This window comes from Leptospira andrefontaineae (assembly GCF_004770105.1).
GTDB classification, from domain to species: Bacteria; Spirochaetota; Leptospiria; order Leptospirales; family Leptospiraceae; genus Leptospira_B; species Leptospira_B andrefontaineae.
Window position 1 is genome coordinate 343,633 of the sequence record NZ_RQEY01000012.1, and the last position, 57,671, is coordinate 401,303.

The 57,671-nt window shown below is 39.9% G+C and carries 58 protein-coding genes and 1 pseudogene (2 of these 59 only partly in view); 32 read left to right on the forward strand and 27 right to left on the reverse strand.

The window, feature by feature from the left end:
- The 4 genes and pseudogenes from EHO65_RS08540 to pyk all read left to right on the forward strand — a co-directional run.
- Positions 1-619, forward strand: the 3' portion of a protein-coding gene (locus tag EHO65_RS08540; protein ID WP_135773692.1) for a hypothetical protein. The gene continues 926 nt to the left of window position 1, outside the view; the window shows 619 of its 1,545 coding nt (coding positions 927-1,545); its start codon lies off the left edge, out of view; the stop codon is at positions 617-619.
- A gap of 77 nt (positions 620-696) precedes the next feature.
- Positions 697-1,743, forward strand: a complete 1,047-nt coding sequence (gene asd / locus EHO65_RS08545; protein ID WP_135773693.1) for an aspartate-semialdehyde dehydrogenase — start codon at positions 697-699, stop codon at positions 1,741-1,743.
- Between the two features lie 16 nt (positions 1,744-1,759).
- Positions 1,760-3,730, forward strand: coding sequence for a hypothetical protein (locus EHO65_RS08550; RefSeq protein WP_135773694.1), 1,971 nt, complete (start codon positions 1,760-1,762; stop codon positions 3,728-3,730).
- 40 nt (positions 3,731-3,770) lie between these two features.
- Positions 3,771-5,201: pseudogene (pyk, locus tag EHO65_RS08555) on the forward strand (pyruvate kinase).
- A gap of 22 nt (positions 5,202-5,223) precedes the next feature.
- Here pyk and EHO65_RS08560 read toward each other — a convergent pair.
- The 3 genes from EHO65_RS08560 to EHO65_RS08570 are packed head-to-tail and all read right to left on the reverse strand — an operon-like array spanning position 5,224 to position 6,193.
- Positions 5,224-5,496, reverse strand: coding sequence for a hypothetical protein (locus tag EHO65_RS08560; RefSeq protein WP_135773695.1), 273 nt, complete (start codon positions 5,494-5,496; stop codon positions 5,224-5,226).
- A gap of 21 nt (positions 5,497-5,517) precedes the next feature.
- Positions 5,518-5,901: an LBF_4227 family protein gene (locus tag EHO65_RS08565; protein ID WP_135773696.1), complete on the reverse strand. Its 384-nt coding sequence runs from the start codon at positions 5,899-5,901 to the stop codon at positions 5,518-5,520.
- Positions 5,902-5,914: 13 nt separating this feature from the next.
- A complete protein-coding gene (locus tag EHO65_RS08570; RefSeq protein WP_100769225.1) occupies positions 5,915-6,193 on the reverse strand; it encodes a DUF883 family protein in 279 nt (92 codons plus the stop codon).
- Positions 6,194-6,399: 206 nt separating this feature from the next.
- Between EHO65_RS08570 and EHO65_RS08575 the strand changes: the two genes are divergently transcribed.
- Together EHO65_RS08575 and EHO65_RS20160 are read left to right on the forward strand one after the other, a co-directional pair.
- Entirely contained in the window at positions 6,400-6,813 is a 414-nt protein-coding gene (locus EHO65_RS08575; RefSeq protein ID WP_086445698.1) for a TraB/GumN family protein, read from the forward strand.
- Positions 6,814-6,817: 4 nt separating this feature from the next.
- A complete protein-coding gene (locus EHO65_RS20160; protein WP_135773697.1) occupies positions 6,818-7,123 on the forward strand; it encodes a 4a-hydroxytetrahydrobiopterin dehydratase in 306 nt (101 codons plus the stop codon).
- A 23-nt stretch (positions 7,124-7,146) separates the two neighbouring features.
- On the opposite strand, the gene EHO65_RS08585 is transcribed toward EHO65_RS20160, so the two are convergent.
- Positions 7,147-7,695, reverse strand: coding sequence for a DUF1564 family protein (locus EHO65_RS08585; protein ID WP_135773698.1), 549 nt, complete (start codon positions 7,693-7,695; stop codon positions 7,147-7,149).
- A gap of 164 nt (positions 7,696-7,859) precedes the next feature.
- Positions 7,860-8,585 (reverse strand): response regulator transcription factor, encoded by a 726-nt coding sequence (locus EHO65_RS08590; protein ID WP_008588853.1) that lies wholly within the window; start codon positions 8,583-8,585, stop codon positions 7,860-7,862.
- A gap of 226 nt (positions 8,586-8,811) precedes the next feature.
- Between EHO65_RS08590 and EHO65_RS08595 the strand changes: the two genes are divergently transcribed.
- A complete protein-coding gene (locus tag EHO65_RS08595) occupies positions 8,812-9,252 on the forward strand; it encodes a DUF4279 domain-containing protein (protein ID WP_135773699.1) in 441 nt (146 codons plus the stop codon).
- Here the strand turns inward: EHO65_RS08595 and EHO65_RS08600 are convergent.
- The gene (locus EHO65_RS08600; RefSeq protein WP_208744025.1) at positions 9,235-9,561 is read right to left on the reverse strand and encodes an STAS domain protein; all 327 of its coding nucleotides are present in this window, start codon (positions 9,559-9,561) and stop codon (positions 9,235-9,237) included. The genes EHO65_RS08595 and EHO65_RS08600 overlap by 18 nt on opposite strands.
- A gap of 55 nt (positions 9,562-9,616) precedes the next feature.
- Here EHO65_RS08600 and epmA point away from each other — a divergent pair, with 55 nt between their 5' ends.
- The 3 genes from epmA (at position 9,617) to EHO65_RS08615 (ending at position 14,200) form a co-directional block, all read left to right on the forward strand.
- A complete protein-coding gene (epmA, locus tag EHO65_RS08605; protein ID WP_135773701.1) occupies positions 9,617-10,561 on the forward strand; it encodes an EF-P lysine aminoacylase EpmA in 945 nt (314 codons plus the stop codon).
- A 191-nt stretch (positions 10,562-10,752) separates the two neighbouring features.
- Complete coding sequence (locus EHO65_RS08610) at positions 10,753-11,751, forward strand: OmpA family protein (RefSeq protein ID WP_135773702.1); 999 nt, start codon at positions 10,753-10,755, stop codon at positions 11,749-11,751.
- Between the two features lie 187 nt (positions 11,752-11,938).
- Positions 11,939-14,200: an aconitate hydratase gene (locus EHO65_RS08615; protein ID WP_135773703.1), complete on the forward strand. Its 2,262-nt coding sequence runs from the start codon at positions 11,939-11,941 to the stop codon at positions 14,198-14,200.
- Between the two features lie 46 nt (positions 14,201-14,246).
- On the opposite strand, the gene EHO65_RS08620 is transcribed toward EHO65_RS08615, so the two are convergent.
- Positions 14,247-14,930, reverse strand: coding sequence for a TetR/AcrR family transcriptional regulator (locus tag EHO65_RS08620; RefSeq protein ID WP_135773704.1), 684 nt, complete (start codon positions 14,928-14,930; stop codon positions 14,247-14,249).
- Between the two features lie 193 nt (positions 14,931-15,123).
- On the opposite strand from EHO65_RS08620, the gene EHO65_RS08625 reads away from it, so the two are divergent.
- Positions 15,124-16,821 carry an ArnT family glycosyltransferase gene (locus tag EHO65_RS08625; RefSeq protein WP_135773705.1) on the forward strand — a complete coding sequence of 566 codons (1,698 nt, stop codon included), beginning with the start codon at positions 15,124-15,126 and terminating at the stop codon, positions 16,819-16,821.
- Positions 16,818-17,168 (forward strand): Cys-rich protein, encoded by a 351-nt coding sequence (locus EHO65_RS08630; protein WP_135773706.1) that lies wholly within the window; start codon positions 16,818-16,820, stop codon positions 17,166-17,168. Before EHO65_RS08625 ends, EHO65_RS08630 begins: the two co-directional genes overlap by 4 nt.
- Before the next feature lie 7 nt (positions 17,169-17,175).
- Here the strand turns inward: EHO65_RS08630 and EHO65_RS08635 are convergent, their stop codons facing one another.
- Complete coding sequence (locus EHO65_RS08635) at positions 17,176-17,751, reverse strand: lytic transglycosylase domain-containing protein (protein ID WP_135773707.1); 576 nt, start codon at positions 17,749-17,751, stop codon at positions 17,176-17,178.
- Positions 17,752-17,914: 163 nt separating this feature from the next.
- On the opposite strand from EHO65_RS08635, the gene EHO65_RS08640 reads away from it, so the two are divergent.
- On the forward strand, positions 17,915-20,215 hold the full coding sequence (locus EHO65_RS08640) for a sensor histidine kinase (protein WP_135773708.1): 2,301 nt from the start codon (positions 17,915-17,917) through the stop codon (positions 20,213-20,215).
- The gene (locus EHO65_RS08645) at positions 20,212-20,886 is read left to right on the forward strand and encodes an LIC_20245 family lipoprotein (protein WP_135773709.1); all 675 of its coding nucleotides are present in this window, start codon (positions 20,212-20,214) and stop codon (positions 20,884-20,886) included. Before EHO65_RS08640 ends, EHO65_RS08645 begins: the two co-directional genes overlap by 4 nt.
- 2 nt (positions 20,887-20,888) lie before the next feature.
- On the opposite strand, the gene EHO65_RS08650 is transcribed toward EHO65_RS08645, so the two are convergent.
- From EHO65_RS08650 to alr, 4 genes are read right to left on the reverse strand one after another with little or no spacing between them, the layout of a single operon-like run.
- On the reverse strand, positions 20,889-21,653 hold the full coding sequence (locus EHO65_RS08650; RefSeq protein ID WP_135773710.1) for a hypothetical protein: 765 nt from the start codon (positions 21,651-21,653) through the stop codon (positions 20,889-20,891).
- Complete coding sequence (locus tag EHO65_RS08655; RefSeq protein ID WP_135773711.1) at positions 21,650-22,549, reverse strand: hypothetical protein; 900 nt, start codon at positions 22,547-22,549, stop codon at positions 21,650-21,652. The genes EHO65_RS08650 and EHO65_RS08655 overlap by 4 nt, the downstream gene beginning before the upstream one ends.
- Positions 22,550-22,559: 10 nt before the next feature.
- On the reverse strand, positions 22,560-23,699 hold the full coding sequence (locus EHO65_RS08660; protein WP_135773712.1) for a 1-acyl-sn-glycerol-3-phosphate acyltransferase: 1,140 nt from the start codon (positions 23,697-23,699) through the stop codon (positions 22,560-22,562).
- Between the two features lie 18 nt (positions 23,700-23,717).
- Positions 23,718-24,851: an alanine racemase gene (alr, locus tag EHO65_RS08665; protein WP_135773713.1), complete on the reverse strand. Its 1,134-nt coding sequence runs from the start codon at positions 24,849-24,851 to the stop codon at positions 23,718-23,720.
- A 160-nt stretch (positions 24,852-25,011) separates the two neighbouring features.
- On the opposite strand from alr, the gene EHO65_RS08670 reads away from it, so the two are divergent.
- A complete protein-coding gene (locus tag EHO65_RS08670; RefSeq protein WP_100710655.1) occupies positions 25,012-25,500 on the forward strand; it encodes a DUF2505 family protein in 489 nt (162 codons plus the stop codon).
- A 134-nt stretch (positions 25,501-25,634) separates the two neighbouring features.
- Here the strand turns inward: EHO65_RS08670 and EHO65_RS08675 are convergent, their stop codons facing one another.
- Positions 25,635-26,084 carry a hypothetical protein gene (locus EHO65_RS08675; RefSeq protein ID WP_244243482.1) on the reverse strand — a complete coding sequence of 150 codons (450 nt, stop codon included), beginning with the start codon at positions 26,082-26,084 and terminating at the stop codon, positions 25,635-25,637.
- A gap of 190 nt (positions 26,085-26,274) precedes the next feature.
- Between EHO65_RS08675 and speD the strand changes: the two genes are divergently transcribed.
- The 4 genes from speD (at position 26,275) to pyrF (ending at position 29,303) form a co-directional block, all read left to right on the forward strand.
- Entirely contained in the window at positions 26,275-26,661 is a 387-nt protein-coding gene (speD, locus tag EHO65_RS08680; RefSeq protein WP_008596834.1) for an adenosylmethionine decarboxylase, read from the forward strand.
- A 114-nt stretch (positions 26,662-26,775) separates the two neighbouring features.
- Positions 26,776-27,642 (forward strand): S-adenosylmethionine decarboxylase, encoded by an 867-nt coding sequence (locus tag EHO65_RS08685; RefSeq protein ID WP_008588737.1) that lies wholly within the window; start codon positions 26,776-26,778, stop codon positions 27,640-27,642.
- A 9-nt stretch (positions 27,643-27,651) separates the two neighbouring features.
- Entirely contained in the window at positions 27,652-28,494 is an 843-nt protein-coding gene (speE, locus tag EHO65_RS08690) for a polyamine aminopropyltransferase (RefSeq protein WP_100725017.1), read from the forward strand.
- On the forward strand, positions 28,494-29,303 hold the full coding sequence (gene pyrF / locus EHO65_RS08695; protein WP_135773714.1) for an orotidine-5'-phosphate decarboxylase: 810 nt from the start codon (positions 28,494-28,496) through the stop codon (positions 29,301-29,303). Before speE ends, pyrF begins: the two co-directional genes overlap by 1 nt.
- A gap of 5 nt (positions 29,304-29,308) precedes the next feature.
- Here the strand turns inward: pyrF and EHO65_RS08700 are convergent, their stop codons facing one another.
- The 3 genes from EHO65_RS08700 to EHO65_RS08710 all read right to left on the reverse strand — a co-directional run bounded on the left by EHO65_RS08700 (position 29,309) and on the right by EHO65_RS08710 (position 32,350).
- Positions 29,309-30,001, reverse strand: coding sequence for a hypothetical protein (locus EHO65_RS08700; RefSeq protein ID WP_135773715.1), 693 nt, complete (start codon positions 29,999-30,001; stop codon positions 29,309-29,311).
- A 204-nt stretch (positions 30,002-30,205) separates the two neighbouring features.
- Positions 30,206-31,462 (reverse strand): HAMP domain-containing protein, encoded by a 1,257-nt coding sequence (locus tag EHO65_RS08705; RefSeq protein ID WP_135773716.1) that lies wholly within the window; start codon positions 31,460-31,462, stop codon positions 30,206-30,208.
- A 108-nt stretch (positions 31,463-31,570) separates the two neighbouring features.
- The gene (locus EHO65_RS08710; RefSeq protein ID WP_135773717.1) at positions 31,571-32,350 is read right to left on the reverse strand and encodes a hypothetical protein; all 780 of its coding nucleotides are present in this window, start codon (positions 32,348-32,350) and stop codon (positions 31,571-31,573) included.
- A 115-nt stretch (positions 32,351-32,465) separates the two neighbouring features.
- On the opposite strand from EHO65_RS08710, the gene EHO65_RS08715 reads away from it, so the two are divergent.
- The 7 genes from EHO65_RS08715 to EHO65_RS08745 all read left to right on the forward strand — a co-directional run bounded on the left by EHO65_RS08715 (position 32,466) and on the right by EHO65_RS08745 (position 38,868).
- Positions 32,466-32,912, forward strand: a complete 447-nt coding sequence (locus EHO65_RS08715) for a YqaA family protein (protein ID WP_135773718.1) — start codon at positions 32,466-32,468, stop codon at positions 32,910-32,912.
- A 222-nt stretch (positions 32,913-33,134) separates the two neighbouring features.
- Positions 33,135-34,454 (forward strand): NAD(P)/FAD-dependent oxidoreductase, encoded by a 1,320-nt coding sequence (locus EHO65_RS08720; protein ID WP_135773719.1) that lies wholly within the window; start codon positions 33,135-33,137, stop codon positions 34,452-34,454.
- On the forward strand, positions 34,445-35,227 hold the full coding sequence (locus EHO65_RS08725) for a DUF1365 domain-containing protein (protein ID WP_135773720.1): 783 nt from the start codon (positions 34,445-34,447) through the stop codon (positions 35,225-35,227). The genes EHO65_RS08720 and EHO65_RS08725 overlap by 10 nt, the downstream gene beginning before the upstream one ends.
- Complete coding sequence (locus tag EHO65_RS08730) at positions 35,214-36,509, forward strand: SAM-dependent methyltransferase (RefSeq protein ID WP_135773721.1); 1,296 nt, start codon at positions 35,214-35,216, stop codon at positions 36,507-36,509. Before EHO65_RS08725 ends, EHO65_RS08730 begins: the two co-directional genes overlap by 14 nt.
- Positions 36,506-36,988, forward strand: coding sequence for a DUF2062 domain-containing protein (locus tag EHO65_RS08735; protein WP_135773722.1), 483 nt, complete (start codon positions 36,506-36,508; stop codon positions 36,986-36,988). The genes EHO65_RS08730 and EHO65_RS08735 overlap by 4 nt, the downstream gene beginning before the upstream one ends.
- A gap of 24 nt (positions 36,989-37,012) precedes the next feature.
- Complete coding sequence (locus EHO65_RS08740) at positions 37,013-37,804, forward strand: DUF1295 domain-containing protein (protein ID WP_135773723.1); 792 nt, start codon at positions 37,013-37,015, stop codon at positions 37,802-37,804.
- A gap of 29 nt (positions 37,805-37,833) precedes the next feature.
- Complete coding sequence (locus EHO65_RS08745; protein WP_135773724.1) at positions 37,834-38,868, forward strand: SAM-dependent methyltransferase; 1,035 nt, start codon at positions 37,834-37,836, stop codon at positions 38,866-38,868.
- A gap of 43 nt (positions 38,869-38,911) precedes the next feature.
- Here the strand turns inward: EHO65_RS08745 and EHO65_RS08750 are convergent, their stop codons facing one another.
- Positions 38,912-39,532 carry a TetR/AcrR family transcriptional regulator gene (locus EHO65_RS08750; protein WP_135773725.1) on the reverse strand — a complete coding sequence of 207 codons (621 nt, stop codon included), beginning with the start codon at positions 39,530-39,532 and terminating at the stop codon, positions 38,912-38,914.
- A gap of 85 nt (positions 39,533-39,617) precedes the next feature.
- On the opposite strand from EHO65_RS08750, the gene EHO65_RS08755 reads away from it, so the two are divergent.
- Together EHO65_RS08755 and EHO65_RS08760 are read left to right on the forward strand one after the other, a co-directional pair.
- Positions 39,618-41,201, forward strand: a complete 1,584-nt coding sequence (locus EHO65_RS08755; protein WP_135773726.1) for a phytoene desaturase family protein — start codon at positions 39,618-39,620, stop codon at positions 41,199-41,201.
- A gap of 9 nt (positions 41,202-41,210) precedes the next feature.
- Positions 41,211-41,966 (forward strand): SGNH/GDSL hydrolase family protein, encoded by a 756-nt coding sequence (locus EHO65_RS08760; protein WP_135773727.1) that lies wholly within the window; start codon positions 41,211-41,213, stop codon positions 41,964-41,966.
- Positions 41,967-42,096: 130 nt separating this feature from the next.
- Here the strand turns inward: EHO65_RS08760 and EHO65_RS08765 are convergent, their stop codons facing one another.
- The 6 genes from EHO65_RS08765 to EHO65_RS08795 all read right to left on the reverse strand — a co-directional run bounded on the left by EHO65_RS08765 (position 42,097) and on the right by EHO65_RS08795 (position 46,395).
- Positions 42,097-42,852 carry a hypothetical protein gene (locus tag EHO65_RS08765; protein WP_135773728.1) on the reverse strand — a complete coding sequence of 252 codons (756 nt, stop codon included), beginning with the start codon at positions 42,850-42,852 and terminating at the stop codon, positions 42,097-42,099.
- Positions 42,853-42,899: 47 nt separating this feature from the next.
- Complete coding sequence (locus EHO65_RS08770) at positions 42,900-43,106, reverse strand: hypothetical protein (RefSeq protein ID WP_008589214.1); 207 nt, start codon at positions 43,104-43,106, stop codon at positions 42,900-42,902.
- Positions 43,107-43,184: 78 nt separating this feature from the next.
- Positions 43,185-43,733 (reverse strand): hypothetical protein, encoded by a 549-nt coding sequence (locus EHO65_RS08775; protein WP_135773729.1) that lies wholly within the window; start codon positions 43,731-43,733, stop codon positions 43,185-43,187.
- Complete coding sequence (locus EHO65_RS08780; protein WP_135773730.1) at positions 43,717-44,826, reverse strand: KamA family radical SAM protein; 1,110 nt, start codon at positions 44,824-44,826, stop codon at positions 43,717-43,719. Before EHO65_RS08780 ends, EHO65_RS08775 begins: the two co-directional genes overlap by 17 nt.
- A 274-nt stretch (positions 44,827-45,100) precedes the next feature.
- Positions 45,101-45,421, reverse strand: a complete 321-nt coding sequence (locus EHO65_RS08790) for a hypothetical protein (protein WP_135773731.1) — start codon at positions 45,419-45,421, stop codon at positions 45,101-45,103.
- 65 nt (positions 45,422-45,486) lie between these two features.
- Positions 45,487-46,395: a phosphate ABC transporter substrate-binding protein gene (locus EHO65_RS08795; RefSeq protein WP_135773732.1), complete on the reverse strand. Its 909-nt coding sequence runs from the start codon at positions 46,393-46,395 to the stop codon at positions 45,487-45,489.
- A 179-nt stretch (positions 46,396-46,574) separates the two neighbouring features.
- Between EHO65_RS08795 and efp the strand changes: the two genes are divergently transcribed.
- The 4 genes from efp (at position 46,575) to EHO65_RS08815 (ending at position 49,098) form a co-directional block, all read left to right on the forward strand.
- Positions 46,575-47,141, forward strand: coding sequence for an elongation factor P (gene efp, locus EHO65_RS08800; protein ID WP_086445659.1), 567 nt, complete (start codon positions 46,575-46,577; stop codon positions 47,139-47,141).
- A 96-nt stretch (positions 47,142-47,237) separates the two neighbouring features.
- Positions 47,238-47,771 (forward strand): 1,2-dihydroxy-3-keto-5-methylthiopentene dioxygenase, encoded by a 534-nt coding sequence (locus EHO65_RS08805; RefSeq protein ID WP_135773733.1) that lies wholly within the window; start codon positions 47,238-47,240, stop codon positions 47,769-47,771.
- A 3-nt stretch (positions 47,772-47,774) separates the two neighbouring features.
- Positions 47,775-48,410, forward strand: coding sequence for a methylthioribulose 1-phosphate dehydratase (gene mtnB / locus EHO65_RS08810; RefSeq protein WP_100710634.1), 636 nt, complete (start codon positions 47,775-47,777; stop codon positions 48,408-48,410).
- A gap of 4 nt (positions 48,411-48,414) precedes the next feature.
- Positions 48,415-49,098, forward strand: coding sequence for an SDR family NAD(P)-dependent oxidoreductase (locus tag EHO65_RS08815; protein WP_135773734.1), 684 nt, complete (start codon positions 48,415-48,417; stop codon positions 49,096-49,098).
- Between the two features lie 5 nt (positions 49,099-49,103).
- On the opposite strand, the gene EHO65_RS08820 is transcribed toward EHO65_RS08815, so the two are convergent.
- From EHO65_RS08820 to EHO65_RS08835, 4 genes are all read right to left on the reverse strand, one after another.
- Positions 49,104-50,105, reverse strand: coding sequence for a response regulator (locus EHO65_RS08820; protein ID WP_135773735.1), 1,002 nt, complete (start codon positions 50,103-50,105; stop codon positions 49,104-49,106).
- 1 nt (position 50,106) lies between these two features.
- Complete coding sequence (locus EHO65_RS08825; protein ID WP_135773736.1) at positions 50,107-53,091, reverse strand: MHYT domain-containing protein; 2,985 nt, start codon at positions 53,089-53,091, stop codon at positions 50,107-50,109.
- Between the two features lie 6 nt (positions 53,092-53,097).
- Positions 53,098-55,611 carry a histidine kinase N-terminal 7TM domain-containing protein gene (locus EHO65_RS08830; protein ID WP_244243483.1) on the reverse strand — a complete coding sequence of 838 codons (2,514 nt, stop codon included), beginning with the start codon at positions 55,609-55,611 and terminating at the stop codon, positions 53,098-53,100.
- A gap of 150 nt (positions 55,612-55,761) precedes the next feature.
- Positions 55,762-57,671, reverse strand: the 3' portion of a protein-coding gene (locus EHO65_RS08835; RefSeq protein WP_135773738.1) for a hybrid sensor histidine kinase/response regulator. It continues 544 nt past the right edge of the window; only the last 1,910 of its 2,454 coding nucleotides appear in the window; the start codon falls outside the window, past its right edge; it ends in the stop codon at positions 55,762-55,764.

Sequence of the window (57,671 nt, forward strand, 5' to 3'; positions counted from 1 at the left end):
GGATAACTGGGTCCGCGCAGAAGTTTCCAATACTTGGATCCCATATTTTGCGGGACCTGAACATAAGGATTGGGCCCAGGATGTTCTAGGAATCAGGCTCCAGCAGATTTTTGGGAAAGAAGATGACCTTTCTCTTTTGGACAGAAGACCAGTGCGAGAAGAAAGGTTGGAAGACCTACGCTTTCTAGGGATGTCCGATAAGGAATATGAAGAATACTTTTACTTTCGACTTCTTACAGACCTAAAAAAAAGACCGGGATTACAGTACATTCAGGTGTTGGCGGACTCTAAGAAGAAGATCGCAAAAGAAAAGTTCCGACCTATTCTTCATTTTCGTTATATGAAGAAGTTACTTTCTTTTTTCAAAGAGAAGGATTTGCCATTTCTCTTAATAAACAATCCTGAAAATCCAGTCAGTCTTTCCTGGTATGGGGATTCGGATTGGTATAAAGAGCATTTGTCTTATTTGAAAGAGATCAGCGGCGGTGGGGACAATTTTGCGGATCTAAGCAGGGTGCTGCCTTCTACAGATTTTTGGGATTTTCATCACCTTACATATGAAGGGACTCATAAGATGAATTCTAAGTATGCTTCGCTCATATCTAAATTTGTCGAATGACAGTCCATGGTCTTAGAAAAAAATAGAGAAAAACAATGAAATGCAGACTTTAAGTCTGAGAGCGGTAAATAAGTTCTATGAGCAAAATTAACGTAGCTGTTTTGGGAGCCACTGGCTCCGTCGGGCAAAGGTTCATCCAACTTTTGGAAAACCATCCTTATTTTCAGGTAACCCATTTATGCGCATCCGAGAATAGCGCAGGCAAAACATATGCGGACGTTATGAAGAAGCGTTGGAAAATCTCCGGCGATATTCCTAAATACGCTCGTGACATAATTATCACATTACCAGACCCTAAGAGCGCCCCGGGTGTGAAACTGGCTTTTTCAGGTTTGGATGCTTCCGTTGCGGGAGAAGTAGAAACTTCTTTTGCAGAAGCCGGTATTCATATTATCTCCAATTCTAAAAATCATAGAATGGTGGAGAATGTTCCTCTTCTTTCTGCAGAAGTGAATTCAAACCATTTGGATGTTCTCTCTAGTCAAAAAACTCCAGGAAAGATCGTGACTAACTCCAATTGTACGATCATGGGCGTGACAATTTCTCTCAAACCTCTATACGAAAAGTTTGGTATAGAGTCCGTTATGTTATTCTCTATGCAGGCAATCTCTGGGGCAGGTTATCCAGGAGTTCCTACCATGGATATTTTGGGGAACGTAGTCCCTTTTATCGGCGGAGAAGAAGATAAAGCGGAGATTGAACCTCTGAAATGTCTTGGAAAGACCGAAGGTGGAAAAATTGTGAATGCGGATTTTAAAATTTCCGCTCATTGCAATCGAGTTCCCGTTTTTGACGGGCATACAGTTTGTGTTTCCGTGAAATTCAAGAAGAAGCCAACCGAATCCGAAATTTTAGAAGCCTGGTCTTCATTTAAAGGCGAGCCTCAAGAATTAAAGTTGCCTCTCGCTCCGGATTTTCCGATTCTTTATCGTCAAGAAGAAGACAGACCACAGCCTCGTCTCGACCTGGAAACAGGGAGAGGTATGACTACCGTAGTGGGAAGACTTAGACCGGATCCGATTTTAGATTGGAAATATGTTGTCCTAAGTCATAATACGGTCCGTGGGGCTGCCGGTGCCGCGATTTTAAACGCGGAATTGATGTATCGGAAAAACCTACTCTAGTCGAAGAGGATGACTCATGCTGGATCCCCAATCTCCGGAACTCAAGGTAGCGGATTATAACTCGGCCTTACAGTTAACCCAAGCTTTAGAGGCCAGAGGGGATTTTCAGTACAAGGGAATTCATAAATTAGTACTGATTATTGGCGACTGGACAGAAAAGTTTGTAGCCAATAAAATTCTTCCGAGTGCGGAACAGCTCTCCAGAGAACTAACTTTGGATAAGGAAAGGGTAAACGCTTATCTTAGAGAGATGAGTGCTCGCCAAAATCCTCCTATCGTAAAAAAGATCTGTATGGTGGATTATAATCCCACCGGAGATTCTTCCGACGGAAGGATTGCTTCGTTTCTAAGATTGATCACAGTATTTGCCAGACCTTCTCAAACGGATGCCGGTTCTAGTCACAGATATGTGGACGGAGTGAATCAAACTTCTTTCAGTTCCATTCAAAGATGGGTAAAGGAGAAGAGACAATTTCCCGGGAAAGAGGCTTTCCAGAAATGGATCTACGATTGTATTGATAATAATAAATTAAGCGAGACCTACGCTTCTTCCGAGATCGGGAATTTGTTTCAGGATAATTTTGATGTTACTCCTGTTTTAAAACAAACGACGATCAATATCCATTTAAAACCGGTTCTTAAAAAATTGGTGGATTCTAGAATTCTGTATTTTTATAGAAATGAGAATGCTTTAAGTCCAGGAAATCGTTCTGTTTTTTATTATAATGTCCAGGATGAGATTATCGCGAGACTGGATGCTTATAAAAAATATTTGAGTGAACGAATTATTCCGGAGTTGCAAAGGATAGGCGTACTTGGCAATTTTTCAGAACAAGATCTTCAGAATACTCGTGGTATTGCAGGACAAGTCCTTCCTTTTTTAAGCCCGGCCTACGGTGACCAAAAAACCGCGGTTGAGGAACTTCTTTCTCTGATCCATTTCGAAGAAGAGGAAAAAGAGAAAAAAGAAAAAGAAGAGAAAAAGGCGAAACTTTCCGAATTACTCGACTATATTAAATCTGCAAATCGATTGGTGGATCTAAATTATCTTCGTTTTCGTGGAGAACCAATTGAAGAAGAAGTCAAAAATCTTATCGTCAATCACGATATGATCATGAGCGCGGATTTCGCGGATAAAAAAGGCCTGTATGTTTTCGTTCTTCATAAAGATTGTATCAATGGTGCAGTCGAAACTGCCAAAAGGGTTTTTGCAGCTACTGGAAATGACAGCGAGATCCGTGTTTTAGCAAAAATGAATATTAGGGACATGATGGAGTCCAGAGAGGCGAGTTCTCAATTTGAGAAATTAGAATATTCTTCTCTTTTTAAATATCTTCCTTTTATCACCAGATTTTTCAGATCTCTCTTCGGGAATAACGTAGTTCATAGATTCGAAGCCGAGGAGATTAGAGCTAGACTTGCTTCCGAGCAAAATAAAAAGATCTTAGAAGCAAGAACCAAGGTCGCTCAGGAAGAAAAAGTAAAACTTGCCGAAAGAAGAGTAAAAGACAGAGAGGCAGTCGAGGCCACTGCAAAGGCGAGAGCGGCAGCTGCAGTCGCAAATTCAGACTCGAGTTCTCCTGCGAGAAGTTCCGGATTGAGTTCGGAGCAAGAAGCTGAGGTCAAACGAAATCTTTCTGCAGTTTTAGATGTTATAGACCATGCATGGGGCCAGGATGAACTTCCCGACAGGGAATATCTCTTACAAGCTTTAGGCGGAGATATGGACGAAAATACTCTAATAAACTTCCTGAAAAAGAATGCAAAAAAGGAAATCCATTCCTTTATGGTTAGAAATCAGGAAGAGCAGTATTCTTTTCCGATCCTCATCTCTAGAAGGTTCTTGAAAAAGAACGGTAAAGCTTTGCTGGATAAGGCGAAGAGGATCGTAGACGAGCAAAAAAACGCAGGCATGCCTGAGCAGGAAAAATTCGATTTTTATATTTCTTTCGAAGATTTTCTGAACAGAACACTTCCTAAAATCTAAGCTCGGATCGTTAGAGCAATTTTAATAAAACCGAATATACATGAAGAATGAATTAGTTAATTTCAGAAAAACTAAAATTATCTGCACTATCGGCCCAGCAACTGCCGACAAAAAAATGATCCAGTCCCTTGCAGAGGCAGGGATGAATATCGCCAGATTGAACATGTCTCATGGAAATCATGACTTCCATAGATCCATAATTCGAGCCATAAAATCCCTGAATAAAGATGTATTAAAGCATCCGATTGCGATCTTATTAGATACCCAAGGTCCGGAAATTCGGACTGGAGATCTGCAAGTGGATCATTTGGATCTGAAAGTAGGAGAATCTTTTACTTTTCATATCATTCCAGGAGAAGAATCCGAGGAACAATCTGTTTTCGTAAATTAACGCGATATCGTCAAAGATCTTAAGATTGGGGATAGAGTCACTGTAGATAATGGCCTCATCAATCTTGTAGTGGAAGAAATCCAAGAGACTGCTTTGAAATGTAAAGTTGTCGATGGTGGGAAATTAGGTTCTCGCAAACATATAAATCTTCCAGGCATCCGCGTTAATTTGCCTTCTATCACTCAGAAAGATCAGAAAGATATTCTTTTTGGTTTAGAAGAAGATGTGGATTTTATTGCTCTTTCATTTGTCCGTTCTGCGGAAGATATTCATCAACTTCGTAAGATCATAGAAGAAAATAACGGTCATACTGATATCATCGCTAAGATAGAAGACCAAGAAGCCGTTAAAAACATGTTAGAAATAGTGGAAGCTGCTGATGGTGTGATGGTCGCAAGAGGGGATCTTGGCGTGGAACTTCCAATTGAGGAACTTCCTCTAATCCAACGCGCTATTATCCGAGAATGTGCGATCAAAGGAAAAAGAGTGATCGTTGCGACTCACCTTTTGGAATCTATGATCAATAATCCTTCTCCTACCCGGGCGGAAGTGACTGACGTTGCCAACGCAGTTTTTGAAGAAGCAGATGCAATCATGTTATCCGGTGAAACTGCCGCAGGAAAATTCCCAGTTCGTTGTGTGGATATGCTCCATAAGATCTCGGAAAGAGTGGAGAAGGCGCCTGGGCTAGGTTATGTTTTGGAAAGAGTTCCTTCCAACAAGAAGGAAGAGATGGCCAGATCTGCGGCCATGCTCTCCGATTCCATCAAATCACCTGCGATTATAGTAATTACTAGGAGAGGAACTACTGCTTTGAATGTGGCTTCTTTCCATCCCAGATTTCCCCTCATCTATGCTTTCACTAATATGACTACGGTCCGTCGTAAACTTTGGCTGACCCGAAGTGTAATTCCGTACCGGATCGATTTTTCCAGCGATCCAGAGAAGACAATTAAGCTAGCGATTGAAACTTTGAAGTTGAGCGGCCGAGTGAAGGAAGGGGATCAGGTTGTGATCTTGTCGGATATTATTGCTGGTGCAGACCGGGTGGAGACGATCCAGATCCGAGAGGTGAAGTGAAGGGGGTGGTAGGAACTCCTGACTATTCTGAAGCTTCTTCGGTCTCTTGGTTTAGTAATTTTAGGATCCAATCCTGAAGCCCGAGGCTTTGGAAGGCTTCAATTACCATTCCTGTATAACTAATGGAAGATTGTAATCTTTCAAAACTCAATCGAACCTGTAGTTTTTTGATCTGTAGATATAGCTGGAGCTCTTCCTTGCTCATTTGAGAAGGGTCCTTCCATGGAGTGTAGTCTTCTCCGGAGAGAGGATTCAGGGAGAAGATACGATTTTCTTTGTTTTTAGTCTTATTCATGGGCGGGAGTTCCTTCCACTTTTACCCTTTAAGTTTTCGAATAAGAGCGAAAACTCCTATTAAAGAAATAAAAAGGCAAAGACCCCCAGTTCCCAAGGCTGCGGGTAACGGATCTCCTGCAAATTGTCTCTGTAAATAGAGGAAGAAAGCAGCCAGAAAGAATAATACACTTAAACTTACGAAGAAAAGAGCAATCCGGAAGAATATATAGGCTTGAATACCTAATACAATCTTCTCTGTTGCGATCTTTTTTGCATATAGAAGAAGAGTTTCGAAATATTCTGCGATCGAGTTGATGAAAGCGAGTAGGTGTTCCTTCAGTTCGAAACTTGAAAATGAAGTTCCATCCTGTTTCTCGCTATTTTCGTAAGGAATTTCTTCTGAATCCGTTCTTTTAGCGGCCAATGGATGTTCCGTTTTATTTTCTACGACCGATAAGCATTCCAATGATAACGCCTATCCCGACTCCCACGCCTAATCCGATCAAAGTTGCTTTTTGTGGATTTTCTTTTATATAAGTTCCAGTTTGATCAATGATTTGTTTAGCTTTTTCACTGGTCTCACCAGTAACTTGCTTTAATTTTTCCTTTAGGTCAGATACGTGTTCCAAGTATTCCTCCCGGGCCTTTCCTGTAATTTGTTTGGCCTTATCTTTCAAAATTTGGAGTTCTTCGCTTAGATTATCACCTTTAGACATAAGAACGCCCTCCAGATACTTTTATGTTAGTATAGCTAATCAATTTCAAGAATTTTACATCTTGAAATCATTCAATCGTAAAAATTAAGGACTTTAAATTTGACCATAGGGATAAATAAGTCGATATATTAGGTCTAACCGGCAGACGGATAGAAAATCGAAGCGAAAACCATTCCGGTCGATGCAAAGTAAAAAGGGGATGGCACATGAATTTATTATCTAAAATAGCTAAGATAAGAAGAACTCAAAGGCAGAGAATATACAACAGGGCATATCGCCAAGCTTTGAAACATTTGAAGCGCGAATTTAAGGCTGAAGCTGATCGTCATGCGCAAGCAGAGAAAGAATTAGAGAAATATTATCGTAAAGATGTGGACAGCGAGGCGAAAAAGACCCGCAAGAAAATTCAGGAATTAGAAAACTATAAACTTCTCCTTGAAAGAAAGGAAATGGAAATCGAATCTAAGCTTGCTTTTCTGAACGATCAGCTTCACAAAATCGAAGAGTTAAAAGCCAGAATGGACGGGGCTGTCAATTTAATGGCGCGTGCAGGCTCTCTTTCAAACGGTGCGATTGATGATGCGGAGAAAATCAAGCAGGCTTTGAAAAAAGTGCTCTAATTTTATGGGTAATTCTCCAGTTCCGCTTTCAGTAGAGCAAGTTAGGAAGGAACTCCCGACTACTTGGGAAATATTGACAACTGATACAGCTCCAAAAATTGTTCGAGTATATAAATTACCTGAATATAATGATGGGATTAAAATCATCACAGCTTTAGCGAACATAGCTAATAATATGGATCACCATCCCGAAATTCTGTTTTCGTATAGTTTGGTTAGAGTGGAATTATATACCCACACAACAAATGGATTGTCCAGCTTTGACTTAGAATTTGCTCTTTCTGCCGAGAATCTCTTTAGCAATCTATAATATATTAGTGATATCTTAAATCTTTAAGCGATTTTTGGTCCATGAGGATTCTTTCTCTTCGCTCCAAAATTTGATTTCGCAGATTGATAATCTAAGATCCGTAGCTCTCGGAAGAAGATCTTAGATTCAAAGTTTGCATGAATAGCTGCCTTTATTTGCCAAATTATTTTTTCTTCATTTGAGAAGCCTTTCGATTTATACGCTTCCAATAGTAGCACGAAAAAATAACACATTGAAACCCCGTGACTAATGGCGAGACTTCTAAGTTGAATCCAATCCTCTGATCTTGGTCTGAAGTTGAATTTTATATACTTATTCTCTTTCAATTTTCCCCGAATTTTCTGGTACTTAGTGTATATTGATTCAGAATTAACATGCCTAATTGAATGAAAGTTTCTTCGTTGGCTTGCGAGCGTTTTCTTTAATAAAGAGTTGATACCGTTTTTGCGAACATATTTTGCGAGGTGCGGGGGAATCAAAAGTGTCGAAACTTTACGTTTCTTTTTGATTATGTTTTCTAAAGATACATTTTGGGAGAAGGAACGGTGAAAAGTGGGTTTAATTTTTTCCATAAAAGGAACGGGTCTTGAAATGGAAAAAGGGAGCGAATTTTTTTACTGAGCTCGTGACTCATATACAAATTATAGAAAGTATTTTTAGGAAGGAACTCCCGCGAGATATCCGTTCTTAAAATCGCTTAAGAACGGATTTTTACAGTATTCTGAAGCCGAAAGATCTAATCTATAATTACGATACCTTCATAATTATCAGTAAATCTATAACCAATTCCCCAAATTGTTTCGATCCACTCAGGCTGAGCCGAATTTTTTTCCAACTTTGAACGAATTCTCTTTATATGGGAGTCGATCATTCTTTCAAATCCATCCCATTCCATTCCCCAGACTGCTTCTAAGATCATTTCTCTTGAGAAAACTTTACCTGGAGAAGTTGCCATAAGTTGTAAAATATCAAATTCTTTTCGAGAAATGTTGATCACTTGATCTTTTAAAGTGACCCTACGGCGAACCGGATCGATTTTTAAAGACCCTCTGATTATTTCTCCGCCGCTTCCGATATTCGGTTTAATTCCTGCTTTTTTGTCCCATCTGCGGAAGAATACATCTACTCTTGTTTTTAATTCTCTTACGGAGAAAGGCTTTGTGATATAATCATCTGCGCCTAACTCAAGTCCCATTATTCGATCGATTTCTTCATTTCGAGCAGTAACTATAAAAATCGGGGTATTCTCATCAGACCTTCGGACAGTCCGACATACATCCATTCCGTCAATATCCGGTAAGGAAAGATCTAAAATTAGGAGGTCAGGATGGTTTGCCTTATAGTATTTAAGGCCCTCTTCGCCAGAAGTTTGAATTGTGGTTCGGTAATGAGCTGAATCCAATGACTTTCGTATTAAATTCCCGATGTCCGGATCATCTTCAATTACCAGAATATTCTTCATAAGCGCCTCAGGTGTATTGGATGTTAAATTTAACCTCATTACAACATATTATTCCCACCAAAATTGTAACATAGCAAAAAATGGGATTTTAAATGTATTGATTGGAAAACAAAAATTCGAAAAATGCGATATGTTTGGCGTTTTTGACGGTTTTGCTATTCATCTTTAATGGCATTTTCGGAGAATTCTTATTTCTTAATGTGAAAAGTCTGGTTTTGGGCAATTTATGAAATATAGTAACCCTTCTTTCCCGCGGAGTTGGGCTCTTATTGCGGTTTCTGAACCTGGATTAGATGTTCAAGAAGTAACCAGAACTCTTGGGATCCGACCGGACTTGTCGGTAAATAAAGGAGTTCCTGCCATCTCTGGGAAATCGGTTGCTTCTTCCTTGTGGCAAATTCACTCGAAAAAGGATGCAAGTTCGCCATTAGAAGATCATATCCAAGAGTTATTGGAAAAAATAGCCCCTCGTCGCAAGGAATTCCAAAGTTTTTGCGAAAAACATAATGTCATACTTTATTGTTCTGTTGAATTCAATAATGGTAATTTAGAAGAAACTGCGCTAAGCGCTCGGACTCTTTTATTACTCGGAAATCTTGGGTTGAAATTGTCCTTTCATGCTTGGAATGTTCCAGAAAGAAGGAGAAGGTCAGAGGATCAGAATTAACTCTTCTAAGGAAAAAGTTTTAATGTATTTTCGAATCGGAGGCCTCGGTTTGGAAAGAATTAGCACTCGATTCTTTTCTCGCAGATCTAAAGCATATTTGATCAACTTTTCTATTACTGAGAATGGCAAAGTTTCGAATTTTGATATTTCTAATTTTACATGCCGATTTGTTTCATAAAAGGCCATCGCTAAAACTGAGTTTAATTCCCCTAAGACCTGTTCATTCACCTCAGAAAGAAGAGGTTCAATCTCTACAGCTTTAGGCTTTTTTCTTATTTCGAAATAACTGTATTTTCGGATATACTCCATAATCATTGCCCTTTCTAAAGGATTAATACTATTTTGAGCGATTTTGTATTCGAAGATGAAGCTGAATAACTTAGAAATATTGTCATTTCGATCCGGATTTTTACATGCTACGAGAACTTTTTTTCATGAGAAGGGATTTCTAGAGGTTGATACTCCGTCTTTAAAAACAATCCCAGGAATGGAACCGTATTTGGATCCATTTTTGGTAGGATCTCCTTCTGGTATAGAGAGGGGATACCTGATTACTTCTCCGGAATATTCTCTCAAGCAAGCTTTATCTTTAGGTGCAGAAAAAGTATACGAAATTGCACATACGTTTCGTTCAGGAGAGAAGGGGAGTTCCTACCATACTGCTGAGTTTCTCATGCTAGAATTTTACCAGACGGGCACTGATTTGCACCAGGCAATGGACCTTCTTGAGGAATTGATCCGATGGCTTGTGAGTAAACTCGGACTTACTCTTCCGGAAAAGCCATTCCAAAGAAAATCAGTGAAGGAACTCCTCTCCAATCTAGCGGATGTAAATTGGGATAGAGATTCCTTAGAACGAAAAATAACAGAATTGTCTCTAACAAATCTTCCTTTCGATTCGATGGAATATGAAGACTGCTTTTTTTTAATATTCTTAAACTTATTAGAGCCAAACTTCACTGCGGAATTTCAATTCATCTACGATTATCCTCCTGAGATGGCGGCTCTTTCTCGAATTGAAGATGGGGTTGCGAAAAGGTTCGAATTATATTTTGGAAATATAGAATTAGCTAACGCATTTTATGAACTTTTGGACCCGATAGAGCAAAGGGTTCGTTTTGAAAAAGAGCAGGCGTTGAGAAAAAAGTTAGGTAAGGAAGTTTTTCCAGTTCACGAAGAGTTTCTTCAGGCTCTAGAAAGAGGTATCCCGGAATGTTCTGGAATTTCGATCGGATTGGATCGTCTTCTAATGGTTCTTTTGGGAAGGAACTCCCTCTCAGAAGTTAGCCCATATTGGCGAGAAATTTGAAAACAGCCGATTTTATTCTCTTCTAACTTCATTTAGAATTAAGAAAGCATCATGGAGGGTTCGATAATGAATATAGGCCTCACAAAACTTTTGTTGCACGGATCTTCTATCAATTTAACTTAAGATTTGATTTACCTCGAAAAGGGTTCTTCAAATAAAAAGATCCATGGCCTTTAGTGCGGACGGAGAATATGACTAAGAAGCAGAATTATTACGTCACTATAAAAGGCAAAAAATATGATCGAGGCCTGATTGAGCTAGCAGAGAAAGCTACCTCAGGTAAAAAAGATGGACGTATTTCGATCGCAGATGCAAAGAAACTTCTCAACGCTGTAAAGGATAACAATACCTATACGGACATCGAAAAGAAAACGATGGAGTATGTCCGTGAGAATTTTCAATTTACTGCAAAAGCAGACGAGTGGTTTCGCACTGAAATTCGCAAATGGGCCGCTGAAAAATCTTCTCATACTCAAACCAAATCTTCCCCACAAGAGGAATACACGTCTCACGATGAAGCGATTAGTCTTATGAGTTCTCAGCATTCTGAACCATATAGAGGTTATATCCCGACACCTTCTGCAGGCCAGGTAAAAAAACAAAATAGCATTCCGGTCCTTGTCCTTTCGCTCATTATTCTTGGTGGTTTTGGAATTGGGATCTACTATGCTTTCCGAAATAAAGAAAAGAATTCCATTAGCCATACTGAAGAAGTTAAAGAAAATAAACCTAATCAAGTAATAGAGGAGAAGAAGGAAAATTCTCCCTCTTCTGAAAAGGGAAGCATTTTCGGCTTCTTCTCGCAGAAACACGAGCCAGCGAATTTTCCCGGAAAAGACGGGGAGCTTGCTTCTAAAATCCAATCTTCTCCTATTCTTTTTGATAAAAATGATATAAAAATTCCTCAATCCCAAAGAAGGGTCCTGGATTCTCTTACATTCCTTCTAAAAAAACATTCGGATGCTAAAGCTGTTCTTATCGGGCATGCTTCTTCCGAAGGAACTGAAGAAGTGAATCTGAAAGTGTCCCAGCTCCGAGCGGAGATGGTCAGGGATTATTTATTGGGAAACGGTTTGGAAACTTCTCGTTTCATTTTGGAAGCGAAAGGTTCCCAAGTGGTTTCTTCTCCCGAAGGAAAGGGACAAAGTCAGGAAAAAAACAGACGAGTGGATATCCAAATCGTCAAGTGAAGGGGAGTTATCTCCCTTTTCTTCTCTCTTCCAATTCCTGGTAGGAACTCCAGACCTTTTTCACCATTCTCCGTCTAATCTAATAGTAAACGGATATTCCGTATTCTTAAAATTGTCCTTTTGGCGGAAAAATCCTATACAAGCACCCCGACCCTAAGAGACGATGAAACCATCATCGGAGATGACAATGGCATTTGATATAGATATGATTCGTGCCCGGTATGAAAAACTCGGGAACCTGGTTAAAAAAGCTAGAGAAGTAGTCGGTAGACCTCTCACTCTGACCGAAAAAATTCTTTATTCTCACCTTTGGGAAGGAACTCCTTCCTCCAATTTTGAAAGAGGAAAATCTTACGTTGATTTTGCCCCGGACCGCGTTGCAATGCAAGACGCAACTGCACAGATGGCCTTATTACAATTCATGTCCGCAGGTAGAAGTAAGGTAGCAGTTCCTTCCACAGTACATTGTGACCACTTGATCACTGCAAAAACTGGTTCCTCTACAGACTTAGCAGCTGCCTCTACCGAGAACAAAGAGGTATATGACTTTCTTTCTTCTGTTTCTAACAAGTACGGGATCGGGTTCTGGAAACCCGGAGCTGGAATTATCCACCAAGTAGTATTAGAAAATTATGCATTCCCTGGTGGAATGATGATCGGGACTGACTCTCACACTGTGAACGCAGGTGGCTTGGGAATGGTTGCGATCGGGGTCGGTGGAGCAGATGCTTGCGACGTGATGGCAGGTCTTCCTTGGGAACTCAAATGGCCTAAGCTGATCGGAGTGAAACTAACCGGAAAACTAAACGGTTGGACTTCTGCAAAAGACGTTATCTTGAAAGTTGCGGGAATTCTGACCGTTAAAGGTGGAACAGGTGCAATCGTAGAATACTTCGGTGAAGGATCTACTTCTCTTTCCTGTACTGGAAAAGGAACGATAGCCAATATGGGTGCTGAAATCGGAGCAACTACTTCCACATTCGCTTATGATGAGTCTATGGAAAGATACCTTCGCTCCACAAATAGAGCGGAGATCGCTGATTTAGCCAACGGGGTGAAGGAACACCTTACCGCTGACCCAGAAGTATATGCAAACCCTGATAAATTTTTCGACCAAGTGATCGAGATCAATCTTTCTGAGTTGGAACCTCATTTGAATGGACCTTTCACTCCTGACTTAGCTACTCCTATTTCTAAAATGAAAGAAGAGGCTAAGAAGAATGGATGGCCTACAAAAGTAGAAGTAGGTCTGATCGGTTCTTGCACGAACTCTTCTTATGAGGATATTGCTCGCGCAGCTTCTCTTGCAAATCAGGCTGCTGAAAAATCTTTAAAGCCTAAGGCCGAGTTTACGATAACTCCTGGTTCAGAGCTAGTTCGTTTTACGATAGAGAGAGACGGATTCATTAAAGTTTTCGAAAAGATAGGAGCAAAAGTTTTTGCGAATGCTTGCGGTCCTTGTATCGGAATGTGGTCCAGGGTAGGCGCGGATAAGAAGGAGAAGAACACTATCGTTCACTCTTTCAACCGTAACTTCCAATCTAGGAACGATGGAAACCCGAACACTTTTGCGTTTGTAGGTTCTCCTGAGCTTGTAACTGCGTTAGCGATTGCGGGAGATCTGACTTTTGATCCGAATAATGATACTCTTACCAATGAAAAAGGGGAGAAGGTAAAATTAGATCCTCCAAATGGTGACGAACTTCCTAAAAAAGGATTCGATGTAGAAGATGCCGGTTACCAAGCTCCAGCTGCTGATGGTTCTGGTGTGCAAGTGGTTGTGGATCCTAAATCTAATCGCCTTCAATTATTAGCTCCTTTCATAAAATGGGAAGGAACAGATCTAAAAGGATTGAACCTTCTAATCAAAGTGAAAGGAAAATGTACAACTGACCATATCTCTATGGCGGGTCCTTGGTTGAAATTCAGAGGACATTTGGACAATATTTCTAATAACCTTTTGATCGGAGCTACAAACATCTTCAACGAGAAGATCAATAGTGTGAAGAACCAATTAGATGGATCTTACGACGAGGTCCCTAAAGTTCAACGTCAGTACAAAGCGCAAGGGATCGGTTCCATAGTAATCGGAGACGAAAACTACGGAGAAGGTTCTTCCAGAGAACATGCTGCTATGGAGCCACGGTTCTTAGGAGTGAGAGCGGTTCTTGTAAAATCATTTGCTCGTATCCATGAAACAAACTTGAAAAAGCAAGGTATGCTTGCTTTAACATTTGCGGATAAAGCTGATTACGATAAAATCAAAGAAGACGATAAGATCGATATTATCGGACTTACTGGTTTTAAAGAAGGAACTCCTCTTACTTTAGCTTTACATCATAAAGATGGAAGTACGGACGAATTTAAAGTAAATCACACTTACAATGCTCAGCAGATTGAATGGTTTAAGGCGGGAAGCGCTTTGAATTTGATCGGTGGCAAAAAGTAAAACTTTGCTGAAAAAAGCCGAGGCCTAAATACCGGTCTCGGCTTTTTTATTTGGAGTCCGGTTTTAGACCCTTCTGTAAAATTCTCACCATTTCTTTGATAGTAGCTTTGATTTCCGATTCTGGAATCTTATAAACTACTTGAGCCATAAATCCTAACGCGAAAGTTAAAGAAGAAATTCCGAATGCAACCGACTTTAGATCTGCCTTAGGGTCGATCTCTCCTCCTTTCTTAAATTTCTCCAACTCATGGATCATTTCAGGAAGAGCTTTTGTGTAAATTTTGGTTTGGATAATTCTACTAACGTCCGGATCTAAGATGATCCTACTGACTGCAACTTTCATGAAGTCTGAATAATGTTTGAAATCGGAACATCTTTCCGTTATGGACTCGACCAATGCCTCATCCAAATGAAGTTGTTTGGTCTCTTCTTCTTTTTTTCCTGTATCAGAATCGCCGAGGTCATCTGTTCGAGTTAGGATCGCTTCTAAGAGTCCCTTCTTCCCACCGAAGTAACGCATAATGAGAGCCTCGTTGGCACCAGCAGTTTTGGCGATATCCTTAGTGGTCGCCGCGTCATATCCTTTTTTGGCAAAAACTTGTATCCCTGCCTTCATTAAGGCGGTCTCGGTTGCCTTTCGGTCTCTTTTTTTAGGGCCTTTATTAGAACCGTGAGCACCTGCTTTGGATGCCTTAGTTTTTTTGACCTTCTTTTTAGGGGTTCGAACCATCTAACTGCCTATATGGGATGTATCCCGACCTTCGACTAATCAGCCAAGCGCATTTTTACTTTTTAGATCCACTTTACTCTTGCTTGTTCCGTTTATTTTTACAATATGGTGATAAGTAAGTGAATGATTACATGCAAGGTTTTTGATCTTTTCGGATCGAGATCTCGCAAAAAAGGGAACCTTCTTCAAATATATGGTTTGGAATTCGTTTTTAAAAAAAAACTTAAATGGAGATAGAATATTCGTTTCTCTGCTCATTTTGTTAAACGTATTCCTTCTTCTTCCCGGATCAGGAGGAAATGCTATCTTAACCCAAGGGGACGAAGCGATGCATATCGCGACGATCCGAGAAAGTTTAGCTTCTTCTTCCTATCTTTTCCCTAAATTCGAAGGCGTTTTAAATCTCTACAAGCCGCCCGCGCTATTTTGGCTTGGAATTTTTTCGGACAACCTTTTTGGTGTCAGCTTTTTTGCGGAAAGATTTCCTTCTTTTCTACTTTTTTTCGGATCCTCTGTTCTAATTTACTTAGGGATTCGAAGGGCAGCTGGGAGTTCTAAGCTAGCGTTCACAATTTCGATAGCTTATACTCTGACCTTGGGAGTTTTCAAATTTTCTCGTTTGGTGATGATGGAGTCTTTATTGACCTTTTTCATTATCTTAGTCTCTGTCACGATCTTAGAATTCAGGCTTTCTAAAAATCGGATCTGGCTATTTGTCGGTGGCTTCTTTTCTGGAATTGCTATTCTAATCAAAGGTCCTGTTTTCCAAGTATATAGCGGGATTATATTAGGATCTTATTCTGTAATCGGAATTTTCCTTCTTCACTCAAATGGGGGATGGGCAGGCAAAAAAAGAATAGGGAAGGAACTCCTCTCTCATCTCATCTTCCATTCTTCTTCATTGATTGTTCCAATAATTTGGATATTGATCCTTCTATCTTATTCAGAACTAGGAAAAGAATTCCTAACGATCTTTCTATTCACAGAAAATCTTGGAAAATTCTCGGCGGCCACTGCCAACCAATCTGAGTGGATCATACCGATTGGATTCTTACTATATAGTTTCCCTTTTAGTTTGGCGGTTTTTTCCGGATTCTATTCTAAATTATTTCAAAAACCAAAATCGCTAAGAGAAATAGTCGGGAGTTCCTACCTTTGGGCAATCATTGCGATCTGTTTAGTCCATTTGGCACCGAACCGTAAGGATTTTTACTACCTTCTTCCCTTAACCCCATTGGCTTTTTTGGGAATCGGATTATTCTTCATTCGAAAAAAGGAAGTTCAATCCGCAAAACTTCTATCTTTGAACTATTTCTTCTGCTTCGGAATCAGCGCGTTAATCCTGGCTGCAATGTGGGGTTTCGAAATTCTTCTGGGCCAAAATATTTGGGCGGAATTGATATTCAGTGCATTCTTACTTTTAATTTTTATATGGGGAAGAAAGATCCGAGTCCAAGGGGCAGGAGTTCCTTCCACCACCGCATTGAACCTTGTACTTGCAGCTGGTTTACTCTCTTATATCCAATTTTCCATTCTTCCCAGAGTGAACCTAAGCGAGGTTCCGGAGAACGGACCATTCATTCATGCAAAACAGATCTGTATAGTTTCTGAAAATCCTTGGACTGCTCTTACTTTTAGGAATGCACTTCCTGGCGCGGAGATCATACACTCCGTTCCGGGTGCAGATCGAAATTGTGTAGATGGAACTAGATATCTGGTATTTTTCCAGGAGCTGATCCCGATTCCAGCAGGATATCAACTTCTTCAGACGCAAACCGTTTGGAAAAGAGATGTTACCCTGAAGGAACTCCTGAGCCCAACTCAGGGAAAAGAATACGTATATTTTTATGAGCCTTCTCGGAATAAGAATTCCGAATTGGAGAGTCAATGAGCCGAATCCTTTTTAGAAAAATTTTTCCTTATCTTCCCATTTTCGTTTTGGGTTTGGCCGTGGGCACGTTTATCGCCTTCAAATATTCCAGAGGAACTGTAGTCCAGTCCGGAATGGAGTGGGAAGGGAAAGAGATTTGCCTGGATTATTGTGATAATCTTGCGAAATGTACTAAGAAAGAATATCCCCAAACTTCTGAGGACCAATTGTATAAGGTGGAAAATTCCTGCCTAAGAGGTTGCAGGAAACATTTCGACAAGATGCAGGTATGTCTCCAACCGGAAAAGATGGCAAGCTGTTCTGAATTAACTTCTTGTTTGTTCGGAGAATTAAAAAAGTATTATTAAAATTTTCTTAATACTCTCCCTTCCAGAAACGATTTACTTTTTTTACATAATCTTTCGTTTCCTTGTAAGGAGGAATTCCGTCGTACTTTTGAACGGCACCCGGCCCTGCATTATAAGCTGCGATTGCCATATCCGGATTTCCGAACTTCTTCATCATATCCGCAAGAAATTTGGTCCCACCTGCGATATTTTCTTCCGGATCAAAGGGATTCTCCACGCCTAAAATATCCGCAGTACCAGGCATAAGCTGCATTAAACCGATCGCTCCTTTAGAAGAAACTGCATTCGGTTTAAAATTTGACTCCGCCTTGATCACCGATTTGACCAGATTCGGATCTAAATGATTTTTGTAAGATTCCCTTTCTATAATACTGCTTAGATCTTTAGGAGTTGGGTCGTTCTCCTGGGAGAAGATTCCCTTCATTTTGGAGTCCAACTCTTGGGAGAATTCTGACTCTATCTTTTTAGGTGTAGGATCTCCTTCCTGGGCTGGAGACTTCGGCTGAAATCTCTCTGTAATTCCCTGGATTTCCTCCATTCTGGAAACAATTCTGCGATACGATTCTAGATCATCTAACTTCATACAGACCTGCTGGAGTTCCTACCTAAGCCGAAATGGCTAATCTTCACTCCCTTATTATGTCTCTCGGCCGAAATCATTTGCACGTTTAGTCTTTTTTGCAGGTTTTAGAAAGGAAATCCAAGGGTTTCTTGAAAAAACCCGGCGCCTAAGAACGATAGACCGCGTGATAGAAATAGAGATAGTCACAACTCCGAGGCTCACAGCCTTTCCTATATTTCTCGCCTTTAGCCGAGGATACTTTGAAGAAGAAGACGTACTTGTTAGAGTACGTGCTCTCAAAAGTTACGAGGCAGTTCTTGCTCATTTGAGAGAAGGTAGGGCAGAAGCAGGAGAAATTCCTTTCACCGCATGGGCTCACCAGCAACTCAAAAAAACTTCCCCTCATTGGACTTTTTATAGAGGGATCATTTTATCTTGTTTGGTGCATGGATTTTATTCCGCATCTTATATGGAAGCGGAGTCCATTAGAGATTCTTATCATAGTTTTTTACCGATCTTACATCCTTATTCCTTGGACAGATTCGTCGCAGAAGAATTTTTTCGTTCAGAAAACTATCATCGTAGAAAGCCGGTACCTTATCTTACTACAAGGCCTACATTACTTGCTCATGAATTCATTCGTGCGGAGTGTTTGGGGGCTGCTGCCTCACTCCAAGAGTATCCATTTTTTGGGGAGAAGGGTTACTGCCTCACTGTAGAAAACGAAATCCCACCTTATTATTTACCTACGAATATGCTCGTATTCACGGGAAGGTTCGCTTCTAAATTTCCGGAAGAGGCAAATAGAGTTTCCAGAGCGATCAAAAAGGCGATGGAAGATCTGGCAAACAATGTGGCATACGAAGGAGATTCTTTTGTGGCCGATTGGGTTGGTCCTTGTCCTTGGAAACCAGGAGAACTAGACGGATTTTATAGAAGACCCGTCCCTGAACTTGGAAAAATTTTATCCGGAATGCCTTCCTTGGAAGATGTACGTTTTGTGATGGAAATGTACGGAAAAACTTTCCCAGGTTTGGATGGGGGGAAAAAGATTTTAGAAAATCTAGCTCATTCGGTAGCAGATAATCCCTTTCCTAAATTTCCTTCTTCGATTAAACAAACTAATTCCAAACTTTATAATGGATATTATTCCAACGGAAAATCCAAGTTTGGGAATATAGTAAAGGATATCTCCCCGCTCAGAAGTTTAGTTTCTGAGATGAAAGAATTGGCCCTTTCTCTCTTTTTAGGAAGAAGAGAAGTTTCCCTGGATACACAACTTCCTAAAAGCCCTTACCTTTTTATACGTTCCACTGTGAATGCAATATTAGATTATTTGAATCAAGAGATCCGGGATATCGAGGAGAAGAATAAAAGGCTTTCCGAGGACAATTACCTCTTGGAAACCAGATTGGATATAAGTGATCTAAAACGACAAACTACAGAAGAAAGATATCGGTATATGTTCGAGTTTGCAACGGATGCAATGATCATTGTAAACGCAGATACGAGAATGATCGTAGATGCAAACAGAAGATTCAGAGAAGTTTCAGGATACCAAACTTCAGAGATCAAAAATATCCGCCTTGCAAGGGTACTTCCCGATATTCTGGAACAAACAGAATTAAAATCTCCCGGAGGAAAGGACCAAAACATGACTTTCATTCCGGAAGCGGGCTTGATCCTAAAAGACGGTACTAAATTTTCGGTGGGCCTGAGTGTTACCGGTTTCAGCGCGGAGACAAAAAGATTCTATCAGATCCAAGTAAATGATAACGCATTAATTTTAGAGTCAGAGAAGATCAAACATGAGTTCATATCCAATATATCTCATGAACTTAGATCTCCAATGACGAATATCCAAGGATATTTCGATCTTCTATTCACAAATGATCAACTTTCTTTGGACAAAGACCAAAAGGAAATGACAGATGTGATCCGCAAAAATGTTAGAAGGTTGAATTTCCTAATCGATAACCTTCTACAATTGGAAAAGAAAGATTCGCAAACTTCAGAGGAGATGTATGAGGTCTTTGATCCGCTAACCGTGATTGAAGAAGTCCTTTATATCAATTCTCCTTCTGCATCTGAAAGCGGGCTGACAGTGACTACGAATCTTTCTGAAAATCTAAAACTAAAAGGAGTGAGATTCGAGTTCTCTCAGATCATTACGAATTTTTTCGTGAACGCGATAAAATATACTGAGAAAGGTGGGATCGACGTCTCTCTTAAAAAAATCGCGGATAAAAAAGTAGAGGTCCGATTTACGGACACTGGGATCGGCATAGATCCTAAATATAAAGAACTGATCTTCGAAAGATTTTTTAGAATACCGGATCAAAGGAACAGAACTGTGGGCGGTACTGGACTCGGACTTTCTATCAGTCGAACTTTAATCAATAAAATGGGAGGAGAAGTCATCGTAGAGCCGAACCAAAAGGGTGGCAGCATTTTTAAGGTGATTTTACCTTTGTATTCTGAATGAATCAAAAAAGAACGTATCTAATTTTATCTATACTCATCATTTCCTTGATTGGAATTTTTTATCTTCTATTTCCGGGAACTCCTACACCGGAAAACACAAGTTACCAAGGTGGGCTTTCCGAAGAGACTTTAACTAGACAAGAAAGCTCTTTATTCGAAGGAGGATCCTTCTTAGATTTTTCAGGACATGTAGAAGAGACAGCCCCTGGACCGGTTGCAGTTAGTGCAGAACCTGGTTCTAAACCTAGTAGAACAAAATCTTACCTAGAAAGTTTAAGTCCGGAAGAAAGAGCTAAATTATATGAACAAATGTATGAAAAGTTCAAACCTCTTACCGAAAAATTCCCGAATAATTCTCTTATTCCTAGAAAACTTTCGGAAGAAGAAATAGCTAAGAAAAAAGAGAATGAAGATCATTATTATAGAGTACAAAGAGAAATATTAGAAAGAAAGGATGTGCCTAAAGAAGAAATGTCATTCTATCTAAATACAAAACTCAAAAGATCCGACGATATGTTAGAGATCCTGAAATATGGAATGGAGAATTATCAAAAATTAGTGGGAGAAAATCCTAAATCTGCCAATCTAGAATATGAGAAACTTCTAAAGGAAAGATTGGATGGGATTTCTAAGAGTAGGGAAGAAGTGATCTCTGCCCAAAAGGGAAATTGATCTTAAGGACTTTTACGTTTTCTTTTAGTACTTCTTTTGTTCTGAGGAACTTTTGTCTTCTTGGCAGCAGGTTTTTTGGCCGAAGGCAATTTCATTTTGTTTAGGGTATGAATTAGATTTACAAGCTCATCCGGATTCAAAACGGAAAGAATAGAAATTACCTTTTGAAAGCCTACCTGCTGTAAAAGATTTACAGCATTTTTAGTTCCTAAACCTTTTAATAAAGCTGGAATTTCCGAGATAGATCTTTTACGGATCCATTCGGCACATTCTTCTGGAGTTAAGGCTTTGGTTAAAGGAACAAAATCTTTTACCGGCAATGCTTTTGTCAGTTCTAGAAAAGAATCTATACCTATTGCATTCAAATAAGAGATAGAAGAATCAGGTCCGATATTCGTTAAAATTTCTACGATTGTTTTAGAACCTATCGTATGATTGATCTTAGAAACATCTAAAGGAGAAATGGACTCGGCTAAAAATTTAAGATCTTTTAGGCCTAGATGTTTTACATAATATACCAGATCGGACGGAACTGTGTTCTGGATCAAGTCCACAAGAGTTGTTTCTTGGATGGATTGTAAAAGAGTTACAATTTCCTGTTCACTCAGATTTTGGCTTAAGAATAAAAGTTTTTTATGATCCACCTTTTCCGAAATGGAAAACAACGCCTCATAACCTAGGTTACGGAATAACTGAAAGGATTTTTGAGGTCCTAGTTTATCCAGGTATTCTAATGCGTTTTGGATGGTGGAAATTACCTTCTTCATCCCAAAATATCCGAGAGTAGATCCAGAACCAAAGGAGAAAGTGATCTTTTAGAGTGGACCTTTCTAATATTAGACGCTGCATCTTCTGAAATTTTGCCGATCCAAAGATCCAATTCAGGTTCGGAAAGCCCGATAAACTCTTTCAAAGTTTCTTTTCTATAATGATTGAGTAATGTGTCTCTGCTTACGGAGTATAAATTCTCCATGGCTCCACGGACTTTTTCATCGCTCGCGATCGCTCTTCTGATCCTATCCGTTCCCGCGCCGAATCTGGAAGTTTCTAATCTTCCCAGATCATTAAAACCTGTTTGAAAAAGAATTTTCAAAGTGTTCCGGATTACAGCTTGGATCTCTTGAGTTCCGGAACCTATGGAAACAAAGTCAGCGATCCTTTCAGTAAAAGTAGGTAATAAAGAAGATAAGAATTGAGATATCTGTTTTTCTAAACCTGCTGCTTGGAAAACTCCATGCAATGGATTTATTTTTTTATGAAATTCATTTAGCACCTTCTCCAAACCTTGGGAGAAGATTGCCTGAACTTCAGGCTGATTTAAAATCCCTAGGATCAGATTTTTAGAAGGAGCAGCTTGGGTTCCCGCAATAAATTCCACAATAGAATCCATAGACTCTTCCGAAAGAAATTCATCTGCAGAAGTGTAGGGGAACGCTTTCTCGATCGGAAATTCTTCGGCTAAAACTTTTAGTTTTTCTTCTGGAAGACGGATGAGTCCCAACACAGAAGGAGATATGGAAAGATCTTCGGGAAAGATTTCCTCTAAGCTGGATCCAAACAAAAAATGTAAACTTTTACGTATGCTGTTTTCTAAAACTCCGGGTTTGGTGATCCAGTTCTCAACCCTAGTTTTACGGGAAACAAATCTTTTCCAAAATGACAAATATTACTCCTCAGGCGCCCATCGTCGACCAAACCGTATCCAATTTAGGAAGATGGTACGTGAGTTGGTTTTTGTGATATAAGACCAGATTTTTCTTCTTTAAATTATGAAGATCTTTCGGGATCTGAAACAATTTTTCCAAGAAAACTATATCGTTTCCTTCTAATTTTAGGAACCCGCCTTTTTTGGCTTTCTCTAAAAAAGAATCGAATGCATGTTTTAGTGCATCCGTTTTGAATTTTTCAGAAATATAAATTTCAGGATGAGAATTTGTAATCTTCTCCGCTAACGATGTGAGAAGTGAGAATAATTTTTCCTTACTTTCTTTCGCTTTCCCTTCGAATTTTAAAATCATATAAGAAGCTAAATTCCCTGCGGTGATCGTATATCCGCTTCCTAATTTTTCTTTAACGATTCCGGTAACTTGGTCGGCGTCTGCATTTTCCGGAATGGGGAATTGTTCTCCATAACCTATATGAAGTTCTGACTTTTTAGAAGAGAAATAATCATAAGTCAAAGTGAAGGATGTAAAATTCAAATTTTTGAATTTAGTTCTGAGAAAATAGACTCCTTTTTTGACCTGAGCCATATATCCGTCTTGGTTAAAAACCCCTTCCGGAAATAAGAAAAGATTTCTTCCCTCTGAGATCCTGTCGGAAAGATAACCCCATTCTTGGTCTACCATATCTCTCAAAAGACCTTTTTTCAGAAGTTCCCTTGCATTATCCCTGAACGGTCTTTTGATAGGAACACAGCCGATATAATCTAAATATTTAGGGATCATTCCTGATTTATCTATGAGTAAGAAAAAAAGTTTGAGAAGTCCTTTCGGTTTGAATTCCTTCACTAAAAAATCTTTTCCTAATATATCTTCTCTAGCAGGGATCGCGAATTTAATAGATGGATGAATATGAGGGTAAACTGCTGCAAGAGCCGGAACATCCCCTTCCCAAACATGGTTTGCCATTAGAATGGAAGGATAGGGGGCTTCTAAAATTCTATTAGGATTACTTGCTGGAAAATGTTCTTCGAATCCATCGAATAGTATTCTTCTTGCTTTGAATACTATCCTGATCAAAAAACTATAAGTTTTGGTAGTGTATACAGGCTGAACTTGTTTTGGAGTTTCTTTTTCTGTAATCGGATCCATCCAGTTCCTCTTCTCTTTTTATTCCGCTATTTTTTTAGGGACCGACTCGCTGATCCGAGTGGTGACTTCGTAATTAATCGTATAAGTCCAGTTTGCATGATCATCTGCGGAGATTTCTTCTTCTCTATCTTTACCTAAGATAGTGACCACGTCTCCGATCTCCGCATCATGGATATGTGTGATATCCAACATTGTCATATTCATGCAGATCCGTCCTAGGATCTTTGCTCTTTTTCCTTTTACGAGCATGACTCCATTATTGGAAAGTTTACGGTCTAATCCTTCGTAATAGCCGACTGGTACGACTGCAATCCTTGTAGGAGCACTTGTTTGGTAGGTAGAGCCATAACCTACAAAACTATCTTCCGGAACAGTTTTGATATGAACAATTCTTGTTTTCCAAGAAAGAACCGGAGAAAGATTAAAATCTTTTTTACCGCTTAGGTGCAAAGAAAGTCTAGTCTGCAAACTCGGCCAAAGACCGTAAAGAGAGATCCCAACACGAACTAGATCATAATGCGCTTCCGGAAATAACATAGTAGACGCAGAAGCACATGCATGTTTCACTAAATTTTTGAATCCGAATTTTTCTGCGAGAAGGATAGCTTCCGAAAACGACTTCATTTGTTCTTTGGAATACTTTTGCTCTAATACATCTTCTGTACTTGCGAAATGAGTAGCGATCCCATCTAATCTCAAACCTTCTGATTTTATTTCGGAAAATGTTCTTTCTAGATCCGCACCGAAAAAACCCAAGCGAGCCATTCCAGTATCCACCTTCAAATGGATCTGAGGAGAAGGTTTACAATTTGTTAAAATTCTTACTTCTTCCGTGCGAGAAACTATGATCCAAAAATTCGGATCTGAAACTTCCGAGGTCCTTTCTGCAAGCCCCGGAACTTCTCCCATGATCAAGATCTTAAACTCAGGATATTTTGCGCGGAGAAGTTTTGCTTCTTCCAAGGAATTGACCCCGAAAAGATCTGCTCCTGCCTTGTGAGCAAGTTCGGCAGTTTCTAAAAGTCCATGACCATATGCGTTTGATTTGATGACTGCAGTGAGTAAGGTCTTAGGGGAAAGAAGAGCGCGAAAATTTTTCAGGTTCGCTGAGATCGCTGCTCTGGAAAGTTCTATCCAAGTTCTGTCTTTCATTCTTTGAAATTAGCGTAGGAACTCTAGTCATGAGCCCCTTTTACGGCCAGCCTGTCATTCGGATTTTTCCTTTCGACCGGAAGGAAAAAAGGGTTTCCCGAGTGGGGAAATACAAACAGACTGCCCGGGAAACGGCTAAACAAATCCTCAGGATCCCCGGATGAAACAATATAAAGTAGTACAAACTTTCCCAGTTCCCCTCCAAGATCTACTCAGAGCGAGAGAAGATAGATACAAATATTTAGATAGATTCCCGGAATTGAAAAACGTGGAATTATTGGAGGAAAGAAAAGAGGGAAACAAAGTTTACCAAAAAAGAAAGGTAAAGTTAGCCGAATCCCTGCCAAAGGTGCTTGCTACACTTCTTTCAGATCCTTCTCTTCTGGAAGATTCCGTATTTGATATCTCTACAAACACCCACGAGTTTACGATCGCTCCTCCAGGAAACGATTCAATCGTCACCATCAAAGGATTCTCCGTATACAAGGAGATCAGCCCTCTTGAATCGGAGAGAAGTTACGAAGTAAAAGTAAGCTCCGGAGTCTTCTTAATGGGTTCTGTGATCGAAACTGTGATCGAAGAGATCCACAGACATTCTTTAGAGAAGGACAAGAACTCCATCTCCGAATTCCTGAAAAAGGGAGATTGAATTAATTTCTTGGTTCACGCAAAGCCGCAAAGGTTAAAAGAGCTTTTTTGTTAACTTCTGCAAGGATCTTCTATTCTTAGCGCCTTTGCGTGCGCAACTTACCTAAGCTTCTTAAATCAATTTTGTCAAAGTTATTACAAATCTAAATCCGATTCGTTCGGTAATCCAGGTTTGAGCAGAAGAAGTTCTTCTCCTAAATTAAAAATCCCCCAAGCGGTCCCCGATGCCTCCAAGTTTGGCAATATCTCCGAGAATCTGTCATCAGAGAGGATGGTTTCGTAATCAGGATCTTCTTCTTCCAATCGCAAGATACTCCATCCTAAAGAATTTAATTCCTCTAGGAGTGTGGTAGTTACGCCACAGTCTCCGCAAGATTTAGGAGTTAAGATAAGTATGATCCCTTTTTTTTCATTCTTCTCTGCGCTCGCGATCGCTTCCTGTTTGGAATGAAAAACAAAAGAAGAAGTTTTTAAGAAGTCAAACTTCTCTCTGTTAATGTAAATCAGCGTACTTAAAATAACCCAAAAAACCCCGAAAAAGCTCAAAAGGACCCATTTTTGAATTCGTATATTTTTGATGTTCATACTCCTCGTGTGATTTATTCACGCTAGTCGTCAGAAAATTCTGATCTTATATCTTTGTAGGATCTTCCGATCTTAGAAAAAGCTGCACAGAAAAAATAAATATAAATTTACGTAGAGAGTTGACAAAAAAACATAGTCATACGCATGCTCGGTTACTAACCAGAATCGGTTCGGAGGTGTCAGGCAGTAGATGAACGCATTGGGAAAGCACGTAATTGCAGAGTTTTATGAGTGTGATTACGAGACCATCAACAATCACGAATTGGTAGAAGATATCATGTTGAAGGCAGTCGACCTCTCCGGTGCCACCACAGTTAAATCTGTTTTTCATAGATTTAGCCCGTTTGGTGTGAGCGGTGTGGTTGTCGTGAGCGAATCCCATTTCGCCATACATACCTGGCCCGAATACGGTTATTGTGCGATCGACGTCTTCACTTGCGGAGACCTAATCGACAATCAGGCAGCTTTGGAATATCTCAAGGAACGCTTCGGCTCAAAGAGCATCTCCGTAGTGGAAATGAAGCGCGGTTTGTTGAAACTTGGCGTAGACCTACCTCACAAACCAGTTGGGAAATAAGTATCTTCTCTCCGGCAGAGCCGGAAACACCCTAATTGATAAAGACGAGTTCCCCTCTCCGGGAGGAAAGGGCGGCTACACTTATTTTCAAACTTTAAGGAGAGGTATCAGAGTATGAGCCTAAAGATCCAAGACCAACTTAAAATAGTTAATCGTTTTTCTTATCTAAGAAACAGTATCGAAATCGCTACTACCGACAAAGGCGAAGCTTTCCTTTTCACTAAGGAAACTATCTCTGCGGGAGAGGTTGTAGCAGTTTGGGGAGGAAAAGCAGTTCATAAGAATGAACTCGCAGGACTTTCCGGACTTTCTTCTCCTCATAGAGTGCATAAGGACTTCTACTTAGTTTCTCCTTTGCATGATGATGGAATTGATTCTGTTCATTATATCCGCCAATCTGCGGATGCAAACTGCGGTTTCCAAGGTGATATTACTTTGGTTGCACTTCGTGATATCGAAGCTGGCCAAGAGATTACTTATCATCCTGCGATGAAAAACCCGGAACTTGCATGGGCTCGCAATGAAGAGGCCGAGATCGTTCGCAAACGTTTCAACGGAAGTTTCCCTACTTATATCCAATCCAAGATCGAATCTGATCCTGAATTGAAAGTATACGAACCTTTCAAAGACGGAGCTTGGGGACTTCTAACCTCCATCGATCTAGAAAACTGTGATGCAGCTCTTATCCGTGATGCAGATGCAATTAAACAATACGTTGTGGAACTATGTGATTTGATCGAAATGAAACGTTTCGGTGAGACCCAAGTAGTTTACTTCGGAGAAGACGATCGTGTGGCTGGGTATTCCATGGTGCAGTTGATCGAGACTTCTTGTATCTCCGCTCACTTCGCAAACGATACCAATACTTCTTATATCGATATCTTCTCTTGTAAAGGATACGATCCTAAAGTTGCGGCTGAGTTTACTCGCAAATTTTTCAAAGGCGCTGCAATGCGTCTTACAGTAACAAACCGCTTCTAAGAGGTCATATTGGAACTTTGGCTGGACGAGACCCTCGAGTTACCTAACGGAAGGGCTCTCAAGATTAGAGTGAAGGAGTTCTTACATTCTCGTAAGACTCCTTTCCAAAAAATAGACGTATTCGAATCTCAAAGTTTCGGCAGAATGTTCACTCTGGACGGAGTGGTCATGATGACCGAGGCGGACGAGTTCGCGTATCATGAAATGATCGCTCACGTTCCTATGATGAGCCATCCGAATCCTGAAAAGGTTTTAGTGATTGGTGGTGGGGACGGAGGAACCGTTCGTGAGATCCTAAAACACCCTTCCGTAAAAGAAGTACATCTTTGCGAGATAGACAAGGGAGTTGTAGACGTTTGTTACGAGTATTTCCCTGAGATCGCAAATGCGATGAAAGACCCAAGAGTGGTTCACGCATACGAAGACGGCGCAAAATACGTTCAGGATTATAAAGAATATTTCGACGTGATCTGCGTGGACTCTTCTGATCCTGTAGGCCCTGCAGAAGTTTTATTCAAAAGACCTTTCTATGAGACAATGGCTGCTTCCTTGAAACAAGGCGGTATCTGTACAAGTCAGGCGGAAAGTTTTTACTATCACGGAAAGATAATTAAGGAATTATTCCAATTCATTCCTCAGGTGTTCGATCATTGCGGGTATTACTTCACAGTGGTTCCAACTTATCCTTCTGGAATTATAGGATTCACTTACTGCTCTAAAGGACCAGATCCTTATAAGGTTCAACCGGATCCGAACCGTGTTCCTAAAGGATTAAAATATTACTCTGCCGAGATCCATAAGGCTGCGTTTACTCTTCCTCCTTTTGCGCAAGAGTACATCGTAAGAAAATAATGGATTTTTATTCCAAATTCGTAAAAAGAAGGGAGAACTTAAACTCCCTTCTTTGCGTTGGAATCGATCCTGATGTTTCTAAACTTCCTCCTTCCTTAGAAAAATTCCCAGACAAACTATACGTATTCTCCAAAGAGATCGTGGATGCTACTGCGGAATATGCAGTAGCGTACAAACCGAATATCGCATTCTTCGAGGCATTCGGTTCCAAAGGGATTGAACAGTTCGAAAAACTGATCTCTCATATCAAAACAAATCATCCTGAGATCCCAATCGTTGCTGATGCAAAAAGGGGAGACTTAGATAATACTGCAAGACAGTACGCTAAATTTTTCTTTAAGGAACTCGGTGTAGATTCTCTCACTCTTTCCCCATACATGGGATCGGATACGATCAAACCGTTTATAGAAGACGACTCTAAGATGGTGTTTTTACTCTGTTTGACTTCCAACCCGGATTCTGCCGAACTCCAACAAAAAACATTCTCCGAAACTGGTAGGACGCTTTACAGAGAAGTTGCAGCTTTGAGCGAAAAATTCCCAGCTAAGAATGTGGGTCTTGTTGTAGGAGCCACTCATCCAAAAGAATTATTAGAAATTCGTAAAGCTCATCCGGATCGTATCTTTTTGATCCCAGGTTATGGGGCTCAAGGTGCTTCTCTAGAAGAAGTGATCTCTGTCTGCGGAAAAAATTCCCTGATCAATTCTTCTAGAAGTATCATTTTCTCTTCTTCCAGGGCTGATTTTGCGGAAGCAGCGGGAAAAGCAGCAGCTTCTATCTCTGAACAGATGAGAAAGCTGCTAGCTTAAATTCCCTATCGGAAAGCGAAAGCCTCTAATTTGTCAGCTCTTGCACTTTCTGTCGGAGATCCATCTTTAGATTCGATTGTTCCTAAATAAGAACCTATCCCAAACCAAGCACTATAATCTTGGTAAGCCAGATCTGTTCCGGAAATATATCTATGAATATTAGAAACTTCCGCTTCTAAAAATACGAAGGCTCTTTCAAAATTTGTCCTTAGGCCTAATCTTCCAAAACTGCGATAAGATTTAGCATCTGAACTTCCTATTCCAACTCCTACCGAAACATAAGGATCTAAGGTTTTACCCGGACGTAAATGTAATGTGGGTCCTATGTCCAAGAAGTTCATCTTCACAAACTCACCTTTGTCTGTTGCTTTGCCAAAGTTCAGATATTGGAAATAAGAGATGGGTTGTCCCTCCGAAAAGATCAGAGCGATATTCTTATCCAACTCTTCCATTTTTTTAATGGAGTAATTTGCATTTGTAGCTCCCAATTCAAAACCAAAATAACGTGGATTATACTCCGCAGAGATACGATATGCAGAACTGGTTCCGTAATCGTAATTTTCGTTTCGGACTTCTCCTCTTCCTGCCCCCAATTTTAATGTCCAGGATGTATTTTGACTTACATCTGTCGAAGTATCCTTTGCCATGATCTGTATTGCTGGAATACAGATAGCAATCCCTAAAAGTAAATTTTTCATTTGATCGTCGCCGCCTAATATTTGTTAAACGATTTTGATCCTTTTGGGGTATAAATAGGTTCCCTGCAAAATTTTTTTTGCTAGTATGGAATAATCTTATTGCGAATTTATATTATACGAGAGGTAGACCAATCGGATAAGGATAACGGTTCCTTCTCATGTGGAAAATATTAGGGAATTTTTTTAAACAAAGAACTTTTAGAATTATAAAATACTTCGATATGTTTGCAAATCTCTTAATCCTTTATGGATCAAATAGGGAAGTGCAAGAATCAAAAAGATAGAAGAAGATAGTAAGATCAAAGCAATCACGGAAACAATCGAATGGATCATCTTGCTGTAGGATTCGTAAGGATAACCTATTTCGTAGATCCTTCCTTCCGAATTGAAAGTGTACCAGATAATATATACCGGTTTATTCTCAGGAAGAGAAAGTGTTCTATACATTCTTTTTGAGATCGATCCTATATCGTTTCCATCCGAAGAATCGGAACGAGAAGTATTGCTTTGATCCGAACTGGAGATCAAATACAATACGTCTTTCGGAAGAATATGGCCTCTGCCCAATTTTAGATTTTCCCTTAGATTCTCTATTTCTTTCTTTCTTGCCTCGTCATAATGCCTTTCGATCAGTACAAAACTGATCCTTGCTACCACACATAATAAGATCAGGACTGTCGCTAAAGAAGCACCGACAATTTTGATCATAAAAGAAGAAGGTTCCGGAAAATAATTCAAATACAGAACTGTATATAAAAAAAGTTGTAAGCTTGTGACGGAAGTTAGTATGAGCTGAAAATTAGAAAAAGAAAGATAACCCCATCCATAAAAAGTATAAGTAAGGGAAAATAAAGCATGAAGTAAGATTGCTAACCCGAAATTTCGAGACATCCTTACGGTTCTTCCCTTCTCAAGTCTTAAGCCCGCATCGGACTCGTGTTTAAGTTCCTTTCTGATTTTAATATACTGTCTTAGGATCACGATCAAGACCCAAATAAAAGTCAAAAAATGGATGGAACCCATAGGTGCCGTGGATTCCGGTTCCTGAAATTCGAACATCTGTATACTGAAATTATAAGAAACCTCAGAGTTGATATTCTTCAATACGTAGAATAAAAACCCGAACATTCCCGCGGAGAATATGATAAATAAGGAGATCTTAGATTCTTTTTTGCTCTCTATTCCAAAAAATGAATATATAAAATACAAAAGTACTAGGTTGGAAAAGGAAGTATATAACGCGATCAGGAAGCAAGCTGGTTTAGATAGAGAAGGTAGAAATAGCGAAGTCCTGATCAAAAACCCGAAATTCAAAAATAAGACAAACAGCAAATAAGATATTAGGATCCAAGCATGTTTCGTTTTGCTTTTTAATTTGAGCAAAGAAGCAATTAAGAAGACTGTGAAAATAGTCCCTGAAATATAACCGATGGAATGGTAAGAGAACTGGAAGATGTCCATACGAAGCAAGCAGTGACGCTTGCTTCGATTGTTTTTAGGACTTTGCCGAGGTAAAACGAAAAATTACGTTATTTCCTCATAAAAGATAAGAAGGATTCTAAATCGATCTTAACGATTCTCTTCCACAGATTTGTCATCTTCTACTTTAGAAGGAGTAGGTTCTTCTTTTTTAACCTCTTCCTGTTTAGGTGCAGGTTCTTCTTCTTTCTGTTTTATGGGAGAAGTCTCCTTGTTGTCGGACGTAGAACTCGACCCGAAATAATAACCGAATCCGAAAATTCCGGAGCCTTCTCCGTAGATATACTTTTCACCTTGGAAATGTCGGTTGATAGAAGCTCCTTCCAATTCCAAAAACAAAAAGCTGCGCTCGAAATTCATCCGGATACCAAGTTTACCGTAGGCTCTTAATGTAGATTGTTTTGCACCAATGTCCGCAATCCCAAGTCCCGCTCCGATATACGGATCGAATTTAGATCCAGGACGGAAATGTAATGTGGGTCCTAAATCTAAAAATGTTTTGGAGAATGTAATCTTATCGATCATTGCGGCTGCTGCAAAATAATAACCGAAGTTATCGAAAGATGGAGCTGAGAGTATCATTGCGGAGGACATTTCGGTAGAGCGGTCCGGAGGGATGAAATAGCCGCTTCGATTTACACCAACTTCGAAACCAAAGTTCCTTGGGTTGTATTCGAATCCTGCTCTATAAGTTTCGGATCTACCGGTAAGACCGTACTGGTATTCTGCCTGTCCCGCTCCGACTCCTATTTTTGCCGTGAAAGGGGAAATTTGTGTACCTTCTCCTAGTAGGGTAAAGGGCTCTGCAAATAATGAAAAAGGAAAAATAGAGAAAATACAAACTACAAATATAGATATTAATTTTTTCAAGGTTACGCGCTCTTGTATCAAAATTGTGTTACTTTACATATCCGATGCAAGGCCTAAAGGGGTCATTTGAAATTGGATTTGTTCTGAAAAAAATCTAGGATCTGGAGAACCAAAGTTGGAACTTTCAAAACTTTTGTCGGAATTCCTACAAGCATATGCAGGTCCCGGTTTGACACTGATCTCTTTCGCGGCCGCTACCTTGCTTCCCTTCAGTTCTGAGGCAGCACTTATGGGAGCAATCTGGTCCGGACTGTCTCCAGGTGAGGCAGTGTTTTGGGCTTCGATAGGGAACTGTGCCGCTTGTGCATTCAACTATTCATTAGGCTATTGGTTCGGGAAAAAAATAGAAACTAGGATCTCTGAATCTAAAACATATTCAGGTTGGGCAGAAAGAATGTCCAGATGGGGATACTGGGCCTTAGGCTTTTCTTTTCTACCATTTATAGGAGATCCAATCACGGTGCTTTCCGGATTTTTCAGACAGAAGTTTTGGATCTTTGCTTTGGTAGTATTTTCTCTTAGGATCTTAAGGTACCTTGCTCTTGCTTACGGGTTAGGCTGAGATACTAAAAGTTGTAATATTCCGCTTATGTTTAAGGGCATCACCTTGAACAGATCTCAAATTTGTTTTTACTAAAACTACGAATTCGCTTTTAATGGCCGAGCTTTGGAAAAATTTTTCCAAACCTAAAAGGTATAAGCCAAGTCTATAAAAAAGCCTTCTTAAGACCTATCTATAAGAAGGAACCCCAACAATACGAAACCAAAAGGAAGAAGGAAGTTTTTGAAAAAGAATTCTCCCCTCAAGAAGAAGTCCCCAAAGACCTCTAACCGAAAAAAGGAAAAACTTGCAATCGTAGGTTCCGGCATTGCAGGAATGGGCTGCTCTTATTTCCTAAGAGATCACTATGATATTACCGTTTTTGAAAAAGCAAACTATGTTGGAGGTCATACAAACACGGTATTCGTACCAGAAGAAGATAAGAAGATCCCTATCGATACTGGATTTATAGTATTCAATCATGTAACTTATCCTAACTTAAAACGTTTTTTTGAAGAATTGAATGTGCCCACAAAGAAGACCAGCATGTCATTTAGTGTACAACATGTCCCTGATAATCTGGAATTTTGCGGTTCGGGATTGAATGGTCTATTTGCCCAAAGAAAGAATATATTCAATCTCCGTTTTTTACGTTTGCTCTTGAATATCAATCGATTCAACGACGAGTCTCCTAAGATATTGCAAGATCCTAAATATAGAGAATATTCTTTGCATAGATATATAAAAGAAGAGGGGTATCATCCCGATCTTTTGACATACTATCTTGTGCCGATGAGTTCTGCAGTTTGGTCTACACCGGAAGATCTGATGTTGGAGTTCCCCGCTTATTCTTTAGTTCGATTCTTCTTAAATCACGGATTTCTAGGACTGAACACTCAGCACCAATGGTATACAGTAGATGGTGGCTCTATTGAATATGTAAAAAGACTACTTTCATCTGATCGGGATCGTTTTCACACAAGTTCACCGGTATTAGGTGTGGAAACTACTCCAACTGGAAAAGCCAAACTTATATTTAAGGGGAAGAAGTCCCAAATATTCGATAAGGTCATACTTGCCTGCCATGCAGACAGTTCTTTATCAATCTTGAAAAAGCCGACATCTTTACAGAAAGAATTATTATCTCAGTTTTCTTATCAGGAGAATATTGCAACCTTACATACTGATGATTCTGTAATGCCAAATACAAGATCTACTTGGTCTTCTTGGAATTATAGAATGGATCGGATCCAAGGCAAGATCAAACCCCATACGATTTATTGGATGAACTGTTTGCAGGGAGTGTCAAAGAAGAAGGATTATTTTCTATCTATAGGAGATCCTGGGCTTGTGGATCCTAAAAAGATCTTGAAAAGGATTAATTACGAACATCCTCTTTTTCACGTCGGTTCTTTAAAAGCACAAGGAAAATTATCCGAACTGAATCGAAAGGGACCTATCTATTTTTGCGGTAGTTATTTCAGATATGGATTCCATGAGGATGCTTTCTGGTCAGCTAAAGAATTATCGGAGACCTTACTCGGAAAAAAGGTATGGGACTAAATTCCAAGATAGTCGAAGCCAGGGTCATGCATGATCGCAAGATCCCTAAACCGAATCGGTTTAATTACGGGATCTTTACATTCCAATTGGACTTGGACGAACTTGATATAGTAAACGATCGTTTATGGATGTTTGGAAATAATAAGTTTCGTGTATTTTCTTTTAAGGATAAGGATCATTTAAACTTCGGAAAAGAAGGTATAAAAGAAAATTTTTTAGAGTACTTAAGACAGGAAGGAGTCAAAGAGAAGGTAGAAAAGGTAACGCTAATCACCAACCTAAGAGTATTCGGCTATGTCTTTAATCCGGTATCATTTTATTTTGCCGAGGATAAGGACGGAAATCCAATATGTGCCGTTGCTGAGGTTGGAAATACATTTGGAGAAATGAAGTTATTCTTCCTTGGAAAAGGATCCTTCGATCAAAAAGGATTTAAAAAGAAAGAAGGGAAGTTCTTCTATGTTTCTCCATTTGTCAGTTTGGACTCAGAGTTCGAATTTTATTTAAATCCTCCCCAAGGCGGAAGGGTAAACTTAAGGATAGACGCTTTCGAAAATGGAGAAAGGGTCATGGTGACAACTTATACTGGAAAGGTTTTAGATCTAACGGATCTAAACCTAATCTGGATGTTTCTCAAATATCCTTTCGTAACTTTGAGAGTAATCGGGCTTATACATTGGCAGGCCTTTCTTCTTTACCTGAAAAAACTCCCTTTCATTCGAAAGAATGAAGGATTAGACAAACAAAGAGGATTGCACCTTGGAAGGCGATAATATTGCAAAAGTAGAACCGTTAGAAAGTGCAGGTTCCGAGATCGGGACTTTAAGTTTTTATGAAAGGATTTTTTTCTCGGCTTTATCGGGAATGCAAAAGGGATCTTTGCGTATTCTTTTTCCGGACGGTGGGCAAAGATATTTAGGAAATCCTAATTCTTCTGATCCTCCCGAGTTCCATCATGCAATCCTGCAAGTGAAAAACAGAAAGTTTTTCAAGAAGTTGGTATTGTACGGAGACCTTGGGCTTGCAGAATCCTATATGGACGGGGACTGGGACACTGACGATATTCGAGCGATCATTTGTTGGTTCTTATTAAATATAGAAAGTACACCTTCTGTTAGTGGTTCTAACAAAAATTTAATTCATCTTACATTAATGAATTTAGGGAATCGGCTTTTACATTTGTTCAGAAAAAATTCCATTCGAGGAAGTAAGAAAAATATTTCTGAACATTACGATCTAGGAAATGATTTTTATAAGAAGTTCTTAGATCCTACGATGACGTATTCTTGTGCCTATTTTTCAGATCCAACGAGATCTTTGGAAGAAGCCCAGATCGCTAAAATCGAGAATCTTTGCAAAAAATTGAAACTCAAGGCTTCCGATCATTTACTGGAAATTGGAACCGGCTGGGGCGCCTTCTCCACTTATGCAGCTAAGAATTATGGGTGCAAAGTGACTTCTTATACAATCTCGGAAGAACAATACAAATTTGCAAAAATGAAAATTTCCGACATGGGCTTGGAAGATAAGATAGAAGTCCGACTGGAAGATTATAGAAAAGTGGAAGGCTCTTACGATAAGATCGTGACCGTAGAAATGTTAGAAGCAGTAGGTCATCAGTATTTCGAGGACTTCTTTGCAATGTGTCATAGGGTTTTGAAAAAAGACGGACTGATGGCTCATCAGATTATTACCTGTCCGGATTCTAGATACGATTCTTTTAGAAAGGGAGTGGATTTTATCCAAAAACATATTTTCCCTGGATCACTTTTGCCTTCTATTGCAAGGGTCAATGAAGCGATCAATAAGACTGGTGATATGTTTCTCCACGAATTGGAAGATATAGGCAAATATTACGATCAAACTCTGATGTCTTGGCATAAGGGATTCGAAGAGAATATTTCTTCGATAAGAAGTATGGGCTATGATGAATCTTTTTTGCGTAAGTGGAGATATTATTTTTCGTATTGCGCTGCAGCCTTCCATATGAGAAATATCAGCGTGGTGCAGGTAGTATATACCAAACCGAATAATCTCGGATTGAATTCTCAGTGACAAAATTAGAAAACCAAGAATCGAAACTTTCTTTTTTAGCAAAAGCTAAAGTAAGGATCCTGGAAGAATTAAAAACCGGAACCAGTCCGGAAAAGATCGCACTATCTTTAGCAATTGGCGGGGCGATAGGTATTTTTCCTTTGATAGGGACCACTATGGCATTATGCGCCTTCTTAGGTTTTATTTTAAGACTGAATCCTGTCTCAATTCAAATTGCAAATTATGCAATGTATCCATTTCAAGTTTTTCTAATAATCCCTTTCTTGAAATTAGGAGCTTATTTATCAGGCAAGGAGCAGGATTTGACCTGGGCGTATAAGCTTGTAGAAGGAGATAGTTCTCAGGTTTGGGAAGGTCTTTCTCATTCTGCAGGATATGCAGTTCTCGGTTGGACTTGTATGGTGCCTATTCCAGCAGGGATCTCTTACTTTCTATTAGTGATCCTGGTCAAAAAGACGAATCAAATCGTTCGTAAATAAATCCATGTATATCGGAGAACTCTAATGTACGAAAAAGCCGTGTCCTTAATGTTCAGTGCCTGGGTCGTTATATTCTTTCTAATGAGTCTACTTTGGTTGATTGGAAAGCTGATCAAAAACTATTCGATCGTAGACGTGGGATGGGGACTTTGTATCTCCACGGTTGCAATTGTATATTTTATCTTAGGCGATGCTTTTTCTGTGAGAAAGGCTATCTTTGCATTTATGGCAACTGTTTGGGGTTGGAGACTTTCTTATTTTATATTTACAACAAGAGTTTTGACCGGACATGAAGACGCAAGATATACTGAATTTCGAAAGGATTATGGAGAACAGGTAGATCGAAAGTTTTTTATTAATGTATTCCAGTTCCAAGGAGTTCTAGGAACAATCTTAAGTCTTCCTTTTCTTTTTCCAGCTTTGAATCCTTCTATCCAAACGCATCCTTTAGAAGTGATCGGTCTTTGTGTTTTCGCAATTGGACTTTGGGGGGAATCAGTTGCAGATTTCCAATTAGCAGAATTCAAATTAGATCCTGCCAATAAAGGAAAAGTATGCGATGCTGGGCTTTGGAAATACAGTAGACATCCAAATTATTTTTTTGAATGGATCATCTGGATCTCTTTCGGCTTAGTTTCTCTTGCTTCTCCTTGGGGCTGGATCGGCCTTATCTCTCCATTAGTCATGTTTATCCTTTTAACAAAGATCACCGGCATTCCTTTGAACGAGATCGGGCAATTAAGATCCAAAGGGAATTTATACTTGGAATATAAATCCAGGACGAGTGCATTCTTCCCTTGGTTTCCCAAAAAGTAGATTTGAATTAGAATATAGGAAAACTTACTATGAGTCTGATCTATACCCTAATGGAAAAGAATGTTTTCCCGGATTGGTTGATCCGATTTAGGATACGACAACTTCTGCACCTTAGGCTTCGTATGGAAGATAAAGGGAGCCTCGAAAAGAATCAGGAACATCTGATTCAATATGTAAATTCCTTAAAACAATCTCCCATTGCAATTGATACACATGCTGCAAATGAACAACATTACGAAGTCCCTTCTTCTTTTTTCAAATTGGTGATGGGGAAGTATATGAAGTACAGCTCAGGTTACTGGACTTCTCCCGATATTGGAATTGACGAATCTGAAAGGACGATGTTGGGCCTTACCTGCGAAAGAGCAGAACTAGAGAATGGTATGAATGTTTTGGATCTGGGTTGTGGTTGGGGCTCTCTTTCTCTTTATGTAGCGGAGAAGTATCCAAAATGTAAGGTGACAGGTGTTTCCAATTCCAAAAGCCAAAAGAAGTTCATAGATTCGGAAGCAAAGAAAAGAGGTTTAAAAAACCTGAATATTCTAACTGCGGATATGAATGTATTTAAGACTAACCTGAAATTCGATCGTATTATCTCTATCGAAATGTTAGAACATATGAAAAATTACGAGGTTTTATTTGGAAAGTTGGCGAGTTTCCTGAAACCAAAGGGAAAATTTTTCGTACATATATTCACCCACAAGAAATTTGCTTATCCATTCGATATTGTAGATGATACGGATTGGATGGCGAAATACTTTTTTACGGGAGGGCAGATGCCTTCTCATGCTCTATTCTTATATTTTCAAAAAGATTTTCAGATCAGTAATCAATGGGTAGTAAACGGCAATAATTATGCTCTTACTTCTGAAGCCTGGCTTTCCAACATGTACAAGAATAAGGAAGAAGTCCTTCAAATTTTAGGAGAAACCTACGGTAAGGAACAGGCAGTGAAATGGTTTGTTTATTGGAAAACCTTCTTCATGGCATGCGCAGAACTTTGGAAATATAATAATGGAGAAGAATGGATTGTCTCCCATTATCTTTTTGATAAGAGAAAGTAAAAATTACAGGCCTACAGTCTTTTCTTAAAGCCTGCAACTATAATTACGCTTTTAATCCTGTGTATAAAAACTGGATTAAATCTTTAGTGATCTTTCTTGCCTGTTTGATCTCTATAGATCGAAACATCATTTGTTGGCCGGATAATAGTACTGCAACTCCATGAGCCATGGTCCAAGCTGAGGTCGCTGCTTTTTCCGTATTTCCTTCCGGGATAAGTCCTGCTTTTTGACAGTCTCTGATGATCTCTACTATAATCTGAAATGTTTCATCCTCGGTTTTGATCAAAGAATCGTATTTAAGATGGCTTTCGATCTGGTTTCCATACATGATCCGAAATAGATCAGGATTTTCTAATGCGAATTCCACATAGGAAACTCCGGATTCCCTAAAAAGGAGCAAAGGGCGTTTCTTATATTTTGATCTTAGCTTCTTTTGTCTTTCTGCTAAAATCTTAAATCCCTCCTCTGCGATGTCTGCATATAAGGATTCTAAATCTGGATAATGTCTATAGGGAGCAGATTGGCTTACTCCGGCCAGAGTCGCAGCTTTTCTCAGACTTAGGGCCTTATAACCTTCTTCTTTCAAGATCTTTATAGAGGCATCTAATAAGGCTCTTTTTAGGTCTCCGTGGTGGTATGAATTTTTTTCTTGGGAATTTTTCATGTTGACATGTATTACATTAAAGGTTCTAATTATTAAACTTAATGTGTTCAGTGTTCACATTGAATGCGAATGAGAGGTTTTGTCAATGAATATTGATCAAGTAGGAAACGAATTCGATATTATATTTATAGGTTCCGGAATGGGAAGCCTAACAACTGCGAGTCTTTTGGCCCAATCCGCGGGTAAGAAGGTTTTGATCCTGGAAAAACATTTTCAACCGGGCGGTTTTACTCATGAATTCCAAAGAAAACAAGGAAAGTATCATTGGGATGTGGGAATTCACTATGTAGGCGATATGCATGAAGGTGGACTTTGTAAGAAGATCTCTGATAAGATCACTCGTGGGCAACTCGCATGGAAAAGAATGCCAGACCCTTTTGAACGTTTGGTTTTTCCTTCTCGAAAATTCGATATCTATGGAGATCCGGAAAAGTTCAGATCGGATCTAATTAACGAATTTCCAGAAGAAGAGGAAGCAATCGAAAGGTATTTAAAGGATATCAGAAAAATTTCAGTCCTTTTCGGAAAAGCAATCATGATGAGGCTTTCTCCTCCTCCATTGGATTCTCTCATTGGCATTTTGGGAGAAGGAAATGTAGTAACTCTCAAGGATTATTTCGATAAAAATTTTAAGAGCGAGGACTTGAAGGGAATTTTAGCGGCCCAATGGGGAGATTATGGTCTTCCTCCATCTAAAGTTGCTTTTGCTATGCACGCAACACTCGTGCAGCATTATATCAACGGAGGTTATTATCCAGTGGGTGGCGCTGGTAAAATTTTCGATACGATAGAACCAATTCTTCAAGAAAATGGTGGTGCGGTCCTTTCTTCCGTAGAAGCAAAGGAAATCCTGATCAAGGATGGAAAGGTAGTAGGGGTTAAAGCAAAAGCGTTAAGAGGAGAAGGTCATGAGCGAGACTTCTACGCTCCGGTAGTGATCTCTTGCGCGGGAGCTTATCCTACTTATACAAAATTGATCCCTGATTCATTCCCGATTTCTTTCAGAAAGGATTTAAAGGATTTTTATAATAGAGAAAGAATGACTACAAGTATTTGTCTCTATCTTGGTCTTTCAGAAAGTCCTGCAAAATTTGGATTTAGTGGGGAGAACTATTGGATTTTCTCTTCTCCGGATCATGATAAGAATTTTTCTGAAAGAAATGATTGGCTTTCTGAAAGTGATGAGATACCGAATCTATATCTTTCCTTCCCGAGTTTAAAAAATCCGGAAGCTAAATCTCATACAATGGATGTGATCACATTCACGGATTATTCTAATTTCGCAGAATGGAAGGACGAACCTTGGAAGAAAAGGGGAGAAGAGTATAAGGAATTTAAGGAAAGGATCATAAATCGTATCCTGACCACATTAGAGAAAAGATTTCCTGGTCTAACTAAATTGGTGGAATTTGCCGAACTTTCTACTCCGATCACGAATGAACATTTTACTTCTCACCCGGATGGCGCAATCTATGGTTTAGCTTGTGTACCTGAAAGATATAAGAAGGAAAGAAGTCCTTGGTTTGACGTAAGAACTCCTGTTGAGGGCCTTTATTTAACTGGGGCAGATGCTGCTTCTCCAGGAATAGCAGGTGCGATGATGGGGGGATTAGCAGCTGCTTTAGCAGTAACTGGAAATGCAAATCTACTGAGAGAATTGAGAAATTAGAAAATTCTAATGAAAGAGATCCCATTTTATACTACGAGCCTTCTATTATCCCCGTTACTTTTATGGCAGGGGTTGAAGGCTCGTAAAACGATCCCTCGTTTGCCGGAAGCTTCCGGTCCGGACTTTGGGGAATTTCCTGGTTCTAATCCATTCCACCTTTTGGTTTTGGGAGAATCTACTGTCGCAGGTGTGGGAATTCCCGATTATAAAAGTTCTTTGACCGGGCAAATTGCCTCTGCTCTTAAAAGCAAGAGTGGGAGAAAGATCTTTTGGAAGGCGATCGGACAAAGTGGGATCACTCTAAAAGAGGCAAAAGTGAAGTTTGGATCTCGTTTACCTGAATCCTTTCCTGATGCGATCGTTCTTGCTTTGGGTGCAAACGACGTAGTAAAATTAAACTCTCAGAAAAAATGGTCTGATGATCTGCAAGACTTGATTGGCGTTTGTAGATCTAAATATCCGAATGCTCCGGTCTTTATTGCAGGAGTTCCTCCTCTTGGGATTTTCCCTGCCTTGCCGAAGACTATGAGATTTATTTTGGGTTGGAAAGCTAGACATTTAGACCAGGCTTCTTCCTATCTTTCCGCGAAGTTAGAAAATGTATTTCATATCCCAATGAGAAAGATCGGATCTCTTTCTCCGGAAGGGATCTTTTGTTCGGACGGATTTCATCCTTCTATAGAAGGATGTTCTATTTGGGGCGAAGAAATTGCAGATTCTATTTTGGCTGAAGCGGTAAACAATTTTTCTAAGAAAAATTTGTAGGAGCTCCTACAAGATTAGTCCAAGAATATTAGTTGCGAGCATGATGTTTTTGTGATATAGAAATTTTCGAGGTTCCCACGGGCCACTCCCCCCTCCCAAAGCAGGGTGGGGGCGGTTTTGCAAAATTTCTCTAATAATTCAGTTTTAAGATCCGGATCTCTTTTTCTTCGAAGCGGAGAGTTTCTTTGAGCTGGTTAAATCTTTCCGCAGAGAAAGGAGACTCTGGAGAGCGGAGTTCCTTTTTCAACTTTAGAACTTCTTCATATAATTCGAGTAATTCCAAAGTGTTTCCCTTTGCTTCTTTTGAATAAAGCGCACGGAACATAGGCCCGATCCTGGAAGGGATGTCCGAGTTAACGATTTCTGCGATCCCAAGATCTTCGATATGTCGGAACATCCAATTTTGGAGATAGACTGTCAGAAGTCTTTCCATTCTGACCACATCTTCTTTAGTATTGCGTGGAACGATCCCTTTGTAGAATCTATATCGTTTTCTTAAATATTTGCCTGCGGTGTTTCCATCGATCGGCTCTGATTTAAGTTTGTCCCATTCTTCTTTAATGACCGGAAAGTATTCTGATCCGAAATAAGGTTCGCCAAGTTCGCAAATATGAATGGCTCCAGGGTCGTAACTTCTCATTCTGGTGCGGAATCCGTCCCAGTCTGCTGCCAGTAAATTGACCTGTCCCTGGCTTTGGAGTGGTTCCATAGCCTTGTTGATCTCTCGGATAAAATTCCCTTTGAGCTGATCGGAAGGATCAGCAAGCACTAGGAAGTTGAAGTCGGAGGATTCGTCTCCTTCTCCTCTTTGTCTAGAACCGAAAAATATAAGTTCAAATGGTTTTAGGGAGGAGACGCTGGATAGATTTTCTTTAATTCGTTCCATGGCTTAGATTGCTTTCGTCTCTAGTCTAGGATTATTAGAAGATATTATTATTCGAAAAACAAACGCATCCTGGAAAGATTTTCCAAAATTGCTTTGTAGGCCCGATCTCTATCTTCCGGATCTCCGAAGGGCAGCGATTTTACGTGGTTGAAGTCATGGTAGGTGATCTCTATGGAGTTTGCCGCCATGTTCTTTTTGATGGAGGAGATATAGTCTAGATTAATGACCTCGGTATCCCCCAATTTTAACCACATTCTATTTTATCCCCGGGATCTCTTCTCCCCGCCGGATAACATACTTTCCGGATCAAAATCGGTCAAGAAAATACACTGTTAAAACGCTTTTATTCCCCGGCTTACGAATTCATGGAATTCTTTTCCTAATTCCGCAGTGCCCAATCCCTTTTTGTTTTCCAATTGGGTTTCGAATACGAATATGAACGCTTCCTTTTGCCATTCCCAACGGACGTAACATTTTTCAGCTCCGGATCCTTTGGCGCAGCCTGAGAATACCGTTGCTCTGGAATTTTCTCCCATTGGGAAATATTGAAATTGTCTGGTATTGAATTTTGACTGGTCCGTTTCGGATACCAATTGTCTGAAATCGTTTGAATTATCCTCGGTGTACGAAGAGGCCCGGAAACTTTCGAAATTGGAATTCGTGTCGGCTACTTTACATTCGTAGAATAGGCCCCTAGCGAATAATCTTCCTGAGTTAAGTAAAACCGAATGGCCGCCTGTATAATATACTACATCGTAATTGAGTCGAAGTGCCGACGGATTTTCAGCTACGACCGAGGTCGGATTCTCTTGGTGGCTTTTGCATTCTGAGAAGGCCAGTGCGGTTATGAGTAGAATGAGGACTTTAAAAACCGATCTCATACAGATCTCCTTTATAATTTCGGAATACATAAGAAGAAGTTTTGGTTTCTTCCAGATAGTTTGCTGGTAGAGGTACTTTTCCTCCTCCACCCGTTAGATCCACTACGTAAAGAGGCACACTTAGGCCGCTGATACTTCCTCGGATCTGTTTCATGAGTTCCACACCTTCTTCTATAGGAACCCTAAAATGAGAAGACCCGAATACCTCGTCGCATTGGTGTAGATAATAGGGTTTGATGCCGATTTTGGTGAGCCCGTAGAATAAATCCGTCAAAGCTCCTACAGAATTATTGATCCCCTTCAAAAGTACAGCCTGATTCAAAACAGTTACTGCACCTTCTTTTACTAACATCCCGATCCTTTCTTTTACCAGTTCGGTAAGCTCTTTAGAATGGTTGAAATGTGTGACCAGATAGATCGGAAAATGTTTTTTAAGCACCTGGCAAAGTTCAGGTGTAATCCTCATAGGAAGCGTAACTGGGTACCTGGTATGAATTCGAACCTGATTGATATGAGGAATAGATTTTAATTCGCCTAGAAGATAATCCAGTTTGGAATCCGACAGATTTAAAGGATCTCCTCCTGATAAGATGACTTCTTTGATCTCGGTATGTTCCCTAAAATAATGGATTGCGTCTTTCCAATCTTCCGCACCAGGAGTTCCTGCAGATTGAGACACTTTTCTTTTTCTAGTACAAAATCTACAATAGACTGCACATACATGAGATAGATACCAAAGTGCCCTGTCTGGATAACGATGTGTTACTCCTTTGACTGGCATATATGATTCTTCTGCCAATGGATCTCTTCTGTCCCAGGCTCTTGTATGTAGTTCTTCTTTTCTGGGTAAAACTTGTAATCGTATAGGGCAGTTTGGATCTTCCGGATCCGCTAGGTTTAAATAATAAGGAGTAGCGGAGAAGCTGAACACTTCCGAGCAAGCGAGTAATGCTTCTTTTTCTTCGGAACTGATCCGGATAGTTTTTTCCAATTCGGATCCATCTTTGATCCGATTTTGGATCTGCCATTTCCAATCCAACCATTCCGATTCGGAAACTTTCTTTTGTTTTGGATGTGATGAAACGAGTTCCAAGAAGTCCTCTTACTGATGGATTCTCATGCCTGCAATTCCAGTCAACTGAGTATCCGTATAAAAAAGAAGGAAACCAAACATAGGTTTCCATTCGAGTCGTTTATTTATATAACCTCGAGGAGTATGCCCATCAGTTTTAAAGTTGGAGACTTAGGAGAAGGATGAGCAAGATTTCCCGTTTTCTGTTTTTGCCGAAGCGGAACTTTGCCCGAAACCGCATTCATGCTTTTTACGGGGAAAAAGTCCTCCCGAGGACTTACAGAATGAAAACCGGTCAGACCGGAGGGGGAAGGAAAAGATAACGATATGCTAGGGTGTGAAAGTGAAAATTGCGAGCTGAATCGTTTGAAAGAAGACTGCTATTTAAATCGGAAGCTGCTTGGGAGAATTTAGTAAATAAACCAACAACTGCGTCGTCTGCGCTTGCGGAGAACAAGGACGGAAGACCTTGGTCATCGCCATCTCTAAAGGATTGTGTTCTTGATTTTTTTTGTAAGGAATAACTTTTAGCGGAACTATAATCTCTGGCCACGACCTCACTAAAGAGGGCGAGCACCATGAATAAGATCAGAGGTAAAAGCCAAAGCCGCTTCATATCTATCTAAACTTAGACGGAACAAAACGGCTTTCGCAACCTTTTTTCGGAGAGAAAATCGGAATTTATGGTTTGGTCGCTTCTACTTCTACAGTACTTAAAGTACTTCTTAAATAACCGCTTTTCAGGACCATAGTTTGTCCTTCTTCCGAAGTGATATAAGTAATGAACTCATCAATTTTTTTACCCCTATCGGAAAGATAAAATAGGTACAATCCTCTAGAGAGTTTATATTTTCTTTCAGAAACATTTTGGATGTTCGGCTCCACAAAAGGATCCTTTCCAGTTTTGGAATAAGGAACTGCTTTCACTTTTCCTTTGTTCTGGATTTGTGCACTTCCCATTCCCATAAAGCCAACGGATGCGGTATCCTTCTCGATCAGATCTGCCATCTCATCGTTATCCGCAACTACCTTGGAATCATTAGTGAACTCTTTCTTTTTAGAAGTTTGGTATTCTTTTTCTCCCAAGTCTCTTTGTCTTAAGATATGAGTTTCGAAATAAGCGGCAGTTCCACTCTTATCATTTCTAAGGATCACATGTATCGGCCCAGGCTTTCCTCCTACTTGGGACCAATCTTTTATCTCTCCGGAGAATATTTTGGAGATCTGTTCTAAGGTAAGTTTAGAAACTGAGTTTGCTGGATTCACTACTACAGCGATCCCATCATAACCGATCAGCACATTCTCGAATCTTCCCTTTCTTTCGAACTGGGTTTGTTCTTCCGGAGTTAATGGTCTGGAAGAAGCAGCTATATCCGTCTTTGCATCGAATAATTTTTCGATCCCTTCAAAGGAACCTCCTCCTTGGACGGTCACTTCTACGTTCGGATTCTTCTTAGCGTATCCAGCCGCTACCACATTCAGTAACGTATGCATGGTTTCGGAGCCTGTGATCAGTAAGGGTTCTTTTTTACAATTGGCAACCGTTAGCACGGTAAACAGAAGGAGTAAGAGCGTTAATTTTTGTTTCATCGAGTCTTTGGTTCTCCGGAAATCTTTTCCCAAAGGGGATTCTCCTCTTATAAGGGTAAAAGTCGAACGGATTTTGGCCCTGAAATATTACAATTAACGATAGAGCCTGAGTACATCGCTTGACACCCGGCCTTCCTGAAAGGATATAGAAGTAGCGTAATCTTTATTTTAGGTCGTTTATGAACTTAGGCATCACTGAAGTTAGAAAAGGAATGGTTCTCAAGGTAGAAGGAGAACTGTATTCCGTTGTAAAAAGCGAATTCGTGAATCCGGGAAAAGGTTCTGCCTTTATCCGTACAAAATTAAAGAACTTGGTCCGCAGTAGTTCCATCGAAAGGACCTTCAAGGCTGCGGAAAAATTAGAATCCGTAGAATTGGAAAAGAGACAGATGACCATCTGTTACTCCGAGGGTGATGATATCATCTTCATGGACACAAATGATTTCGAACAACTTCCTGTTTCTAAAGAATACTTAGAGGACATCCTTCCATTCTTAAAAGAAGAAACTGCTATGGAAGTTTCTTTCTACGAAGGTAAACCAATCGGAGTGACTCCTCCAAACTTTGCAATCCTGCAAGTAACTTATGCAGAAGAAGGCCTAAAAGGTGATACCTCTGGAACCGCTCTTAAAAGAGTAACTGTAGAGACAGGCGGAGAGATTAACGTACCTATTTTTATCAAACAAGGGGATTCTATCCGGATCGACTTGAGAGATCTTACCTACGTAGAGAGGGTCAATAAATAAGGTTTTATAAAGCGGTCTCACAAATATAAGGGACCGCAACTGCCGCTTGAGGGTGCGGAGCTAAAAAAAGGGACACCACCTAAAGGAGGAGCGCGAATGGCGACTATTATCCAAAAACCGGGACTACCGGAAATCAAAGACAACACTGAAGTTAAATCTTTTCTAAATAAAAGAGGGATCGAGTACGATCATTGGCCGGTTCCTAGTGCCTCTCATTCTCTTACAGATAAATTAACTCTTGTAGACGATGAGAAAGAAGCTCTTCTCAAAAATTTGGACAATCGTTTCGAGACCTTAAAAGAAAAAGAAGGTTATCAATCTAGAGACTTGATCGTTCTTCACCCACAAGTTCCTGGTTTGAACGAGATGTTAGCCAAATTTGATAAAGTGCATTATCATACCGACGACGAAGTTCGTTATATAGTAGACGGTTCCGGGATTTTCGGATTTGCACTCGCGGGTGAAAAGTTTTTAGTAAGAGTGGAAAAGGACGACTTCATCTCTGTTCCTAAAAATACAAATCACTGGTTCACTCTAGACGAGAACAAAAGGATCAAAGCAGTCCGTTATTTCCAAGACATGAGCGGCTGGGTTCCTAATTACGTAGAAGAAACTACGGCTCTAGTTTAAAGAATGTCCCAAAAAAAGATCCTGACCCGCCTCGCGGAGTCGGGAGTACTATATCATTCTAAAGGATGGATGCCTGGAACTGCCGGTAATCTTTCCATCAAAGACGAAAAAGATCCTAATGTATTCTGGGTAAGCGGAAGCGGTTTGGATAAGAACAAACTGACTCGAAAAGATTTTCTTCCTGTAGAAATAGAATCCGGAAAAGTATTAGAAGGTTGGAAAGGTAGAGAAGGTCTTAAACCTTCCGCTGAAACTTCTATCCACAGAGCAGTTTATAAAGCATTTCCTGAAATGGGATGTTCTCTTCATGTTCACACTCCGGAGTCCAATCTGATCGAGATAGGAGTTTCTAAAGAGAATCCTATCGAGGATCTTCCACTTCTTCCTTTAGAAATCATAAAAGCATTCGGTATCTGGGATGAGAATCCTAATGTTTCTGTTCCTGTTCTATACAATTATCCGAAAGTGCAGGATATCTCGGATCATTTGGAACAACATCTCATCCAAGCAAAACCCAGAGTTCCATTTTGTGTTATAGAAAAGCATGGGATCACTGTTTGGGGAAAAGATCTGATCCAAGCAAATCGGCATCTGGAAGCTGCGGATTTTTTACTAAAAGTGCGGGCGATGTCCAAGTAAAAACATGGAACCCAAAAACATTCTGGTAGTCGGGGCCGGATCCGGGATCGGCAGATCTTTATTAGAAAAGCTGAATGCAAATCCTGAATATTTTCCGATCGGGATCTCCAGGCGTGGAGTCCCTTTGGAGAAAAATTTAGAAAGAGGGTTAAATTATCTCTGTGATCTGGGAGATCAAGATCAGATCCTCAAATTTACATCCTCCCTTTTGCAATACTGGAAAGAGATCCATGCAATCTATTTCGCTTCCGGGGACGGTCTATTTTTAAAGATAGAAGATCTGGAATGGGAAGATCTGCAAAAACATCTTACCTTAAATTTAAGCGCTCCTATTTTACTCACTTCTAAATTTCTACCTTCTATGAAAAAGGGATCCCTTCTATGTTATATTTCTTCAACAGCAGGAAAGCTTGGATTTCCGGAGTCCTCTCCTTATTGTGCTTCCAAACATGGTTTGGCCGGTTTTGCAAAAGCAATCCGAGAAGAAGTAAAAGATCGTGGAATAAGAGTGACGACTGTGTATGCAGGAGCAATTGATACCCCGATCTGGGACGGCCGGGAAGGTTTTCAAAGAGAGGATATGATACCGGCGACGGATGCTGCGATCTTTTTAGAAAGTTTATACTCTCTTCCTGCAAGTTTTAATCAGGACGAGATCCTTTTTCTTCCGCCTAAAGGGATATTATAAAAGAATTAAGCTGGTGTTTCTGCCCAACGTTCTCTGATCGCTAAAAGATCAGGCATCAGATTTAAGAAGATCGGAACAAGTCCTGGATCAAAATGAGATCCGGCACCTTTTCTAATGTGATTGACTGCGTCTTCTATGCTCCATGCTTTTTTATAAGGTCTTTCCGTAGTGAGTGCGTCGAATACGTCTGCGATTGTTACTATTCTCGCTTCGAGAGGAATTGTATCCCCTTTGATCCCGTTCGGATAACCGCTCCCGTCCCATTTTTCATGGTGGTTTAAAGCAATACTTTTTGCCATTTGCAAGAGAGAAGAGTCATGGTCTCCAATGATCTCCGCACCTATAGTAGGGTGAGTTTTCATGATATCCCATTCTTCCGGATCTAGTTTACCAGGTTTTAGTAATATACTATCTGGAATTCCTATTTTTCCTATATCGTGCATTGGAGAGGCATGTAATATTTTTTCAGCAGTATCTTCTGAATGACCCAATGCTTTTGCAAGTGTTTGCGAATAATGGCTCATTCGGATCACATGGAGACCTGTTTCGTTATCCTTATATTCCGCTGCCAGCCCCAATCTTTGGATGATCTGTAGCCTAGTTTCTTTTAACTCGTCATTTCTTACCAAAGAAAGATGTGTTTTCACCCTTGCTTTTACGATTGCAGGACTTACAGGTTTTGTAATATAATCCACGGCCCCGGCTTCGAAACCGTCTGCCTCATCTTCTTCTTCCGCCATCGCGGTCACAAATATCACAGGTATTCTTGAAGTAGAGGGCTCGCTTCTGAGTTTTCTGCAGGTTTCGTGCCCGGTCATCCCGGGCATCATCACATCTAAAAGGATAAGGTTTGGTTTTTCGGAGATGGCAAGTTCGAAAGCCTTGATACCGTCTTTTGCAAAAAAAAGTCTATAATCTTCTTGTAATATTTGTTTTAGTACCTGCAAGTTTGCAGCTTCATCGTCTACGACTAAAATTTTAGGTCTATCATCAAGTAGATGGCTCATTCTATTTTCCGAAATCCGTTTGTAATTCGAGTTGGGTAATGAATTTTTTGAGAAGAGTATATGCCTCTTCGAATTCGAATTGTTCTATTTTAGAACGAAAAGATTTAAAATCGGAATTTTCCACTTTTGTTCGGATCAGATCCGAAAATTCTTCTAAGTATTCTTCTTCTATCGAACCTCTTTGGAAAGAGTCTGATAGTTCTTTTGCTAGAATGGAAGCTTTTTCAGGATCCCATTCTACTTCTTTTCCGGAAAGTGTAATTTCCGGATCTGAGATCGTTTCAGAATAACCTAATACTCTTGCGATCTCTGCTATCATCTGATCCATCTCCACAGGTTTTGAGACAAATCCGTCCATGCCGGCTGCGGCAGCCGCATTTTTATCTTCTTCAAAAACACTTGCGGTCAATGCTAAAATAGGGGTCCTAGAAACATTTTCCTGGATCTCATGCATTCGGATAACCCTGGTTGCTTGGCGACCGTCGAGCCCGGGCATCTGTACGTCCATTAGAACCAAATCGAAAGATCCGGTCGTGACTTTTTTTACCGCGTCTTCTCCGTTATACGACGATTCTACCTTGTGACCAAGGTTTTGGAGAAGAAGGCTTACTAGTTCCGTATTTTTTTCCACATCATCCACGACTAAGATTTTTAAAGCAGGAAGTTTGATCCCGGCTTGTATCTTATTTTCTTGTCTATGTTTTCCTTCTTCAAGAGGTAGAAGTACATGGAATGTACTTCCTTTTCCGAGAATGCTTTCTGCCCAGATCTTTCCACCCATCAATTCTGTTAATTGTTTACAGATTGTGGTTCCTAGTCCTGTTCCACCAAAACGTCTTGTTGTAGAAATATCTGCCTGAGTGAATGGTTCGAAAATTTTATCTAGTCGATCTGCTTGGATCCCGATCCCAGTATCCTGGACCGCAAAATGAAGTTTTCCTTCTTCTCTGGTAACCTTTAAACTGACTTTTCCGTTATCGGTGAATTTGACTGCGTTACCTATTAGGTTCATCAGGATCTGTCTGATCCTTAAAGAATCTCCTTTGTAAAATTCGGGAAGATCCGGACCTTGTATCACTTCGAATTCTAAATTTTTCTTTCTAGTACTGATGCCCAAAGTGGATTTTAATTCTGCGATCAATTTGAAAAGGGAGAAGTCCATTTCTTCCAATTCGACCGCTCCTTTTTCCAACTTTGCGGTGTTTAAAATATCATTCAAAAGTCTTAATAAAGATTTTGCGGAACTTTTAACAGTCTCCAAATGGGTTCTATGGTTTTTTTCTAATTCGTCTGAAAGAAGAACTTCGGTAAATCCTAAGATTGCATTCATTGGAGTTCGTATCTCATGGCTCATATTCGCTAAGAAAGAAGTTTTAGTGATCGCTGCAAGCTCCGCTTTTTCTTTTTCTTTGCGTAATGCTTCTTCTATCCTTCTTCTTTCGGTGATATCTAAAATAACTCCGTCAATAAAGATCGGTTCCCCATTTCCTCCATAGGCTCCGCGACCATTTTCCCAAAGCCATTTGGTCTCACCATTTTGATGGATAATCCTATATTCCAAAGTAAATGCTCTTTTTCCGGCGACTGCTGCATCTACTTCGAACTCTACTCTTTCCAGATCGTCTGGATGAATAATATCCTTGAAAGATCGTATAGAGTTAGCGCTTACGAAATCTTGTACAGGATAACCTGTTATTAATTCGGAAGCATCACTCATAAATAACATCTTCCATTCATTATTTGGAAGGCATCTGTAAGTGATCCCAGGAATATTTTCGATCAAGGAACGCACTTGTTGTTCGCTTTGTTTTAAAGCGTTCTCTATCATTTTTCTTTCGCTAATATCAGTTACAAAGCTTACGAATAGATCTTCCCCGGCAAGTTTCCCGTGACCGATTGCAAGACGTACAGGGAAGTCAGAACCGTCCTTTCTGATACCTATAACTTCTCTACTGCTTCCTATAATTTTAGCGAACCCTGCGCTCAACATTGTCCCGGAATTTTTATCTTTTACAGTGTAATAGGGATCGGGCATCAGCTCTCTTATATTCTTTCCGATCACTTCTTTGTTTAAATAACCGAAGATCAATTCTGCGGAACGGTTAAATTCTCTGATCCTACCTTGAGAGTCCATTGTGATCACACCATCCACTGCAGTGGTGATGATTGTCCTGAGTCTGGATTCACTAATCCTTAAATCATTTACTAGATCTCGGTATCTTAAGAACCAGTTGACTGCGAATGCAAACAGAGTGAATGCGATTGTGATCAAGGAAACGGCAAGGGCTAAGAATGTGGAATCTGCGGTTTGAGGAGTGGGGGTAGTCTCTTCTCCAATAAATCTTGCGGCTGCCATTCCTGTATAATGCATTCCGGAAATAGCAGATCCCATGGTGGCGGCAGAAATAAGAGAAGGCCAGAGGGTCCCTAATTTCAAATTTTCTAGACCGAATCTAACCCAGAGAGATAGGATCGCAAGTACCACTGCAACTATGATGGATAATGCAAAGAACCAAGGATCATAACGTAAGTATGGACCGGTTTCCACCGCTCCCATTCCTGTATAATGCATGGCTCCTATCCCGGAACCTACAAGTACACCACCTAACACAAGTTCAGTGATTGAGATTTTAGGCCTGCTCACAAACGAAAGAGCGATTGTAGAAGCAAGAAGACTCGGAAAGATTGATAAGATTGTCAGGCTTTTATCGTATTGGACAGTCGTGCATAACTCGAAAGAAAGCATTCCGATAAAATGCATTGACCAAACACCACAGCCCAATGCCAGGCTTGCTGCAGCAGGAATTAAATATTTTGTAATTGGTGGAGAAGATTCCGGAACCTTCTGCCCTACGATTTGAAGAGCGATATAAGAAGCGAATATCGCCATCAGAACGGAAAGAACAACTAACCAAGGATTGTACGTGGCCGTAAGAAGTTTAACGGATGAATTATAAATGAAAAAATTATCTAAAAATACGATCACAAAAAATCAGACCTCGAAAGGAAGCCCCACATAAAATATAGTATTTCCGGGAGAAGACTCGAACCAGATCCTTCCCTTATGTTTTTCTACAATTCGTTTTGCTATATCTAGACCTAAACCGGAACCTTCTCCCAAAGGTTTGGTGGTGAAGAATGCATCGAATACTTGGTCTTTCGCTTCTGCAGGGATCCCAGGCCCCTTGTCTTGGATGGATACGATTACTTCATCGCCCTTTAATGAGGCATTAATCGCAATCGAACCTTTATACGACATTGCTTGGACAGAATTCATTATCAAATTTGTCCATAGATGCATTAAATCATCAGGAAAACCCAAAAAATCAGGGATCCCTTCTAAGTTAGTCGAAACTTCTACGCCGTGTTTGAATAGATTTTGATATAATGTCAGAACAGTATCTATATTTTCTTTTAAGGAAAATTTTCTCTTCTTATGAGAAGACTCGAAATGTGCGAAACTTCGCAGAGCATATACAATTTTTGCGGAACGTTCTACCGCAGTCTTGATCGTATCCACACATTGTTCCGGGCCCAAAAGATTTAAAAAGAAGGGTAGAAGTTCCCTTGTATTCTGATTTTTTAATATACTTTCGAAATTTTTCCAAGAAGAAGCGATCCCGAAATCCACAAAAAATTCCGCAGTTTCTTCCGGGAAAAGAATGCCCGCGGATTTCATTTCCGTTTTGATCTCTGCAAGTATCCTTCTTCTTTCCAAACCGATCAAAATTTCCTTGGAAGAAACTCCTACAGAAATTAACTGTTTAAAGGAGATCCAATCTTTATCGGATAAAGAAGAGAGAAGAGGAAGAATAGGGCGTAGTTCCGTTCGGATCTTTTCCAGATAAGAAAGGATATTATAACCTGCTGCCTGGATGGCGCCTATTGGATTATTGATTTCGTGAGCTATTCCTGCCGCTAATTGACCTAGATCCGCAAGCTTTGACGCTTGGATCAATTTTGCCTGGGTTCTTTTTAGATTTTGGAGCGCATCTTCCAGATCGGATTTTTGGGATTCAATGATCTCTTTTTGAGCTAAAATTTCTTCATTCGCTCTTTGTAATGTTTCTATCCTGAATTCAGCTTCTTTTAAGCCCGTTGTATCGGTTCCGGTGGAGATCACATACTGAAGATTACCGTTTCTATCTCTGACTTCTTTATGTTCCCAAAGTGTTCTTCTGGATTTTCCGTCTTTGGTTCTTAGGAGTACGCTTGTATGTTTTGGGAACTTCTTCTTTGCAAAACGTTGCTCGAATACTTTTGCGATTGTTCTACTTTCTTCTGCGAATAATTCCGTTTCCCAAAAAACTTTTCCTTCTAATTCCATTAGATCGAATCCCGTGGTTTGTAAACAGGCTTTATTCAATAAAATTAATTTACCGTCTCCATCTAAAACTAGGAATAGGATGCTAGTGGAATCCAGAATACTTTGGAGGATATCCCTTCTTTCCGAAAGTTTTCTTTCTGAAATTGCTCTTTGTGTAACATCTCTCAGGACTACAATTTTGAATTGAGAACCTTCGGCTCTTTGGGACCGAACGGAAACATCATAATATTTACCATTATTTGTTCTCCATTCTGTATTTGCTTTTCGATTGGTATGACATTCTTCTACAAGAACATCTAGATCAGGAAGAAATTCGGAAAGTTTAGAGTCCTGTCTTAGCCTTGCCGTTCCCAGGAGATGTAAAGCTGAAACATTACAATCCAAAAGGAAACCGGACGGGTTCATTACAAAAACTGCATCTTGTATATATTCGAATACTTGGTTTCTTGCCAAAGGGATCAGGTTTAAGATCCGGAAATAGAAAAGTCCGTACATCCATACGATCAACGCAAAACTTGCAGTTAAAGGAAAGATGTCCAACTTAGGATGTATGAACGGGATAAAACCACCCGCGGTCATCACCTGACTTCCGAATGGAAGAGAGATCCCGATCATAAAAACCAAACATCTTATTCTATGAAATGCTCTTTGAGACCAGGCTCCATATATTAAAATTATAATGCATAAAGTGAATATGGAGATTGAATTTATAACATAGACCTGCATCCAGGGTCCGTATTCGTAGATCAGAGCTAACCAAGGAGCGGAAGGATCGAATCTAAAAGAAGGGCGGATCCATTCTTCCGGCCCGAACCAAACCGCGATTTCGGTGCTGATAGGAATGATTGAAAAGAGAATGATACTGATTGGATGAATAAATCTATTTAAGTTCGCTACTCTTAAGCAGAGGAAGAGAAGAGAAGCGATCAGAAGATCCGGGCCTATAAATTGGAAATTATCCCAAAAGATAATACTTTCAGGTCTTGTGCTGAGTATCTCCCAAAAATAACCGAAACTATAAAGAATGATACCAAGGCATACAAAAATGAATTCTGGTGCGCCGGAAGTTTGTCTGCTTTTGAATCCTATTCTAAGAGAAAGAACGGAAAGAAATAAACTGATTAAGGGAAGGATCGCGTAAGGTGTCCATTTGAACCAGGATAAAGATTGGACTTCCATTCCCATGCAAACTAATTTCGAACGCCACCCCTTCGGCTCAAGGAGAAAGTTTCTAAGCTTAAAATATAAGACGTATTAGTTGGATCTATCCAATCTTTGAAGAGTAAATTTATCTCTTAAGTAAAGAAATTATAGAGTTTACTGACTATTTCAGTTCCGGAAACCGACCGCGGTTCCTGCTTTTTCTCCTAAGGTAAAGAAGAATGATGCACCTTCTCCTATTTTACCTTCTGCCCATACTGAACCCTTATATCTGGTGACAATCCGATGCACGATTGCAAGTCCAACACCCGTGCCTGAGAATTCGTCTTGTCTATGCAATCTTTGGAAAACACCGAAGAGTCGATTATAATACTTCATATCGAAACCGGCTCCATTATCTTTTACGAAGAATGTTTTCCCTTTTTCAGTATTCGTAACTCCTATTTCTACCATTGGCCTTTCCTTTTTGGCGGAGTATTTTACTGCGTTAGAGATCAGGTTTTGGAACACGTAAGACATCATGTCCCTGTCAGTTGTGACTTTTGCGAGCGGATGAATTATAATTTCAGCCTTATGTTCGGTTTGGTCCTTGATCTGACTTACGACAGTTTCGGCAACTTCTGTTAGATCGAATGTGGAATCCTTCAGCTCTTTTTTGCCTACTTTAGAGAATTCTAATAGGTTATCGATCAAACTCTCCATTCTTTTTGTGGAGTCGATAAGTACATTCAAGAACCGGACCCCTTCTGCATCCAAAACGGAGCTATGGTCTTCTAAGATCATTTGGGTATAACCTTGGATTGCTCTTAGTGGCGCCCTTAAATCATGGGACACTGAGTATGAGAAGGCTTCCAATTCGGCATTCGCAAATTCGAGTTCGAAATTTTTCTGCTCTAATGTTGCTAAATTTATTTTCCTATCTTCTGCAATTGCAAGAAGAGACTTCACTCTTACGATCAATTCTTCCGGATGGAAAGGTTTGCATAAATACTCGTCTGCTTTCGCTTCCCAGCCTTTTAACATTGCGTCCCTATGAGTTAGCGCAGTGAGAAGTACTACAATTGTTTTGGAAATTTTAGGGTCCGCTTTGATCTCTTTACAAAGTTGGACGCCGTCCATCTCCGGCATCATCACATCGGAAAGGACCAGATCCGGTTCCCAGGAATAGACTAATTTCAGTCCTTCTTTTCCATTTTGAGCGGACTTAACATGATATAAAGGAGAGAGTAGCGAATAAATATAATTAGCAAGATCCTCGTTATCCTCGCAGATCAAAACTTTCGGTCGATCCGAAGACTCGGTATCTTCTTTATTAGAAATATCTAAACTAGAAAATTGAGGAGAATGGGAGAAGATTTGAGAAGAAGGTTCCTTCTCCCCTGAATCCACTTTTTGTGCCGGGATCCTGACACTAAATGTACTTCCGAAATCAAGTTTGCTAGTAACTTCTACGGAACCGCCCAACAGTTCTGAGAAATCTTTTACCATAGCAAGGCCTATTCCGGTTCCGCCGTACTTTCTGGTAGAAGAGCCTTCTGCTTGCTGGAACTTTTTAAAGATGATCTTTTGGTCTGCTTCCGATATCCCAATCCCGGAATCTTGAACGACAAGAAGAAGTTTATCTTCTGAATAAGTTAGAGTGACCGAGATATTTCCATTCTTAGGGGTAAATTTTAAAGCGTTAGAAAGAAGATTGAAGAAAATCCTTTCGAATAAATAACGATCGATCAAAACATATAGATCGGAAGAAGGGATCTCTTTTTGGATCTGTATATTCTTTTCGGAAGCGCTCGGTTCGAAATCTTTTAAGATGGCCTGGATCAAGTTGCTAATATTCGTAGATTCAAGTTCTACATTCATCTTTCCGGCTTCAAATTTAGAAAAATCTAATAAACTATTCACCATCTGAAGAAGTCTGACTGAATTATTATGAACAGTTTCCAACATTTGGATATTATTAGCGGAAAGGGTGGATTTTTTATCTATAAGAATGGACTCCACAGGGGCAAGGATCAAGCTAAGAGGAGTCCTAAGTTCATGGGAAACATTCGCAAAAAATTCGTTTTTGATCTTTTCGG

Bases quoted from the DNA above. Each gene is read 5' to 3' on its own strand.
- asd (WP_135773693.1), top strand. From the start codon at position 697: ATGAGCAAAATTAACGTAGCTGTTTTGGGAGCCACTGGCTCCGTCGGG.
- EHO65_RS08550 (WP_135773694.1), top strand. From the start codon at position 1,760: ATGCTGGATCCCCAATCTCCGGAACTCAAGGTAGCGGATTATAACTCG.
- EHO65_RS08560 (WP_135773695.1), bottom strand. From the start codon at position 5,496: ATGAATAAGACTAAAAACAAAGAAAATCGTATCTTCTCCCTGAATCCT.
- EHO65_RS08570 (WP_100769225.1), bottom strand. From the start codon at position 6,193: ATGTCTAAAGGTGATAATCTAAGCGAAGAACTCCAAATTTTGAAAGAT.
- EHO65_RS08575 (WP_086445698.1), top strand. From the start codon at position 6,400: ATGAATTTATTATCTAAAATAGCTAAGATAAGAAGAACTCAAAGGCAG.
- EHO65_RS20160 (WP_135773697.1), top strand. From the start codon at position 6,818: ATGGGTAATTCTCCAGTTCCGCTTTCAGTAGAGCAAGTTAGGAAGGAA.
- EHO65_RS08585 (WP_135773698.1), bottom strand. From the start codon at position 7,695: ATGGAAAAAATTAAACCCACTTTTCACCGTTCCTTCTCCCAAAATGTA.
- EHO65_RS08590 (WP_008588853.1), bottom strand. From the start codon at position 8,585: ATGAAGAATATTCTGGTAATTGAAGATGATCCGGACATCGGGAATTTA.
- EHO65_RS08595 (WP_135773699.1), top strand. From the start codon at position 8,812: ATGAAATATAGTAACCCTTCTTTCCCGCGGAGTTGGGCTCTTATTGCG.
- EHO65_RS08600 (WP_208744025.1), bottom strand. From the start codon at position 9,561: ATGGAGTATATCCGAAAATACAGTTATTTCGAAATAAGAAAAAAGCCT.
- epmA (WP_135773701.1), top strand. From the start codon at position 9,617: ATGAAGCTGAATAACTTAGAAATATTGTCATTTCGATCCGGATTTTTA.
- EHO65_RS08610 (WP_135773702.1), top strand. From the start codon at position 10,753: ATGACTAAGAAGCAGAATTATTACGTCACTATAAAAGGCAAAAAATAT.
- EHO65_RS08615 (WP_135773703.1), top strand. From the start codon at position 11,939: ATGGCATTTGATATAGATATGATTCGTGCCCGGTATGAAAAACTCGGG.
- EHO65_RS08620 (WP_135773704.1), bottom strand. From the start codon at position 14,930: ATGGTTCGAACCCCTAAAAAGAAGGTCAAAAAAACTAAGGCATCCAAA.
- EHO65_RS08625 (WP_135773705.1), top strand. From the start codon at position 15,124: ATGGTTTGGAATTCGTTTTTAAAAAAAAACTTAAATGGAGATAGAATA.
- EHO65_RS08630 (WP_135773706.1), top strand. From the start codon at position 16,818: ATGAGCCGAATCCTTTTTAGAAAAATTTTTCCTTATCTTCCCATTTTC.
- EHO65_RS08635 (WP_135773707.1), bottom strand. From the start codon at position 17,751: ATGAAGTTAGATGATCTAGAATCGTATCGCAGAATTGTTTCCAGAATG.
- EHO65_RS08645 (WP_135773709.1), top strand. From the start codon at position 20,212: ATGAATCAAAAAAGAACGTATCTAATTTTATCTATACTCATCATTTCC.
- EHO65_RS08650 (WP_135773710.1), bottom strand. From the start codon at position 21,653: ATGAAGAAGGTAATTTCCACCATCCAAAACGCATTAGAATACCTGGAT.
- EHO65_RS08660 (WP_135773712.1), bottom strand. From the start codon at position 23,699: ATGGATCCGATTACAGAAAAAGAAACTCCAAAACAAGTTCAGCCTGTA.
- alr (WP_135773713.1), bottom strand. From the start codon at position 24,851: ATGAAAGACAGAACTTGGATAGAACTTTCCAGAGCAGCGATCTCAGCG.
- EHO65_RS08670 (WP_100710655.1), top strand. From the start codon at position 25,012: ATGAAACAATATAAAGTAGTACAAACTTTCCCAGTTCCCCTCCAAGAT.
- EHO65_RS08675 (WP_244243482.1), bottom strand. From the start codon at position 26,084: ATGAACATCAAAAATATACGAATTCAAAAATGGGTCCTTTTGAGCTTT.
- speD (WP_008596834.1), top strand. From the start codon at position 26,275: ATGAACGCATTGGGAAAGCACGTAATTGCAGAGTTTTATGAGTGTGAT.
- EHO65_RS08685 (WP_008588737.1), top strand. From the start codon at position 26,776: ATGAGCCTAAAGATCCAAGACCAACTTAAAATAGTTAATCGTTTTTCT.
- pyrF (WP_135773714.1), top strand. From the start codon at position 28,494: ATGGATTTTTATTCCAAATTCGTAAAAAGAAGGGAGAACTTAAACTCC.
- EHO65_RS08700 (WP_135773715.1), bottom strand. From the start codon at position 30,001: ATGAAAAATTTACTTTTAGGGATTGCTATCTGTATTCCAGCAATACAG.
- EHO65_RS08705 (WP_135773716.1), bottom strand. From the start codon at position 31,462: ATGGACATCTTCCAGTTCTCTTACCATTCCATCGGTTATATTTCAGGG.
- EHO65_RS08725 (WP_135773720.1), top strand. From the start codon at position 34,445: ATGGGACTAAATTCCAAGATAGTCGAAGCCAGGGTCATGCATGATCGC.
- EHO65_RS08740 (WP_135773723.1), top strand. From the start codon at position 37,013: ATGTACGAAAAAGCCGTGTCCTTAATGTTCAGTGCCTGGGTCGTTATA.
- EHO65_RS08745 (WP_135773724.1), top strand. From the start codon at position 37,834: ATGAGTCTGATCTATACCCTAATGGAAAAGAATGTTTTCCCGGATTGG.
- EHO65_RS08750 (WP_135773725.1), bottom strand. From the start codon at position 39,532: ATGAAAAATTCCCAAGAAAAAAATTCATACCACCACGGAGACCTAAAA.
- EHO65_RS08755 (WP_135773726.1), top strand. From the start codon at position 39,618: ATGAATATTGATCAAGTAGGAAACGAATTCGATATTATATTTATAGGT.
- EHO65_RS08760 (WP_135773727.1), top strand. From the start codon at position 41,211: ATGAAAGAGATCCCATTTTATACTACGAGCCTTCTATTATCCCCGTTA.
- EHO65_RS08765 (WP_135773728.1), bottom strand. From the start codon at position 42,852: ATGGAACGAATTAAAGAAAATCTATCCAGCGTCTCCTCCCTAAAACCA.
- EHO65_RS08770 (WP_008589214.1), bottom strand. From the start codon at position 43,106: ATGTGGTTAAAATTGGGGGATACCGAGGTCATTAATCTAGACTATATC.
- EHO65_RS08775 (WP_135773729.1), bottom strand. From the start codon at position 43,733: ATGAGATCGGTTTTTAAAGTCCTCATTCTACTCATAACCGCACTGGCC.
- EHO65_RS08790 (WP_135773731.1), bottom strand. From the start codon at position 45,421: ATGAAGCGGCTTTGGCTTTTACCTCTGATCTTATTCATGGTGCTCGCC.
- EHO65_RS08795 (WP_135773732.1), bottom strand. From the start codon at position 46,395: ATGAAACAAAAATTAACGCTCTTACTCCTTCTGTTTACCGTGCTAACG.
- efp (WP_086445659.1), top strand. From the start codon at position 46,575: ATGAACTTAGGCATCACTGAAGTTAGAAAAGGAATGGTTCTCAAGGTA.
- EHO65_RS08805 (WP_135773733.1), top strand. From the start codon at position 47,238: ATGGCGACTATTATCCAAAAACCGGGACTACCGGAAATCAAAGACAAC.
- mtnB (WP_100710634.1), top strand. From the start codon at position 47,775: ATGTCCCAAAAAAAGATCCTGACCCGCCTCGCGGAGTCGGGAGTACTA.
- EHO65_RS08815 (WP_135773734.1), top strand. From the start codon at position 48,415: ATGGAACCCAAAAACATTCTGGTAGTCGGGGCCGGATCCGGGATCGGC.
- EHO65_RS08820 (WP_135773735.1), bottom strand. From the start codon at position 50,105: ATGAGCCATCTACTTGATGATAGACCTAAAATTTTAGTCGTAGACGAT.
- EHO65_RS08830 (WP_244243483.1), bottom strand. From the start codon at position 55,611: ATGGAAGTCCAATCTTTATCCTGGTTCAAATGGACACCTTACGCGATC.